The sequence below is a fragment of the Verrucosispora sp. SN26_14.1 genome (assembly GCF_004307965.1).
GTDB lineage: Bacteria > Actinomycetota > Actinomycetes > Mycobacteriales > Micromonosporaceae > Micromonospora.
Map to the genome: position 1 here is coordinate 1 of NZ_SISL01000011.1, position 45418 is coordinate 45418.

The window sequence follows — 45418 nt, forward strand, 5'->3', positions numbered from 1 at the left end:
TCGTCGGCAGCGTCCGATGTGTATACGAGCCAGGCCACGATGGCCCGGGCCAGGGGATGCTCGCTGTCCGCCTCCACCGCCGCCGCGATGGCGAGTACGTCCCGCGCGCCGTCACCGGCCCCGTCCGCTGCGGGGTACCCGCTCGTGGCGGCGACGTCGGTGACCACGTGTTCGCCCCGGGTCAGCGTGCCGGTCTTGTCGAACAGCACGGTGTCCACCGTGCGCATCCGCTCCAGCGCCAACCGGTCCTTGACCAGGATGCCACCCTTCGCGGCGACCGCCGTGGAGAGGGCGACCACCAGCGGGATGGCCAGGCCGAGCGCGTGCGGGCAGGCGATGACCAGCACCGTCACCGTACGCACGACCGCCTGGTCCAGGTTGCCGAGCACCGTCCACACCAGCAGGGTGACCAGGGCGGTGGCGGTGGCGACGAAGAACAGCCAGGCGGCGAAGCGGTCCGCCAGCACCTGCGCCCGTCCGCCGGACTGCTGGGCCTGCGCCACCAGTCGTTGGATGCCGGCCAGTGCGGTGTCGTCGCCGACCGCGTCGACCCGTACCCGCAGGGCCGCGTCGGTGGCAACCGTGCCCGCCACCACCCGGTCGCCGGACGAGCGGGACACCGGCCGGGACTCCCCGGTGATCATGGACTCGTCCATCTCGGCCGCGCCGTCGACGACCTGCCCGTCCGCCGGCACCCGACCGCCCGGCCGGACCAGGACCAGATCACCGACGCGCAGGTCGGCCACGGAGACCGCCTGCGGTCGGCCGTGCGGGTCGAGGCGTTCCGCGTCGTCGGGCAGCAACGCGGCAAGCGCCGACAGGGCGCCACGGGCCTGGCCGATCGCCTTCATCTCCTGCCAGTGCCCGAGCAGCATGATGGTGACCAGCGCGGCCAGTTCCCACCAGAAGTCCAGGTCGAACGCGCCGAACGCGGTGGCCAGCGACGCCACGTACGCGACCGTGATCGCCATGGCGATCAGCAGCATCATTCCGGGGGCGCGGTCACGGACCTCGCGGACCGCGCCCTGGAGGAAGGGCCAGCCGCCGTAGCCGAAGACCACCGTGCCGAGGACCGGTCCCACCAGGTCGACGCCGGGGAAGTCCAGCCGGTAGCCGAACCAGTCCATCACCATGGGGCTGGTGAACACGACGGGCACGGTCAGGGCCAGGCTCAGCCAGAACTTCCGGCGGAACGCCTCCGGATCGTGCCCGGCGTGCGGATCGTGCCCGGCGTGTTTGTCGTGCCCGCCGTCGTGGTGACGGCCGTGCTGAGGCATCCGACGGCTCGCGTCAGCGGGAGGCGTCGGGGTGCCCCGGCATGCTGGAACCGCCGCCACTGCTGCCCGAGGAACCGCCCGTCATCCCCGACCCGTTGTCTTCGGTGACCAGGTCCGGCCGTACGTCGGTGTCGGCCGGCGCGGGCACCTCGGTATCCGCTTCGACCTGGACCAGTGGCACCTGACCGGCTTCGTCCTCGGCGTGGTCCGGATCGACCGGCTGCTCGCCGTCCCGCGCTCTGAAGCTCACGGTCGCCTCCTGTCGTGCGGTGTCTGCACCGCGACGTCGCTTTTCCGGTGGCGGGGAATGTCAGCCCTGTCGGGCCTTCTGGCGCGGGTCCTTCTTGTTGACCACGACGACCTTGCCCCGACGGCGGACCACGATCGAGTTCATCTTCCGCGTCAACGACCGCAACGAACTCCTGACCTTCATCGCCCCTCCCGTCCCCAGCGGGTGACCGCACGCGGTGCCGCGTGCCGTGCGACCCGTCTACCCGTACCTGCGGACACCACACGCGGTATGCGGGCCCGGCGGGGCCGCGACCGGCCGCAGGATTCGATGCGGCCGGGGTCCGTCTCGCGGCGGCCCTGGCCGCTTTCGGCGCGGGCCGCGCGATCGTCGGCCAGGGTGATCGGGTCACAGACCTTCTTTGCCGGTCGCCCAGTACGGCTTCGTGACGATGGCCCTCCGCGTCAGTACCTGGCGCCGAAGCAGGTGTGTGCGGTGCCGTTGCAGGGACTGCGCATGGCCGAGCAGCAGGGCGCCGTCGATGCCGTCGAGAGTGCCGGCGTCGATCGCCCTCTCCAGCCAGTGCTCCATCGCGTCGCCCGGCAGCGGGCCGGCGGGGACGAAGTGGTGGTGGGGCCATCGCTGTGCGAGTGCCGCGACGGCGGCCGGCGGGACCTCGACGGCCACGAGGTGGCCGGTGCGGTCGTGGGTGTGGGCGTCGATCGTGCCGAGGGCGGAGCTGTCACCGAGGTGGAGCCGCCGGGTGCCGGGCAGCCGCAAGGGTATGTGCCGGCCCGCCAGGATCGTGGTCTCGGCGCCTGCGCGGAGATTCTTCGCCCAGGTGGTGCCCGGTCCGTTGGCGCGGGTGGCGACGAGGAGACCGATGCGGTCGGCATGGTCCGGGTCGACGGTGCGGATGTTGTACCGGCGGCTGCGCGTGGGGGTGACGCGGAACTGGAGTTCCTGGGTGGGGTGCCAGCCACCAGGTGGTGGGTCGGCACGCAGGCGCACGTCGAGAAAGCCGGGAAAGGGCTCGGTGACGCCTTCGACGCGGCCGGTACGCCCGAGCAGCGCTTCGGCGATGGCTCCCAGGACGGCTGGTGCTGTGGGCATGGCTCTCTCGTGCTCTCTGTCGAGTGGTGGCGTCGGACCGACGCTCGACAAAAACTAAACGGTTCAGTTCAGTAGGGCAAGACTGAACGGTATAGTTCACTTGGGTGGACACAACGATGACGAGGAGCGAGGTCAGTGGACGCAGGTCAGGCCGAGAAGCCGGTGCGGGAGAGGGCGGCGGCCAAACGGAAGGCGGTCCTCGCGGCGGCGCGCGAGCTGTTCGTCCGGCAGGGCGTCGACCGGGTGAGCATGGACGCCGTCGCGGCCGAGGCAAAGGTCTCCAAGGCCACCGTCTACGACTACTTCGGCGACAAGCGGCGTCTCTTCCTGGCCATCCTCGCGGACGCCTCCGACTCGCTGCTGGCCTCCGCCCATCACGCCTTCGACGAGCACCTCGCCGCCGAGGTGCCGATCACCACGGTCGCCCGACTCGAAGAGGCCCTGACCGCACTGCTCGTCGACTTCGGCACGACGATGGTCGGGTCCGCCGACTACGCCGCCGCCTTCGCCCTCGCCGCCCAGGAGCGCCTGCGTACCCCCACCGCCAGCGACGACGTGTCGACCGACATGGCCGAGGAGTTGATGGCGGAGTACGTCGCCGGCTTCGCCGAGGCCGGCCTGCTGGAGACCGACGACCCGCGTCTGGCCACCGAGCACCTCTTCGCGCTGACCGTCCTGTTGGCCTACAACCAGCAGCCCGACCCGGCCCGCGTCGATCCCGACCGGGTCAGAAAGACCATGATCGACGGCGTACGCGCCTTCATCCGCGCCTACGGCGCGCGTTGATCTCCGTCCGCCCTCCCCGGCTCGCGCGACGCGCGCCCTGCCCGGCTCACGCGGCGCGGCGCTCGTCGACCGGGCGGCGGCGTAGGGCGGGTTCGATCAGGGCCGGCGGCACGTATGCCTGGTCGAGTCGGGTGACGTCGGTGCCGGGCGGGACGATCTCGTCGATCCGGTCGAGGACGTCGTCGGAGAGCGCGACGTCGACGCCGTCGAGCAGGCCGTCGAGCTGGTCCAGGGTGCGGGCACCCAGCAGCGCGCTGGTCACGCCCGGGTGCGCGATGGCGAAGGCCATGGCGAGGTGGGTCAGCGGCACGCCGACCTCCTCGGCGAGCGGGACGAGCCGTTCGACGACGTCGATCCGGCGTACGTCGGTGAGGTGGCGGAAGAGGTGGGCCCGCCGCAGGTCGTTCTGCTCGCCCTTGCGTACCCGGCCGGTGAGCATCCCCTGGCCGAGCGGGCCCCAGACCAACGTGCCCATCCCGTAGCGCTGGGCGGTCGGCAGCACCTCGTTCTCGATGCCACGGTTGAGGATCGAGTACGGCGACTGCTCGGTGCGGAACCGTGCCAGTCCGCGTCGTTCGGCGATCGTCTGCGCCTCGACGATGTCACCGGCCGGGGTGTTGGACGATCCGATCGCCCGCACCTTTCCGGCGCGGATCAGGTCGGTGAGCGCGGAGAGCGTCTCCTCGATGTCGGTGTCCGGGTCCAGCCGGTGCACCTGGTACAGGTCGATGTGGTCGGTGCGCAGGCGGCGCAGGGAGTCCTCGATCGCGGTCATGATCCAGCGTCGGGACGTGCCCTGCTGGTTGGGGTCGGTGCCCGTCGGCCGACTGAACTTGGTGGCCAGGACGACGGTGTCCCGCCGCCCCACGAGCGCCCGGCCGACGACCTCCTCCGAGTCGCCGTACGCGTCGGAGGTGTCGATGAGGTTGACGCCGGCGTCGAGTGCCTTGTGGATCACCCGGACCGAGTCCTGCGGGTCGGGGTTGCCGACCTGGGTGGCGAACATCAGCGCGCCGAGCGCGTACGGACTGACCTTGATGCCGGTCCGGCCCAGGGAGCGGTAGTGCATGATCGTCTCCTCGCGGTATTGTCAGGTAAAGCGGAATGGTTTTCCGGAACTATACGGAACAGCTTTCCGGAACAGCAAGGGGGTTGATGTGTCGGAGGCTGGTCCACAGGCGGTCGGGCGGGTGCCGCGCCGGAAGCGCACCGACGCGCAGCGCAACGTCGACGCGCTGCTCGACGCGGCGAAGACGGTCTTCGGCACCGCCGGCGTGGACGCGCCCGCGAAGGAGATCACCGATCTGGCCGGCGTCGGGGTCGGCACGCTCTACCGGCACTTTCCCCAGCGCTCCGACCTGATCAAAGCGGTGATCGAGCGGGAGATCGACGCCTGCGCCGACGCGGGCCCGGCGCTGGCCGCCGCACACGAGCCGCTGGCCGCCCTCGCCGGGTGGCTCGACCGCCTCGCCGCGCTCGTCGCGACCAAACGAGGCTTCGCCGCGGCGTTGCACTCCGGCAATCCGGCGTACGACGGCCTCTCCGGCTATCTGATGGAGAAGCTGGGCCTGCCCCTCGAATCCCTGCTCGACAGCGCGACGGCGGCCGGCGAGATCCGGGCCGAGGTCAGCCCGCAGGACCTGATCTATGCGGTCGCGAAGCTGTGCGCGCCGATGCCGGACGAGGAGCCCGACTACGCGCGTCGCATGGTCGCGCTCCTGGTCAACGGCCTACGGTCCGGTGACGTGCAGCGCTGAGACCACGGGGAAAGGGCCTTCGTCAGAGCGGGGAGCAGACGTCGTTGCGCCATGCCCAGGCGGCGATCTCGACGCGGTTGCGAACGGCGAGCTTGCGCTGCACGTTGGCCAGGTGCGTCTTGACCGTCGACAGCGTCACGAAGAGCCGTCCGGCGATCTCGTCGTTGGTGTTCCCGTGCGCCACGAGCCGGACCACGGCGAGTTCGCGTTCGGTGAGCGGCTCGGTGGGGGGCGCCTCCGGCGTCTCGGGTTCGTCCCCTCGGCGCGGTGCCAGGTGCGACAGCAGACGTACGGTCACCGCCGGGGAGATCAGCGAGGTCCCGGCGGCGGCGGCGCGTACCGCCTCCACCAGCAGGTTGGGTGACGTGTCCTTGAGCAGGAACCCGCAGGCGCCGTTGCGGAGCGCCCGGTACACGTACTCGTCTAGGTCGAAGGTGGTCACGATGAGGACGTTCAGCGGGTTCCGGACACCCGGACCGGCCAGCAGCCGGGTCGCTTCGAGGCCGTCGAGCTTCGGCATTCGGATGTCGAGCAGGCACACGTCGGGGCGGAGCCGGCGGGCCTGGTCCACGGCGGCCTCGCCGTCCGCCGCCTCGGCCACCACCTCGATGTCCGGCTGGGTGGTGAGGATCATGCGGAACGCCGTACGGATCATGTCCTGGTCGTCGGCGAGCAGAAGTCGGATCGTCATCTGAGCTCCTTCACGGCTGTTCCGGATGCTGCCCGGCGCAGCTCCGATCGCCATCGACCCGTCGCAGGGCGGTCGGTGATCGGCAGGACGGCGGTGACCCGCCAACCTGACTCGACCGACCCGGCCGAGAGGTCACCGCCTGCGGCGCGTACCCGCTCGCCGAGGCCGGTCAGGCCGAAGCCGCCAGCCGGTAGCGGCGACACGGTCGGACGGCCGTCGTTCTCGACCATCACCTCGGCGTGATCGGGTCGATCGGGGTGGACCCGGACCCGGATGTCGATCCGGGTCGTTCCGCTGGTGTGGCGCAACACGTTCGTCAGGGCCTCCAGGACGGTATGGTGCGCCGCGTCGAGGCTGGCCGGGGGCCACGGCCGGTCGGACAGCGCCTCGTCGACCGAGACCGTCGGCGGGGGATGTCCAGGCGTCAGGGTGCCGACGACCTCGGTGAGCATCTCGTCCAGACCGGCATGCGCGGTCGCGGTGGCGGGTGTCTCGTCGCGCAGGATGCCGACGAGCTTGCGCATCGAGGTGAGGGCCTGCCCGCCGGCTTGTTCGACGCCGGCCAGCAACTCGTCCAGATCCTCGGCCGACGGCGCGGCACCGGAACTCGTGACGAATCGGATGGCACGCGTCTGCGCGACGATCGCGGTCACGTGATGGGCGACGTAGTCGTGCAGGTCGCGGGCGTGGTCCATGCGCTCCGCCTGCCGGGCCAGCCGGTCGAGGTCGGCCCGGCGGCGCTCCAGCAGGCGCAGATAGAGGCCGAGCAGCGCCAGGAACAGCACCCAGGCGGTCAGCGCGACGACGAGCACGTCGCCGTACTGCGACATCGTTCCCGCGTTGACCGGATGGAGCAGGACCCGGGTCGGCAGCACGGCGATCGCGAGGATCGCCAGGGCGGCCGGACCCGCCGCGCGCCGGAGCGGATGCTGCATGACCAGGCGGATCACCGCCACCGAGAGCACGGCGAGTTCCACGATGCCGAAGGTGTGCTCCGGGCGGAGCGTCGGCACGAGCCCGAAGGCGGCCGAGACCGCGAGAGAGACCGCCGCCGCCACGGCGAGGGCGATCGGGCGGGCCTCGGCGAGCAGCACCACGGCGACCGCGAGCAGCCCGCTGACGATCAGGCCGAGCGTGGCGGGCAGGGTGGGGCCGTCCAGCCCTTCGAGGACGACGAGGACCGCCGCCACGGCGGCGAGCAGACCCGCCGTCACCCGCTGTGACCTGCGAGGGCCCGGAAAGATAACGAACACGGAAGGCCACGGTACGACACCGGCGTGCAGGCGGCGTAGTTCTTTCGGCCGACTCCCCGCCGGATCGCTCGGCAACACGGCCGAGGTGTGCGCCCGCCCCGGCAACGCACGATCGACACCGCACCGAACAGACGAGCGGAGAAGATCGTGGCAACGACAGTGCAGGCCGAGGGCCTGCGAGTGAGAACCGGCCGGTACGTGGCCGTCGACGGCGTCGACCTGGACCTGGGTCCCGGCGTCCACGGGCTGCTCGGCCCGAACGGCGCCGGCAAGACCACCCTGATCCGGGCGCTGGCCACCGTGCTGCCCCCGTACGCGGGTCGGCTCCGGTTGCGGGGACAGTCGATGGATTCGCGGCCCGACCTGCGGGCGGTGCGGCGTGGCCTGGGCTACCTGCCCCAGGAGTTCGGCTACTACCCGCGCTTCACCGTGTCCGAGTTCGTCGAGTACATGGCGTGGACCAAGGACGTACCCGGCGGCCGACGTCGCCGTGCCGTACGCCACGCGATCGAGCGGGTCGGTCTGACCGACCGGGCCGACTCCCGGATGAAGGCGCTCTCCGGTGGCATGCTGCGACGCGCCGGCATCGCCCAGGCGATCGTGAACGAGCCGGACCTGCTGCTGCTCGACGAGCCGACCGTGGGCCTCGACCCGCAGCAGCGGCTCGACTTCCGGGCCCTGCTGCGTGACCTCGGCGAACGCTCCTGCGTCGTCGTCTCGACCCACCTCGTCGAGGATGTGGCCGCCGCCTGCACCAGCGTCGTACTCGCCGACGCCGGCCGGATCGTGTTCCACGGCACGCCGGACGACATCGCGGCGGCCGGCGGTCCCGGCGACGCCGGGGACAGCCCGATCGAACGCGGCTACTCGGCGCTGATCGGGCGGCACCGCGCCGGACTGGTGGTGGCGCCGTGAACCGCATCCTCCGGATCGAGCTACGCCGTTCCGACGCGCTTCTCGCGGGTGCCGTGACCGCCGCGCTCGGCGTGGCGGGACTCTATGTGCTCGCGTTCACCGGGCAGACCGCCCTCTGGGACCAGCAGTGGAACCTCCTCGCCGTCTTCCAGCGCATCATGCTGGTGATTCTCTGGCCGCTGGCGCTGGCGGCCGGCGCCTGGCAGGCCGGCCGGGACCGACGCCACCGGATCGAGGAACTGCTCGGCACCACACCGGCTCCCCGCTGGCGGCGCACCGGCCCGTTCGCCGTGGTCACGGCGGCCTGCCTCGCTGCCGGTTTCCTGCTCGTGCTGCTCGGCGGGGCACCGAAGGTCGCCGCCACCGCCGGGTACCCGGGCACCGGTTGGCCGGCGGTGACGCTGGTCGGCGTACTGGCCCTGGTCGCCGCCGGGTGGCTCGGCCTCGGCGTGGGCCGGTTGCTGCCGTTCGCGTACACCCCTGCGGTCCTGGGTGTGGGTGGTCTCGCCGGACTTCTCGCGGCGATCGAGCTGACCCGGCCCAGCGAGGCCACGGACCCCGGCGCGGCCCTCCTGCTGCCCTTCTTCACCAGCACGATCTCCGAGTTCGAGATGGTCGCCAGCGCGGTGAGCGCGGGCCAGGCCTGGTGGTTCGGTGGGTTGGCCGCCGGGGGACTGGTGCTGTTCCTCGTGAGGAACCCGCTGGTACGGCTGCTCGCCGTCGTCCCGCCGGCACTCGGCCTGGCGCTCGCCGCGCCGATGCTGACCGTCCCGCTGGAGGAGGCGTTCCCGGTCGACCCGGCCGCAGTCGCCGAGGTCTGCACCACCGACGACGGGCCACGGGTCTGCGTCACCGCCGCCCACAGCCGGGAGCTGCCCGCTCTCGTCGCACCGGCCCGGGAAGCACTGCGCATGATGGCCACGCTGCCGGACGCGCCGACCTCGGTCCACGAGGCGGCACCCGGCCGCGACCGCCCACAGCCAGCTTCCGAGGCGTGGGTGGACACCGACAACCTCGGTGCCACCGACGATCCCGCCGAGCTGACCGCCCGCATCCTGGCCGGTGCCGGTACGCCGCTCTGCGTCCGCGCCGACGACGACGCGTACCTCGACGTGCTGCGCGCCCGCTCCGTGGCGGCGGCCTGGCTGCACGGCACTCACCCGGTGCCCGGTCAGAGCCTCTTCGGGGACGAACAGGCCGTGCGGGAGCAGATGTGGCAGACCTTCACCGCGCTCCCCGCCGACGAGCAGCTACGCCGGATCGCCGCCGTCCGCGCTGCCGGCCTGACCTGCGGTGACCAGGCAGCCGCCCTCGGCATCGGCGCCGACCGATGACGGCGACGCTGCTGTTCCTGCGCTCCCGTGAGGTGCCGGGCGGGCTGCTGTTCGCGGTGCCGGCGATGGCCCTTCTCGCCTGGTTCGGCGCCATCCAGACCCACCCCAGCCACGCCGTGACGACCGCCGCCCTCGCCCTGGCACTGGGCGTGGCCGTCCTCGGGTACGGCCTCGGCGGGCCGGACGGCACCCTGGACGCGACCGCCGCGATCCGCTGGGCCCCGCGCCGAGCGGCACACCTGGCCGCCATCTTCGTGGTCGCGTCCGCCGTGGTGACGGCCGTGACGACGGCGCCGGTCGGCATCGTCCTGCGGGACGCGGCGGGCTTCGTCGGGCTAGCCGCCCTGGCGGTGGTGGTGTTCGGGCGGCGACTGGCCTGGACGCTGCCGGTGGTCACGGGCTGCGTGTCCGCCGCCATCCCGGCCGTCCCGGAACCATTCGCGCTGTACCTGCTCACCTGGGCGGGCCAGCCGTCGGACAGTGTCGCGGCCACGGTGACCGCAGGGGTTCTCGCGGTGATCGGTGTGAGCGCCTACGTGATCCGTGGTCCCCGCCTGATCAGCCCGGTCAGCTGACCCCGTTCCGCCCGTGGTCCGTCGCTCGGCGCCCGTGGTCCGGCGGGTCGCCGGTCGATGGGCTGTTCGCTGGGAGATCCGCGGCGCAGCGCATACTCGACCGGTGTCCTCCCAGCAGCACAAGAAGATGCGGCAGCGGTATGTGAGTATCGGCAGCGGGGAGCTCGTTTCCGTCGTGGTGTTCGCCGTGGTGGCATGGCGGGTCACACCACGATTCGCAGACCCGACGGATGTACGCGCTCTGTGGTCCGCGCTCGTTCCGCTCCTGCTGATCCTGATTCAGGGCGGGGCGTACTGGCTGCTCGCGCGTCGCTGGATCGGGACGGGCCACATGCCGCGCGGGCTCGCGGCGGTGTATCGCGTATTTCGCGTGGTCGATGTGGCCATCCTCGCCGGCGGTCTGGTCGGGGTGCTCGTATGGTTCCCGGACTCCCTCGCCATGAGCGCCCTGGTGGTCGGAATCTGGCTGTTCGGTGTGCTCGAGTATGTGAACTACTTCGTGGTGAGGCTGAGCTACCCGCTGCGCACCTGGTTGTCGCAGGTCGCCCGAGGACGATCACCACGGCTCGTCCAGGACCTGCGCCGCAGCCGGCAGCGGCCTGCGGTGCACTATCAAGGCAGCACTGACTGAGGACGCGTCCCCGCGGTGGTGGTCCCCTCCGGTCCGTCTCGACTTCCCGACGCCAACCGGGTCCGCCCGGGGACGTGCGGTCGGTGTGTGATCCGCTGGTCGCGGTGCCAGCGCTGATCACCCCAGGAGCTTCCTGCGGTACGCTGACAGCCGCCGCCGAGCGGCGTTGATCGTCCGGCCCTCGTAGCTCAGGGGATAGAGCATCGGTTTCCTAAGACGACGCTCTATCTGTACCCGGAGGCTGACTACCTGCGGTTTTCTATTTTGTTTTCGTGGTATTGGGTCGCACATGCGCATGGCTGTGCTCGCTTGCCGAAGATCAGCAGAACGGGCGTAAGCCCTGCTCAGGCCGTGCCTCGGTCGGATTGACCCGTCCTTGCCGAGATCCGGTGAAGGTGCCGTGCCGCGTCAGTTTACGGTGCCGTGAGAGCGTGGGCCAGCAGCGTGGCGAGTTTGGCTGTGCGGGCTGGGTGGATGCGTCGGGTGGTGAGGTCGCCGGGGAGGGCGAGGTCGTCGGCGCGGCCTGTCACCACGGCCTGTCGCGGGTGCTGCTGGGGCACCGGAAGCCGGATCCGACCACGCGGGCGCCGCCGTGGCGGCGCGCACGCGGCGTCACATCCCCCGGAAGAGGGCCGAGGGCGCGGGCAGGTGCTCAGAAACCGATCAGGAACATCAGACCAGCGACGATCAGCCCGGCCTCCACGAGGCCGACGAACAACCGGTCGCTGATCCGCCCCACCGTCCTGCGGCCCGCCCACGCGCCCAGCAGCGCCGCGGGCGTGAGCGCCCGCCTGAACAGCAGTACTCTGCCGTCGAGCAAAGCGCCCGCGCCGTACGCAGCGATCTTCGCGCCGTGCATAGCCAGCGCGCTGGCCGCTTCGGTGCCGATGTAGGTGGCACGGGTCAACCCGTACGCCAGGAAAATGGCGCCGTCAGCGGGCCCACCGAGCCGAGCAGCGCTGCGGCCGGGATGCCTGCCGAGTCGCTCGCTCCCTGAATCGCGGGCGCCAGCCGCGTCGCCGGACGAAGAACGTCGATCGGCGAGGGCCGCGCTCCACAGCAGGTGGAGCAATGCGTGTCGTCAAGTTCCTGCACCCGCACGGCGTGCAGCTCGGCCCAATTATTCGACCCCGTTGAGCAAGACCGGCCGAGGCTAACCACCCGCGCTGATGGCTTTGCCGGTTCAATGCTGGCCGGGATGAACGGACCACCGTGAGAACGGCAGGGCATGCGGCCGAGGCCATTATCACGGGGTTTCGGCTTGCCTGCGCATTTTCTTCATTCCGTTGTATGCGCACGACGTGCTGCAATACTGGCGGCGTTTGTCGCGCGCCCGAAACGCCGTTGCGCAGTTCCGGCAGGCGATCAGCAGCGGCAAGGGTCGGCTCTTCTCAAAGAAGCGCGGGCTGCAGTAGAGTTGCCTTGCGCTCTTTGCGATGAACTCGTTGCCACATGTCTTGCACGGCGGGCGGCTGAAGGCGCGGTTCCGGCGCGCGGGGCGATAGCACTTGGTGCTGCAGTAAATCTTGTTGCGGTCAGGCGACCTGAAGGTGGTCGAACATGTGGGGCAGGTCGATTCGCGGCTGCGCATTCCCTCGGTCCTGCATTTGTGATTACAGAACCGTCTCCCGAGACCGTGTTTGGCCAGCAGTGGTGCGCCGCAGTTGTCACATACCTTCGACCAGAAGACGGGCTCGGCGGTCGCCGGACCCAAAATCTCCTCGTCCTCGGGGTGCACGGCAATGTGTGCAGCCCATGCTCCGGGGTTCGCCCGGTAGAAGTCCAGCAGGTAGTTGATGGCGCTGCCAATTGCGGTGACGGAGTCGCCGAGCGCGCCGATGCCGGCGTTGCATCGGGCGCAGATGAGGCCGCGGAAGCGCCCTGTTTCATGGCAGTGGTCGATCGCCCATCCCTTTTCCAGAGTACTGGGATCCTGACCGCATACCGGGCAGAGCCCTCCGAGTTGCCGCGTCATTCGATCGAAGTCCTCGAGTGTGAGACCGAACTTCGCCAGCGCTTCCGCTCGTTTGCGGATGGTCACGCAGGGACGGCAGTAGCTTGACTTGGCGCTGAAGTCGCTGCGAAGGTCGCCGCATCGGGCGCACGTCCTAGTTTTCACGGGCGCTGCTCTCGAGGTAGGCGCGGGCTCTGAGCAAGGTGGCGAGCGAGTCGCCCAGGAGCCCGATGCCGGTGTTGTGAGCCCCGCAGACCAATCCGCGGAACAATCCGGATTCGTGACAATGGTCGACCACGAGCACACCCCGTACGGGCGGTTGCCGACAAATGGCGCAGACTCCTGCCTGCTTCTCCAGTGCCTCTTCGTACTGCTCGAGGGAGACGCCGTACTTGCGCGCTACCGTTTGCAGGGCGTCGTAGGGCCTTCGGTACTTGCGGGTGCAGTCCTTGCAGCGCCGGTCTCTCCCGTCCGGCTGATGCCGATCGCGATAAAAACAGGACGTGTCCTTGGCCTCTGTGCACGTCATGCAGATCTTGACTGCCGGGCTGGTCTCCACGTCCTGGTTCTAGCAGCACGGTCCGACAAGTTCACCGCCACCGGTCCTCTCCCGTCGTCGAGAGGCCGTGGCGATCGCGGAGCGGTTGGCCGCCATCAAGGTCGGGCGATCGGCTGCCGCGCCGCTACGCGGTTTGCCACCGCATGATGTGGACCAGCCACGGAACAGGCACGTGCCGTCAATGGGGCGATCACGGCCTCTACACCTGGCCGGCGTTCATGGCCTTCAACACGGTCGCCGGATGAGGCGGCACCAAGCCGGTAATGCACGCGATTAGGCTTGGAAAACCGTTGCGCGCCTACGATCACGGTCAGGGCGAGTTCGGACTTCGTCGGATTCGGGAGCGGCGGAGCGAGGAAGCGGTGCCCGGTGTCGCCGTCGCGGGAAGCTGGCTGGGGCGGGACACGATGATCACATCGATGATGTCGTCCCGTTCCAGGAGCGCTGCGGTCGTGATGTCGTGTTCCTGGTTGGAGGCCGAGGCATCGTAGATGAACACGATGAGCTTCGTGTAGGTGCCGCGCTCGCGCAGATAGGCGATGGAGTCCTCGAGGATCTCCTTCTCGACCTTCTTGAAATCGGTGGCGGAGCGTACGTACTTGATCTCGATGAGTATGCCGAGGCGCGGGATGCCGAAGTCCGCGCGGTAGGAGCTGTGACCGAGTCGCGGCAACGGCTCTTCATCGACGAGGTCGCTGAACACGGATCGGAGCATGATCCAGACGATGTCCTGGACCTCGCGTTCGGAGTTGACCTCCCAGCGGATCGGGTGCCGGACGTCGTCCGGATCGTCCCAGCGCCAGCGCTTCATCGCGGCGGGGAACCGGCGCAGCACGATGCCGACGTGGCTGCGGGTGAGGACCGTGCTGTCGATGCTGGCGTCGATGATCCGGCCGGCTGCGGCGCGCACCAGGGCCGCATCGCAGGTGGATAGGTCGGCGATGTCGGTGCGCAGGAGGCCGGTGAGGATCCGGCGCTGGATCAGCTGCAGATCGGCGGCTGGATCGGCAAGTCGCGCTGTGCTGGCGATCGACATCCAGTGCACCATGCAGAGTTCCGGCAGGTTCTTGACACCGGCCAACCCGCCGAGCGGCGCCGGCTCATCGGTCAGGACGGCCAGAGAGTGCCGACGCGCGAGGTCGGTGCGGGGGTCGTCGGCGCGGAACCTGGAGTCGTGCAGGACATCCAGGAGCCAGCTGTGAAACGCCAGCAACGCGTCCCGGGCGACGAGCGCGGCGAGCGTGATGCCCAGCAACTGCCGTCGGTCAGTCACGAAGGTCGTTCGATCGGCTGGGAACGGGTCGCGACGCATCAGGTCGCGCAGACCGTCCACCAGGCGTTCGTTCATACCGAGGTCGCGGTGATCCCTGAAGTCGTGCAGGGCGAACCCGAGGACGGCGAGCCCCGGGGCGTGGCGCAGCCTGTCGGTGTGTTGGTTGAGCCATTGCGCGGTCAGCGGGTTCACCTCCCAGGCGAACGAGACGTCGACGCTGCTCAGGAAGTGGTGGGCGAAGAGCCCGTCGAGGTCCCCAGGCTTGTTGGCGTAGCCAAGGTGCGAGTCGAGAGCCGCCATCTGGTCGGCGAGTTGCGCGACGACGACCGTTTGCGCATCAGGCCCCTGGCCCGTCATAGGAACCACCTGCTGGTCCGGAACGCCGTGCGCAGGATGTCGGCGTTCCAGTTGCGGACGTGCCGGAGCTGGCCGAGCAGGGACGCGATCAAATCGGAGTACATAATCGTGACCGGGGACCTCGACGGGTAGAACCGGCGCCATGACATCGCGGTGAACCGGAACGCCTGACCGGCCAGGTATTCGATGTCGGTGAACGTCGACGCACGGTGCAGCTTGAGCAGCAGTGGTCGGGGCAGCCCGTGGGTGGGCCGCTTGATGTCGTACGGCCCGGAGACGGTGAGTAGCACCTCGCAGGAGCTGATCGTCACGGCGTGCCCACGCTGGGGGACGTAGCGCCCTTTCGGCTGGCGGCGCCCCGAGGGCATTGCGGCGTTGCCGACACCCTGGGCGGCGGTGTCGAACAGGTACCAGTCATGCTCGTCGCTGACGTGCACGAACGCGAACTGCACGGCACGGAACTCGGCGAGCAGCCCGGAGACGAGGTCCTTCACGGCCTCGGCCTCGGTGTCCTTGAGCGGTTTGAAGACGTGGAAGATCAGCCGGATCGCGTCGTCGGGCCGCCAAGCGTTGCGGCTCTTCACCTCGTCGATGCAGACCCGCAAGGCGCGCAGGAGTTCATCGGGGTACCTGTCGTAGTCGGCCTCGCGGGACATGTTGGACAGCAGGTAGTTGCCGTCGGCGCTGAAGACAGTAGTGATACCGACGACCCGCTCGGGTGCGCTGAACCGGCTCGGCTTGATGTGCGCGCTGCCGATGCCGATCACCAGCTCATGCATGATCGTGCCCGGTGCTGCGATCACGAACGGGATCCCGCCCAACTTCGCGTAACACTGCAGCGCCATGCTGTCGAGCGGATACGCGATATCGCCGCGTCCGATCGTCTCGTACTGGATCTCCTGGACGGGGACGCCCTGGCCCATCAGCGTGGACTTCGCCACGAGGTACGGGCTGTCGTCCCCTTGCAGGTCCTGCTGCGCCTCGCTGGTGATCACGATCGCCAGATGCGGCTTCTCGTCGCGGTCGAGTGCGGCGAGACACGCGTCGCGGTACGCGGTCACATCGCGGGGACCGGTGGCGTCAAATGCCTCAATGCGGATATCACAGTCCGTGAGGCGGTACTTGCGGGCGAAGCCCTCCGTGAACACCTTGGCGTTCGGGACGCCGCGCCGGAACTGATTCATGAAGACCTCGACGCTGCCCTGATATGGGCGTGGCGTCATGACGAGGATCCGCGGCCGGCGAGGCGAGAACGACTCCGAGTCGAACGGACCCAGCCGCGTCAGCCCCCGCTGCGCCGACTTGTCGGTCTTGCCGCCACCCGGGTCGAAGACGAAGGTCGGCTCCGCGAATGGCGTCGACCGCACCTGACCGCCACTGCTTCCGGTCGAGCCACTTCCCAGCGGCACCCCGATCTCGACCTCGACATCCGCGGCGATCCGCAGCGGCCCGCCTCGTGCGAGCCGCCTGGCCAGCGAGGTGATCCGTCCGAGGCGCCCCTCGGCCCCGGTCAGAGCGAACGCCTCCTCCTCGAGCCGCTCCAGCAGCGGCCCCTGGCGCCCACCGGTAAGGAAGGCGACGACGTCCTGGAAGGTGTCGAGGCGCCCCTCCAGCCACGCCTCGCCGGCACCGACCTCCGATACTGCGGGGGCGTCACGTAGCTGCAACCGCCCGGCGCGTACCGACTCGACCGCCCCAACCAGCTTGCGGTAGGCGCACTCGTCGAGATGCGGGTTGTACGGCACCTCACCGGTCTGGGCGAGCACGTACCGGCCCTCGACGCCGAACCCGCGGTCGAGCAGATCCTGCACGGTGAGGTCGAACTCGTACCTGGTCTTCAGGCCTACGACGATGCCCATCCTCGCCGACGGGCCGCTGGCCCGGGCATCGAGACGGTACTGCGGGAACACGTGCACACCCGCGAGCGCCTCCCGCTGGTCGCCCGCGCACTGAGCGAGCAGGTCCTGCTGGCGGTACCGGGAGACGAAGCCGGGCTGCTTGAACGAGCGCAGTTTGTATCCCATCCCGATGATCTCGTTGATCAAGGCCTCGCGCACCAGGCGCATGGTGAGATGGCGGAAGTCGCTGATCGGGAACTTCTGTGCGGTGCCGACGGGCAGGCTTTCTGCGGTGAGCGGCACGCATACAATCTGATTGCCCTCGCGGGCCACCACGTGCGTCCTCTGCAACTCGGTACGGAGCCCGTCAAGCCGCTCCCTCGAGTCGAACGGGACAACGCCCGCGTGGAACGCCTGTCCGTGGAACCGGACCGGCAGGAAGTTCGCCACCAGACTCGGCGCCGCCCGTTGGGGCGGGGCGGGCACTCCACGCACTGCCTCGACCACCTTCCTCCTCCACTTGCTGCGGCTACGCTCGCGTTCATCCTCGGCCCGGGCGGAGCGCACCTGGCCGGACAACCACGCTACCCAGGGGGTGCGACAAGCAGGCCCTGTGGAGGCCAGGGCTGGCAGGTCAGCCGATCAGGGGTGGTTGTGAGGCGTGGCGAATGATCACCACGTGGTGGCGTGCCCGGGTGATCGCGACTCGAAGGAGCCGCCGGCGAGACTGAATGTCGTCCTCTTTACTCGTGTGATCGATGAGCTGGTCATTACCGAACCTGGTCTCAGCGATGACGACGCCATCGAACTCCTTACCTTTTGATTTGTACATGTTCATGAAGGTCGTGGTCGCGGCCTCATCGGAGGGAATTGCCTCGATCATCCGGTTCGCCAAAACTCGACGCACCACCGCTGCCGCGTCTAGGTACGTGGTGCCGTTCCACGCGTCAGTGAGCGCCCAAGCGATCGCATCGGTTGCTTTCAGTAACCGGATGAGGCGGGCCTTGCCGAAGATTTCTTTCAACTCGTTGGACCCGCTCAATCGGGCGCGAGCGAGTTGCCAGTCCTGTACTGGACTACCGGTGAACTGGATTCCGTTGGAGCAGGCGGCGGCGACCGCCTTGACGGTTCCTGATCGGACCTTCGCTCCGGCAGCGATGTCCGCTAGCGCGCGCTCAAGAACTGCGGCCTTCGCTTTCGCTCCGGGCGTCTTGGTGGACTTCACACGGTAGAAGTTGCAGATGAGTTCCACCGTCGCGGTGAGTGCCTCGTCTGGGTCGACGCCGGGCCATTCCATAATCGACGCGACCACGTAGGCGGACGCGGATGCCAGGTCCTGGTCGAGGTTGAGTTCGTGGTCCACAGCCGGGTAGGGGGTCCCGTCGATCTCGATGTCTGTCGCCGCTGCCTCCGACAGTCGACCGACGAGCGAATTGGTCGGGGCCAGAACCGCGATGATGGGCTCTCTGCCCAGTTCCTTACGCAGATGCTGGCGCAGCGCGATCAGGTACTGATGAGCCAGTACCTCTACTTTCCGGTAGTTGTATGTGGCGTAAGTAAGGTTGTCCGGCACCGGGATGCTGGGGTCATTCCGCAGCACCGCGTTCGCGTATGCGAGCAGGCCCTGCCCAGGGCTGCGGTGATTGTCCTTGGACAGGTCGAATGACTTCGGCTGCAGGGTGTCGATGGCGTGTTGGATGCGCTCCTCGTTGACGCCAGGCAGGTGGTCGTAGATGCGCTGATCGGGGTCTGCGAGGCAGAGAATCGTCGACGTCGCGCTCAGCGCACGGATCGCTCGCCACTGGTCGTCGTTGGTGTCCTGGAACTCATCCACGATTACGACCGGGTATGCGTCGCCGTAGAGAGCGGCGAGGATAGGGTAGCGCTCGAAGAGGTCGGCTGCTGTGCAGGCCAGCAGGTCGAACACGTACTTGCCGTCGGCGGCCAGCCGGCGGGTTTCGGCAGCCCAGTCGCCCTCGAACGCCGCCTGCATCTGCTGCTCTTGGTCAGGGGTGATGAAGGACGAAGGCTTGCCGGTTCGCAACCAGCCGTGGCTGCGCACGATGTCCATGAAGAAGGCGTGGAACGTGCGAACCTCCAACCGCCGTCGAGTCTGCCGGTTGAGCACCCCTGCCATCCGGTCGGTGATCTGCCGTACCGCCGCTCGCGAGAAACTGAGGAACAGCACAGACTGTTCCGGCTTGAGGGCGGGAACGACCTCGCGTGCTTTTAGTAGGGCGATGGTCGTCTTGCCGCAGCCAGGGCCTCCGACGATAAGCAAGTGACCCGATGCCGCGAGGATGTCGAGTCGGGGATGATCAAGATTCATCGGCGGCTTCGTTTGCACCATCGGTCGCCGTTTCGGTGGCCGTCTTCTCAGCCAGCACCTGGTTAATCTCCATAAGGAAATCGACGACTGTCGCCGGAAGATCCGCCTGGGTGCGGCATTCTCCAACGAGTAAAGGCGCGTAGCCATCGAACGATCCCTTGCGCTTTTTCAGCACGTGACGGGTGTGGTCTCTGACGGCTTCCTCGCCTGCGCTGGCATCCAGGATGCCACACTCCTGCGGATAGTCACTTCTGGTGCTGACGGCAGTACAGAACCGGCGTTGAATTTCGACCGGAATCTCGTTGGTCAACAGCTCTTCGATGCCCGCATAGCCGATCACCCGGTAGATGGTGAAGTCGGCGGTCTTCGAGGTCTGTTCGGCGGTCAACGGGCTGGTCGGCGTGTCATGAATACCGAACACAGGCTTGCCCATCGCTGCGAAGACCGGCGCATACAGCGGCACCGACGTGTCCCCGCCGGCGTCGAACAGCGAGATGCCCGTCAGGTCGAGGTGCTGATAGTCCGACGTCGGGTCCTGCTCAAGGATGTCGGCGGCGACCCGCAGGGTGGCGAGCTCAGTGGCTCCTTCGACGACACAGACCGCGCGTGCCAGGACCGCCTCGGCGAACTGACGCTGGTTGGTCCAATACTTTTTGATCTTGTAATCGGCTGGGAGAGTAACCGGCCAGCTGGTTAGCGTCCCGGCGTCGTCGCGGGCCACGGTCACCACGTGGTCAGGATCGAACATCTCTATGACGTAGGGCGAGTGCGATGTGACGATCACCTGGTCCATCTCGTCGAGCGTGAACCGGACCAGCCTGCGCTGGGCATGTGGCGGGAGCGCAATCTCCGGCTCCTCCATCGCGAAGATAACTGACTGGTCCTCGGTCAGTTGCGCGATGTAGGTGAGTAGTGCGAACACCAGAAGGTTCAGTGATCCGGTGCTCAGCCGGTTGAACGGAACCGGGTACGTGCCCGGCTGGGTCGACACGAACAGCCGCAGGACTTCGCGCAGATGTTCACGGGTGAGATCGGATACGTGCACGTCCACAGCCGCTGGATGGTCGCTGAGGTTGATGAACTGGCTGACGAGTTTGCGGACCTCGAGGCGGATCTTTGCGAAGCCCGAGCCATCCCCGGTGACCACTACCTGGTCCACATCGCGAAGCGCCCGCTCCCACAGCGACGCGTCGGTGCCCTGCGCCTCAAGCCGCACGATCGTATCGATCAGTGATCCCCGTTGGAAGCTGAGCGCTCGACTTCCCGTGCGATTGGCGCGTAGGTAGATGAACCCGCACATTCGCTTGTCCTCGCGCTTGAAGGGCTTGAGACCCTGTCCTAGGTCACCCTCGAAGTCGGCGAAGCTGTCGACAACAACCTCCGGGTAGGCGAAGAAGGTACCTGCGGCGAAGTCGTCCTCCTCGGGATCGAAACGACCGATGAACACCACCGGCAGACACCAAGCACCCGCCTCCGGCCCCGGCCCGGATGGTTGCAACGCAGCGACGAGGTCCTGAGCCCCTCCCGGCGCGGGTGCGGGAGGCACCACGACGTTCAGTAGGTCCTGCGAGGTCGCAGACCAGACACGCAGGTGACTGCGGAAACGGCGGGTCGCCTCTTCGGAAAGATCCGTCAAAATCACCTCGATCCTGATTTCTGGAGTGGTCCCGTCGGGCAGCAGATATTGGCCAGCAAAGAAGTCGTGCTCATCGATGACTGGTCGGCGGGTCATCCGCTCCGGGCCCAACACGAGGTCGAGGGCGTCGCAGATCGTCGACTTGCCGACACTGTTGCCGCCGACGAGCAAGGAGTGGCCCTCAAGTAGCACCGTGCCACTCTTCGCGCCGCGGAAATTTTGGAACGTGATGCGGCTTACCTTCACCTGCGCTCCTTGAGGGCCGACCATGCGGTCCGGCCAGTATGGGTCAAGCCCTGGGCGAGCGCGATGCCCGTCGGTCCTACAACAGGCACCTTTGGCGGTTCGTGGCCGGCACCCCTACCCCTCATCCGGCAAGCTTGCATCGGAGCGCTCTTGACACATCGTCACCGCCGTGAAGCATGCTTCGCGCCGACCGTGCCGGCGGCAGACCCCCATGACGGCGGGTGACCCAGACTTTTGAATCCTCTGGACTGGTGGTAGGCCGCGAGGGCTGGCGCGGGTTGACTCATCGGATCATCCGTCGATCCAACTCGCCGACCTCGTAGCGGGGGCAGGACGCGCAGTGGCGCACTTCCATGAAGGCCTGACCAGCTCCACCGCAGAAGTCGGCGCCGCACTCGCAACCAGCGTTGCACCGCTCATCACACCGCACAGCCTGATCGCGTACGACGAGCCCGCCCACTTCTCCCGGCCAAAAGAGTTGAGGGGCCACCCGCCTACAGGCTCGTAGCTCGCAGACAGCCCGATCCTGTTCGGTGTCAACGCCGTTCAACCTTGGCCCCTCCGGGACTGCACCCGGTTTGGTTGACTCCTGACCTGTGAGGATGCGTTCCTCGCTGGAAGGATGTCTGTCATGCCGAAAGCGTTTCCGCCGGAGTTCCGTCGTGACGTGGTCGCGGTCGCGCGTAAGGGCGAGGCGCCGTTGCGGCAGATCGCGAAGGACTTCGGGATCTCCGAGGGCTGTCTGCACCGCTGGCTCAAGCTCGCCGATGTCGAGGACGGTGTCCGTTCCGGGGCCACCAGCAGCGAGTCAGCGGAACTGCGAGAGCTGCGTCGGCGTAACAAGCTTCTGGAGCAGGAGAACGAGATCCTGCGGCGGGCGGCGGCGTTCTTCGCCCGGGATATCTCCCCAAAATGATGTACCCGCTGGTCGGTGACCTGGCCGCGGACGGGATCCCCGTCGCGGTGACCTGCCGGGTGTTGGGGTTCAGTAAGCAGGCCTACTACGCATGGCGCGCCGAGCCGGTGTCGCGACGTGACGTCGACGACGCCCATCTGATCAACGCCGCCCTGGACATCCACCACGATGATCCGGCGTTCGGGTACCGGTTCATCGCCGACGAACTCCCCGCCCACGGCATCACCGCCGGCCCGAACCGGGTCGCCCGGCTGTGCTCACAGCAGCGCATCTGGTCGGTGTTCGCCAAGCGCAAGGGGCTCACGCGGCGGGCCGGGCCGCCGGTGCACGACGACCTGGTGCACCGCCGGTTCAGCGCCGACGCCCCGAACCGGCTGTGGCTGACCGACATCACCGAACACCCCACCGCCGAGGGCAAGCTCTACCTGTGCGCGATCAAGGACGTGTACTCCGGCCGGATCGTCGGCTACTCCATCGACACCCGGATGAAAGCCTCTCTGGCCGTCGCGGCGCTGTCCAACGCGGTCCGACTACGCGATCCGGCCGGCACCGTGGTCCACTCGGACAGGGGCAGCCAATTCCGGTCTAGGAAATTTGTGAAGGCATTGCACCGCAACGGATTGGTCGGCTCGATGGGCCGCGTCGGCGCCTGCGGCGACAACGCCGCGATGGAATCGTTCTTCGCCCTACTGCAACGCAACGTCCTGGACCGGCAACGCTGGAGCACCCGCCACGACCTGCGCCTGGCGATGGTGACCTGGATCGAACGGACCTACCACCGCCGACGACGGCAACAACGCCTCGGACGCCTCACCCCGATCGAGTTTGAGACAATCAACCAGCCCACACACCCGACCTGAACCACTCAACCCCGCGAGTCAACCAAACCCGGGGCAGTCCCAGGCCACCCTTGCCCGAGCGGCCCAGGAAGCTATCTTCGGCCTGCCCGATACACACCTGCTAGACCCCGGGTAGACGCACCAGAGGAAAGGAGTGGAGGAAGGCACCGTGCCCGAGAAGGTGATCACCAACAAGGTTCTCTGCTACGTCGTGCGGGAAGGGCGTCTGCTCGTCTTCCGCCACACCGACTTCAGCTACGAGGAGGTGGGCATCCAGGTGCCCGGCGGCAGCGTCCGCCCCGGTGAGGACCCGGCGGACGCGGCGCTGCGCGAGGCCCGCGAAGAAACCGGACTGACCGGCTTCACCGTCGTGCGCAAGCTGGGGGAGATCGAGTACGACATCAGCCCGCTCCGCTTCGAGATCCAACGTCGGCACGTCTTCGAGCTGGCGCTGCACGGGCCGACGCCCGAGCGATGGGCGAGCCAGGAAGACCACGACGGCGAGCAGGAGCCCACCCTGTTCGAGTGCTTCTGGATACCGTTACAGGCCGCGCACGTCCTGCAGGCCGGCCAGGGCGCCCTCGTGGGCCGGCTGGTCGAGTGACCAGGAATCCGATCAGAGTCGACCATCCTCCTGATCCTGCACACGCCCGTGCCGAACTCGCTCAAATTAGCAAGAATGTGCGAATGATCCGGACAGTCGCCGATCTTCTGCACGAGCTCATGCAGCGGGAGGCAGTCAAGCTCGACGAAGTTGCAGTCAAGCACGGACCGACGATCGGCGACATGTACGAGGGCTTGACCCAGCATGTGCTTAGCAGGGCGGTTCCCAGCGAGTTCGGCCTCCGGATAGTCTCGGGATTCATCGAGGACGGGCTCGGTTCTCTGTCGGGCGAGATCGATTGTATGCTGGTATCCGGCAAGGGTAAGGAAATCCCGTATACCGGAAAGGGTGTTTGGCACACCAAAGATGTGATTGCCGTCGTTGAGATTAAGAAAAGTCTGTACGGGCAGGACTTGGCCGACGCTTTCAATCATCTTGCGGACGTAAAGAGCGTCGAGCGCAGGTATATCGACTCCGGCCAGGCCGACGAATCTCGGGCACCTGACTTAACGCTCGTTTATCGCGCTTTCGGTCAGATCACTGGGAAAACCATCTCTAGCTTGCAGGATCTCGCCCGGTTGCCGCTGGCCGATCGAGCCGTGTTCAATGCTCTGGTCAGTGAGCGCTTGGGGTCCATCCGAGTAATCTTCGGCTATCGAGGATTCCGCAGCGAGAAGAATTTTCGTGACTCCCTGCACGAGGTCATCCAGCGAAAGTCCGGAAAGGCTGGGCTCGGCATAGCCGGCTTCCCGCATCTCGTCGTTTCGGGGAAATATGCGCTCGTAAAGGCGAATGGGCTGCCCTACGTTTCCCTCGCGGCACCGCCAAAATGGCACTTCTACTGCTCAACGGAAGCATCTAACCCCCTGGCCTTTCTGCTTGAGCTCATATGGACCAGACTGGGTGAGGACTATTCACTCGGGGGTCTCTGGGGTGAGGACCTAGAGGAGGACGTCATGCACACGTTCCTGTCTGCCCACGCCAGGGTGATAGACGGGCGTCCGACGTGGGAGATCACCTATCATGACTGGCCAAAGAATGTCCTGCAGTCGACATCCGGCCTCGTTAAGCGGTGGGAGCCGGTGTACCTGGACAACGAGCAGGCCGCCGTGTTCAGTGCGCTCCTTCGCGGGAACGAAGTTGACGTCCGACAGCCAGAGCTGCTTGCCTTCCTCGCCGAGCGTCAAGTGGATACCGACCAGTTCATCGCCAGCCTGCTTGCCACTCAGCTCGTTGCGTTGAACGGCACGCGGATCGAGTTGATAACAGAATGCTGCAAAATAATTCCGCTTCCGGACGGTCACATCGTTGTTGCGGACGACAACACAGGTCGGCTTACCAGATGGGCCAAAGCGAAGTACGGTGACGGATTCGACACGGAGCCCCGTTCCTAGCCGGGCCCCTCAGCCAGCGGTGGAGCCGGAGCGCATCTCAACCGACCCAAGTGCCAGGCTTGCAGCGCTCGGCAGGTCAGGACGCTGCGCCGTGTAGGCTTCGGGCCGCAGTGCGTGGCATACGGGCGTCTGCAGCGTCCAATCGCGAATTTAGCTACTCGATCGCTGTGGCGTCGGCAACCGCGCGGTGGACCACTGCCGTGTTGGGATCGCGGGAAGATGAGCAGCAGTCGTCGTCTGAGAGACCGCCGTAGATCCCCGAAGCCTCCTCCTCGGTCGAGCACCGCTCAGGTCTGCTTCCATCCATCCGATAGCCAGCTCGAGCCGCAAGCACCCGTTGACCTGTCTGGAAAAGAACCATAGTCTAGCAAGACGTGTGTCACCTCGCGCAGGCACATAGATCACTTCTGAGAGCAGAGCATTAATTCGTGCTGACAGTGCTTGTAACTGCATAGCTTAGTGGAACGACCGTAGGTTCCTCTCGTTCTCGGCGCAATGGCATCTAGCCGTTTCTGTTGTCATTAGATCAATGAGGCCGAGGCAACCAGTAGGTCAAGGGTGGAGGTTGAAGTCGACGATGCGGCCGAGTGAGACGCCGACTGGAACGCGATGGCTGTCGAACTTCACGCCCGAAGACCGACCTACAGCTTCCCTACTAGTCAACAGCCTTCACTTCGTCTCAGCGGACATGTTCCGACTAGAACTGGTCACGTTCCTTGCCGAACGACTGGCGACCGGTGAAATCGAACGTCCCGCAGCCCTCTTCAGTGTGAAGCCAACTAGGCCCCACGACGTGATGTTCGAAAAAGAGCCTGAGTCGCCTGCCGTCAGTGGAGGCAGTTCTGCCTTGGACGTGGTGACGCCAACTGTTTGGAGTGGGGCGGGCGAGGCCGGCAGCGAGTATGTGGTTCAGAATATTCTGCGAGATGTCAGACGGCTGAGTCCCGGCACTGTTTTCGATCGCGCTACCTCCCTTGAATACCTTCGAAGTAAGCGGGTGCGGAGCCTGGTCTTCGTGGGGGATTATTCCGGTTCCGGGGAAGAGGCGTGCAAGTACGCTGCGGCCTGGGCTCGGAACCGTCATATTCGCAGCTGGCGCTCGCTCCACTTGGTCAATATTCATCTAGTGCTGTTTGCGGCCTCCAGCTTCGCGCTCGGGAAAATTCGCCGGTCTGGCTATATCGACCACGTCTGGCCTGCGTTGTACGGAGTGGATTTTGCGGCAGCCCACTGGGCCGATTCTGAACGGCAAGCAATTCGCGATCTTTGCGTAAGGTACGCCCATCATCCCCATGAAGCGTGGGGACGTTCGAGCAGCGGTGGGCTGTTCGTGCTGCCGCACACCGTGCCGAACAATCTTCCAGGGATCCTTCGCCAAACGAAGGGGCCCGCCACCGGCGGCCATCGGCCGTGGGCGCCGTTCTTCCGCGGCCGAATCTTTCCGGTCGAGCTGCAGGCGGAACTGTCTGGCTATCGGCCCCAGTACGACTTGAACAAAGTTCTGGCCGAACTTGGTCAGTTGCGGCTTGCCCGAGCAAGGCCGAAGCACGGGCAGGAGCGGAAGGCGGCCGACGCCATGCTTGCCCTACTTGCCCATATTGCGGCGGGCTACCGGGCGACTGAGAAGCTCGCTCTTGGGATAGGTCTACCGATACACGATACTCGCGATCTGCTTGCTCTGGCTCGGAAGTGGGGGCTTGTGGACAACCTTCCACGTTTGACGGAGCAAGGCTGGCAAGAGCTGCGGGCCGCGAAGAGGAGACCCCGCAAGGTTAGGTTCGAGCTTTCGGGAAGCGACGACTTCTACTACCCTCAGCAGCTTAGGGGGAGTCGGTGACACCTAGAGATGTCGGTGGGGCTTGCTGGGCAGGCTGCATCGACGCAGATGGCCCGCAAGGCGGGCCAGGCGGATGGCGTTGCCGATCCGCTGTGGAGAAACCTCCGAAGCGCATGCGGCGCGAAGCCCAGGCTTCTCCTACGTGGGCCTGGGGCGTGGGCTTCGCGACCCTGGCGGGATGGCACCAAAGGTAGATGTCAACCGACTCCCCCGCCGCCTACCAACGGATCGGCCGCCAACGCGGGGTACCGGACGTTGTCGTCGAAGCTGCTCTGGAGCAGATCCGTCGAGTTCGTGCCGTCAACCTGACACCAGTGCTGAGCCTCAAGCACCTGGCCCACCTGACCGGCGCGTCCTACATCTACTTGCGCGAGACGGTGCAGCGAAAGCGGGATCCTTACGTCGAGTTTTCCCGTCCAAAGAGAGCGGAGGGCCAGCTTCGGACCATTTCCGCCCCTGATCCACCCCTCATGGCAGTGCAACGGTGGATTCTGCAAAGGATCTTCAGCAGGCTGCATCCGCACTCGGCGAGCTACGCCTATCAAGCCGGGCGGTCGGCCAGGCAGTGCGCCGAACAGCACCTTGGTGCCCGATGGCTTCTGAAGTTCGATCTTCACTCGTTCTTTCACAGCATTAACGAGCGGGCAGTCTTCGGCATTCTCGCAGGACAGGGGTACAACCGTCTTGTTTCCTTCGAGATTGCCAGATTGTGTACTCGCTATGCGGGTCACGTACGCGGCCTAAACTTCAGTAAGTTTAGAGCGACCGCAAGTTGGCCCCACCACTTCACGATTCCTTCCTACAGCGTCCCCTGGCTTGGCTTCCTGCCCCAAGGTGCGCCAACCAGCGGCGCCATCGCCAACATGACGGCCCTCCAACTAGACGAGTTGCTTAGTGATGTGGCGGACCGCTACGGCCTGGTCTACACGCGCTATGCCGACGACCTGACATTTTCAACGGTTGGACGGTTGGCCCGGTCAGCAGCGCGCCGATGCGTAGGCGAGGTTCAAGCAGCCACAGCTCAGGCTGGCTTCCAACTTCACCAGCGTAAGACCCGCGTTGTCCCACCTGGATCTCGGAAGATCGTTCTCGGGCTGCTGGTCGATAGCGATTGCGTGCGACTGCCTGCTGACGCCCGCTCGCGATTGGAGACTCACGTAAGAGGCGTGGCACGTTTCGGACTTGTTGCCCACGCGCAACACTGGAAATACAACTCACTGACCGGCTTAATCCACCGGGTCGATGGTCTGTTGGCCCATGCCCGCGATGTGGACCCCCTCTGGGTGGCCCCCCTCTGGCGGTCATGGAACGACGCGCTCGAAGCGCAAGGTTTCAGTGACGTTGAGTTCAGGCAGTGGTCCTAGCTTAAGGGCTCCCGACCGCCGGGCGTGCCGCCCCCGAAACAAACACCGGTGGGATGACACCCGCTCATCGGCTATGAGCGGACGCTTGGTGGAGCCGCCGTAGTCGGTATGACGGCGGGGTCCGAGCGACCCCGGGGTGAGCGCTCCGTGGTCCTCTGGTGGCGATGCCGAAGGTCGGAACCTCCTTGATCTTCGATGATGTGCGCCGTGTGTGCTCTCCAGCGGATGCCAACCCGGGTGAACCGGTGCCAACACGGGTCAACGCGGCCGACCGCCAGTCGCAAACCGGGGTTCGTGTGCTCGAGCTGTGGTCCTGGGCTGGGAGAACGGCGGTCCGGGGAACGTGGGTGAACGTGGGCCACTCCCTGCCACCCCAGGTGAACGCCCAGGTCGCTAGACTAGGCCCTCGCGCCCTCGTAGCTCAGGGGATAGAGCATCGGTTTCCTAAACCGTGTGTCGCAGGTTCGAATCCTGCCGGGGGCACGCAGGCAAAACGCGCCTTTCTGATCTAGGTGTAGTTGGGGCTTGGGGTCACCGGCCCCTCGAACATCGTCACACTGCCCTTCGGGCGCGTCGAGCAGCCGTTGAGCGCCCCGGCTTGCCCGCTACTGCGGCTTCGGTCCCGACGGTAGGTCGCTCGCGATGACGTCGACCGGCACCACCACGTTCTCGTGGTCGGTGCGTACCTTCTTGCCGGAGAACGCCCCGGCCTGGCGCAGGAGCCCCGCCCACACCGGGTCGGAAGTTCTGCCCGCTGTCGGAGGATGAGGGCCGCGATGTCCTCGGGTCGCAGCCGGGAGTCCAACGACGCATGCATCTGGTCGATCACGTCGTGGTCGATGACGCGTGCCCCATCCGGGGATGAGGCGAACGCGCCCCACCTGCGGGGAGTCCGGTCACGATCGCGTCGACCAGCGCTTCCAAGCCGGATCGGAGCTCGTTCTCTGGCCGGTCGCCGAGGTGGATGAGGAGATCGGCGCGTACGGCGGCGAGCAGCGCGTGGGCGAGGTACGGCGCGTCGGCGGTTCCTCGGGCGGCGGCGACCAGCGCGGTCAGCACCCGATGCCACCGCTCGTAGTCGTCGGTGCCGTACGGGCTTCCGCGTCCTGCCTTCTCCAGGCTCAGGGCCAGGGTCCGGTTGCGCAGTTTGAACTGCTGCGCCGCGTACAGCAGGGCGAGAACCCGGTCGCGAAGTGGGCCGGGCCCCTGCTCTGCGGTGGTGAGGGCGGTCACCAGTTCCTCGCCGCGTTGTCGCCACAGCGCGGCCATCAGCCCGGCACGGTCGCCGAAGCCACGGAAGAGGGTGCCCTTGCCGACGCCTGCGGCGGCCGCGATGACGTCCATGGACACCTGGTCCGGGTCGGTGGCCTCGTCGAACAGCCGTCCGGCGACGGCTAGGACCGTCTCGCGGTTCCGCGCCGCGTCGCTACGCATCGAACCCCCACTCGATAAGCGGACTGGCGGTCCGCTATGGTGATAGCGGACTGATGGTCCGCATCTTACCGAGGAGGTGCCCGATGGGGCCGAGACAGACCGTGCAGCGCGCGTTCGACCTGCTGCTCGACAAGGACATGTCCGGGACTGGCGGGATTGCTGGAACCCGGCGATCGCGGCGGAACTGCCCGGCGGTGGGCTGGTGACCGCATGAGCGCGCTCGTCATCGGAGGCACCGGCACCACCGGCAGCCGGATCGTCGCCCGGCTAGCCTCCATGGGTGTGCCGGCCCGGGTGGCCAGCCGCACTGCCGGCACCAGCGCCGCCGATGGCCCAGCCGTCGCCGGTCAGGAGCGGACCTACTTCGACTGGTACGCCCCACAGTCGTGGGACGCGGCACTGCACGGAGCCACCTCGGTCTACCTCGTACCGCCGATCGGTGCGCTCGACCCGGCACCGGTCATGGTGTCCTTCCTCGAACGGGCGCGCGACGCCGGTGTGCGACGGGCCGTGCTGCTCGGTTCGTCGGCGATCTCCCGGGGAGGCGAGGACCTGGGCCGGGTCATGACGGAGATGCCCGGCCTGATCGAGACGTCGGTGGTGCTCCGCCCCTCGTGGTTCATGTCCAACGTCCTGGGTGCCCACATCCATGCGGCGACGATCCGTGAACAGGGCGAGATCGTCACGGCCACGGGGGACGGCCGGATCGCGTTCGTCGACCCGGACGACATCGCGACGGTGGCGGTACGGGCGCTGACCGGGGAGCCGACGGTGACCGGGGAACTCGTGCTGACCGGCCCGACTGCGCTCACCTGGGACGAGGTGGCCGCGCTGCTGAGTGAGCGTCTGGGACGACCGGTCACGCATCGGGCGGTGGGCGTCCCGCAGATGGCCACCCACCTGGCCGAGCGAGGATTGCCGGTCGACTTCGCGCGCCTGCTGGCGGAGTTGGACGCGGGAATCGCCCAGGGTGCCGAGGACCGGGTGACGGACGTGGTGGAACGTCTCACCGGTCGCGAGCCGAGGGACTTCCGAGAGTTCCTGTCCGGTTATCTGCCGTAGGTGCCGCTAGCAGCTCACCAGCCTTTCGATCAGCAGGTCCAGCAGTCTTTCGTGCTCGGGTGCCGGGGTCCCGCTGCGCTCAGGGTGGCCGGGAATGCCGAGGCTGCGCACCTGGCGACGTAGCTCGTCCATCCGCGGAATCCAGAACGATTTGTCGAGCGGATCGAGCACGCATGCGTCCACCGCATCGATCTCCGGCCAGCTTCCGGTCGGCCCGGGAGTGCGTGCCCGCGTCACCGACATCCTGAGTACGTGGTGGACGGCGGCGAAGGCCATCGCGTTGCCCTGTCCGTAGTCGAGACCGACGCGCCGGCCCTGCGTCGGGCTTTCCTCGCGTTCCACGACGCCCCACGCCAGCATCACTGCCAGTTCTCGGAACGCCGATCGTTCGTACATCATCTGGAGGAGTTGGTCGTTCCAGGGCTTCCGGGCCTGCCGGTCGGGTCTCGCCCGCAGGTAGTCGAAGGCGAATGCCGTCGGCACCGGGCCCGGCGGGACGATCCATGGTTGCGCACCGTCGGCAGCCGCCACCGGTGCGGGAGGGTGTGGCGTGCCGGCTGGCCTGGCGACGCCTCCGGCGAGGTCCACCAGGTCGAGGACCGCGCGGTAGGGAGCCGCCACCCGGTTGTCCGGATCGAGTCGAGTGAGAGCGCGCATCGCCTCGATGCTGTCCCGCTGCGACAACTCGGTGATGTGCTGGTGGAGGTAGTGCTGAGCATCCGACCAGTCCGCCTGCCTGAGCCATCCGGTCAGGACCTCCGGCAGGGCGGGCGGGGCGGTGGTCGGCCCCGGCGTCTCGGCCATGCTGAAGATGCCCGATGTGCCGCGAATCGACCACAGCTCGTCTGCGAATCGCTGTGCCGCGCGCCGATCGGTTTCGGTATGACCCGTGACCGCTGGCGGGGAGAGGGTCAACGACAGTTTCGCGTCGACCGGTACGCCTGCGGCGGTGAGTTCCTGGTGGAACCTTTCCGGTCCGTATCGGCGGGTGCCGGCAACCAGTTCTGTCGTGGCGGGGTCCAGGGTCGCGAAGGCCGAGACGTAGCTCTGGTAACGGGGCATGCCGTCGATCACGGTCCGGCGGGCAGTGTCCTCGACATGTGGCAGGTACACCCCGGCCCGGACCGACAACAGCGCAGACTGCCGGGTCTGCGCAGTTCCGGTACGACCCGGTCGACCGTCGTCGTCGGCCACCGGGTGTCCGGCGTCTGCCAGGTCTGGGTCGGGTGCTCGCACCACGACCGGTGCCTCGGCCGGTTCGGGAGGGCTGGCGGTGAGCTCCACGACGTCAGGTGGTGGGGGGATCTCGGCCAGCAACCCGGCGACGCCGGCCTCGCTGAGCCTGTCCCGGGCCCACTTCAGCAACGCATACCGTGCGCGTTGCGCGCCGTTCGGCGTCGTGTCGTCCCGCAGGATGCCCCGCTGCTCTGCCAACTGGTCCAACCGGCCGAGCAGAACCTGGATGTCGCTTTCGGCGGGATCGGCCCCGGCGAGGTCCAACAGGATGTCGACCACATGGCCGAGGGTCAGGGTCTCCTGGGGGGCTTCGGGACCGGCGCCCACCGGCACGACGAATTCGTTACTCGGGTGGCCGCGGCCGAAGGCCTGCTGGTGAAGCCGCCGGTCCTGGTCGTCGACGGGGTTGATGACACTCCGGTTGAGGCGTGGTGGCCGCATCATCGGATCGGTCCGTCCGAGTGTATGGACGAAACCCCGGAGTGTGAGGTCGGCACCTATGGTGACGGCCGATGCGACCTTCTGGCCGAACTGCTCCACCGTCCATGGTGTTGATCGGCCTGGTGCACCGATGACGATCCGGGCGGCACCGGAATAGGCCAGCTCCTCCCGGTAGTCGGTCGGTCGGATCCAGAGGCGATCCTCAACGGTGACGACGTCCCAGCCGGTCAGGAATTGGTACCTGCCGGCGCCGATGTATGGCAGACGTAGATCTGCGATCTCGACTACACGACCGCGTAGGTTGGGATTGACGGCGTAGTACGCCGCAAAAGGAAGGAAGGTCGGGATGAGCGAGTGTGAGTGGGCGTCGAAGTGTTCGGAGAGGTCACCGGGAACGACCAGATTCGAGGGCAGCACCAGTGTTCGGTTGTCGCCGATCAGCCGGGCGAGTTCTATGGCCTGCGGTGCGTTCATCGGGCCGGACATCATCAGCTCTATGAATGCCGTGTCGGGCAGGTAGTCAAGGATCTGCGTCAACACATGAGGTGCTGCGGCCGCGTCGCCGACCTCCACCACGACGAGCCGGTCGATCTCGCTCGACATCCGCGCAGGCGGTGCGGTGTGTGAACCTGCCGGGCGTAGGAACGTCCCTGCCGGCCCCAGGTCGACCGACTCGAAGCCGTCGATCTCCCGCATCTGCGTGTGCGGTGTCATCCGCCAGTCTCGCGTCGAACCCATCTTTCGAAGTTGCTGCTGAAGATTGAACTGCGTCTGGGCTACCGAATCGTGGTACGCGGTTCTGGTCAGCGCGCTGGCGTACTCCCATCGCGCAACCTCCCGGCCCCGCATGAGTCGACGATCCAGCCGGGGCAGCCCTCTGAGTCGTGGAATGATCGAAAAGCGTCTTCTTGTCTCCCAGAGCAGATCTCTCGCGCGCTTGACGTCGTCCCGTTGCAACCGCGCCTGGGTGTAGTGTCGGGGCCACTCCTCATGCCGTTCGTCGCCCGGATCGCGGGTGTTCCACATGTGCTCCACGGCGTTCTCATCCGCCGTGTGCCGCGACATCTGCGATTTGCGGGTCTCTGCCTGGGCCTGCATCGTGACCACCTCTGCCACGAGCAGTTGTGGTAACAGTTCGACGAGGGCCTCGTCGACCGATCTGACGGTGAGGTCCATCCTCCACGGCATCGGGTCGAAGGTGACCTCGGACTGGACGCCGTCGGTGGCGATGAACGTCGCCATCATCGGCACGTCGATCCACTGAGCAAGCAGTTCCACCAGCCGGTACCACGCTATCCGCTGCTCGTTCCAGCCTTGACTACCGTCGAGGAGCGGGTAGCGTTCGCGCACCCAGTCCCGGGCGAAGCGCCACAGTCGCGGGTCCATGGTGTCGGCGGGACGCCCTGTCGACGAGGGGTCCGGCCCTGCGCTGACCGCGGACGTGTACGGCTGGTACCTGTCGAGCAGCCCGGCCGAGCCGCGATCGACGCGGGACAGGTGCAGCACCGGACGGGGGCCCGGGTACGTCTGCACTGTCGGGCTCTGGTCGCTGTGCACGACGATGTTGACGTCCAGCGCCCTGGCGATGGCCTCGGGAAGGTGTCGGCCCAGCGCCGTCGCGTGCAGGTCGACCTGCGCCAGGCCCTCCTGCAGATGACGCGTGCCGGTCGCGGTGGCTTCGATGACCAGTTGCACCAGCCGTACGCGGTACGGATCGATATTGGTCAGCGCCCGCATGAGCTGTGCTTTGAACTGGGGAGTCGGCTGTTCCACCCGTCGGGCGAACTCCGCCCGCCACTGGCTACGCCGGTGTTCTCGTACCCGTGCTCCGGTCGCGGCCCGTACTGCCTCGCGGATCGTGTGGCCGTCCGCGTCGGGCAGCCGACGTCGTAGCGCGGTCGATGCCTCGGCCTGCCACCGATTGAGTTGCTCCGGCGTCGGCTCGGGAGCGCGGAAACCGGCCAGGAGAGCCGCCAACGTGCTGAACGGCAACTCCTCGGCCAGCAGAGCGCCCCGCCCACCGCCCACGATGGCGAACCGTGCCGGCTCGGCCGCCACCAGCGATGTCACGAAGTCCCGCAGGTGGCGGGGGGTGTGGATCTCGGAGGGGAGTGGGACACCCTGCCACGCCGCAGCGTCGAGGACCGCCCCCAGCAACCCCCGGTGGGCCCACTGCCTTTCGTCGGCCGAGGTCGGGGAGGCAAGGGGAGGTGCGGGCGTACCCGCGTGCAGCCGGTCCGCGATCTCGCGACGCAGCAGCTCGGCCGCGCGCTCGCCCGCCTCATCCATCCTGGGTCTTGTCTGCGAGGTCAGCCAGGAGGCCAACGAACCCAGCACGGCCGCGTCCTCGACGGTGGCACCACTGGTGGGAACGGTGTCCAGGGCGCTTCGGGCCTCTGCCGCGAGGCTCGGGATCGGGCCGGGCGGCGACCCGCCCTCTCCGGCCAGATCGCCCAGCCCGACCTGCTCACGCTGGAACCGTTCGTGCCAGGCGCCGATCGTCGCGCCGCTGCGCCCCAGTTCCTCCCAGAGTCCCGCCACGCTGGCCGCTCGCAGCGTCAACGCGGTGGCCGCATCGGTGACCGGTGGGGCCGAGCGCAGGTACGCGTCGGCCCGCCGCTGGACACCCCGCAGATAGTCCAGCGGAAGGCGGAGCGTCTCAAGGCTGGTGACGGCGTCTCGAGCTGCCATCGCCGGGGTCGTCCCGGCGACTGCGGCGACGAACGCGGCGGGATGCTCCGATCTGGTGGATACCGGCCACACGGGATGGTCGCCCGCACCCCGCACCCTCGCGGGCGGAGAGTCCGGCGGCGGATACCACGAGTTGAGGTGGAACAGGGCGGCGACCTGTGCGCGTCCGGCCTGGTCCAACCCCAGGGCGGCCAGCAATGCCGTTATCTGCGGTCCCCCCGACGGGTCGAGGAACCACCCGTCCACCTGCTGCGGCTCGGACCTGGTCGTGGCGAAGTTCGTGCCGACCGGATTCGCATCGGAGTCGGACAGGTCCGAGGCGGCCACGGAGGCGCGTGCCGTGGCGGCCAGGAGCGCCAACACCACGAGTACCCCGCCCTGCAATCCGCCCAGGCCGGTCGCCAGGATGCCGGGATAGGTGACGCCGATCTCGACCGCGTGAGGTCTCGATCCGGCCGCGCCCACCTCCGGCGGGTCGACGGGATTCAGCCACGGCAGTTCCGGTGAACCGAACAGCCGGGTCAGCGCGTCCTCGTGGGCGCGAACGAGACGGTCCAACGCCGCCGTACGGTCGACCGACTGCCCGGTCCCCGCTGCCGGCAGCGGGGCGTGGTCTGCCGTGATCACCATCCGCTCGACGGACACGCCGTACCGTCGCATGGCCTCGACCACGGCGCCGAGTGCCCGCCACACCGGCGGGCTGTCCACGAGATCCGTGGCGTGGATGACGAACTGCTCGACTTCTTCCGGGTCCGGCTCGATCCTCAGCCGTGACCTCGGGCTATCCGGAGAGGTCGCGAACTGCGCCATGGCCAGCACGGACTGTGCGGCGGCCAGCGCGTCGGCGAACGGGTCCCCACGGTCCTCGGAGGCCACCCACGTCCACGGCTCACCTGGTACGTCGTCACTCCAGATGCCGTCGATGGTCAGAGCGAACGTCCGGCCGGACCCGGGATCGCCCAGGCTGCCCCACGCGTTCGCCAGGAAGTACGGCACCGGTGGTCGTCCGGCGCCGATCCGATGCCGGAGCCAGTCCACGGTCTGCGACGGATCGGGCCATCTCCCGCGTCTGTCCGAGGCGTTCGCCTCGAACGTTGCCGGCAGCGTGTCGCGCCACACCCGGGGCCGATCCAGGCGCGCATCGACGGTGGTCGGGTCGAGGATCAGTACGTCCCAACCGTCCCGTTGCAGGAGATCCCGCAGAGCTGCGGTGTCGGGCGCCTGCCACACCGCGCGGTACGCCGCCCGTACCGCCTCGTCCGGCAACCTGAGCTGCCCGCTGATCAACTGTCGGAGCACATCCGAGACGGATTGATCTCCCGGCACCCGGCCGGGGACGAACACCGGACGGCCACCGGCTGCCCGCACCACCGCAGCCCGATAGGACATCCCCAGTTCCGGATCGGTCAACCGGGCCGTGACCGCAGCGGCGGCGGCCAGCCCCGCCGTCGACCGGCCGGCGGGCAGGATCTCGGCCAGCAGGCCGGCGTCGGGCACCTCGTGCGTCTGCGGCAGCGTCTCCGGGATCGTCGGATCGTCCAGGACCGGACCCAAGCCCCGCGCCATCGGGTGATTCGGGGCCTTCCGCTTCGGACGGAAGATCGTCAACATCGCGGCGGCCTGGGCGCGGGTCGACTGGTCGGTGAGCAACCCCACCAGCCGCCACCCGTCGAGGCCGAGTTCGAAGGCGTCGTCCGCGTGGTCGCCGGGTGGCCGGAACGTCCAGTCCCACCATTGCGGATCGGGGAACGGCCGGCGGGCGATCTCCACCATCTCCGCGATGACCCGGAGCCCGGCCTGGGGTATGCCGGGCCACAGGAGTTCCTTCCGAGCGTCCAGGCGAAGTCTGACGACGTCGTCGGAGTTCCAGGCCACGCCGACGGAGAGGCCACCGGCCTCGCGGTGCGCTCGGAGGAACCCGGCGAAGCTCGAATAGCCGTACTGCGGCGGCGGGTCTTTCCTGTTCGCGAGGCCGATCTGGCTCAACGCGTTGAGATGTGCGTAGTAGAGGTGGGCCAGCCGGAGGTAGGCGGCGGCGTCCGCGCCGTACTCCGTCCTGACCTCGACCGTTGCCTCGTTGATCGTGAACGTCAGGTCTCTGAGTGTGTCGAGCACGTCGGCGAGACCGGCCCAACCGCCCCCCTCCGAACCGAACGTGAACTGCAACGAGTACCGGCCGTCCGTGGGGGGCCCGACACGCACACCGGCGATGTCCGAGAGGTTGGCGAACGCTCTCTCCGCCTGCGGTGAAGCGCCGATGAGTGACGACAGGAGGCTGATCGACATGCCGTCCGGCACGGGTGCGTCGCGGAGCAGCGGGCTCAACCATTCGTGCGGTGCGGAGTCGGGTCCCGCAGCCGCGCCCATCGCCCGGATCAGACCGGCGACATTCTGCGGGACGTCCTGCAGACCGGCATGAGCGGTGATCCGGCGGAACACCTCGGCGCGCTGATACGGCTCGGCGTATCGCAGGGCTGCGGCGCTGACCTCGGCGACGTCGCCTCGGGCGAGAGTCGCCGAACCGTCGTGGTTCCACACCGGCCACAGGTCCGACGTGTCGAGTCCGTACGTCGCCTCGTCGGACCTCTGCCGTCTCTGATACGCCTCGATCACCCGGCTCGGCCCGGCTGTGCCGCCACCGGCCCCCTTCGGCGGCCGACTCAGATTGGCGTACACCGCCAGCGACTCCGCCGGGACGTCCGCCCTCGCGGCGCCTTCCAACAGACCGCGGAGACCGAGCCAACTGCCGTCGTCGTTGAGTTGGTGGACGAGTTTAGGTGGGACGCCGGTCTGCGCGAACACGATGGCATACAGGTGGTCGGTGAGCGTGTCGGTCATCTGCCGCGACCGCCAGTCCGGGCGGCTTCGGATCGAGTCGGCGACCGCGCCCACCGCGGCGAACCTCATCACACTGGCTTCGTCGGCGTCGTTGAGCCGGGTGAGGTCGTCCTCTGGGCCGAGGACTGCCGGATCGACACCCAGGACGGAGGCCAGCGCGAACAGTTTGTCCGAGGGGACGCCCAGCCGTGACGCGTGGTGTTCGACGTCGGGCACCTGTCCGATCCGGACGCTGAAACCGGTGACCCACCAGACGCTGACCCGTAGCGCGGCGGACAACTCGTAGCGCCGGTGCAGGTCGAGGCCGAGCTGGTCGGCCATCTCCGACAGGGTCGTCAGGTACTGCTCGCGATGGTGCTCGGTCAGCTCGTCCCACAGGTGCTCGACGAGACTCTCCATCGGATCGAGATGCGACACGCTGGACGTGTCGTCATCCGACTCGTCCGCCATCTCGACATCCGACTCGCTGGCCGTGCCGACGTCCGAGTCGATGTCCATCGCCGAGCCCGGGGCGCTGGTCTGCGTTCCGGACGGCAGACCCAGCACACTGGTCAGCCACCACCCGAGATCGACCTGATCACCCGTCCAGTCGGTCGGCGCCAGCCTCCAGTCGGTGAGGAACGCCAGCGGCACCCGCGCGGCCCAGAACGTGTCCGTCGCACCGAAGCTGACGGTGTGGGGCCACAGTCGTCGCAGCGCGTTCTCGGCGATCGCCGGGATCTCCGTGGGCGGCTCCTGTCGACGCGGCAACGCCGCCGCGATCGGCCCGAGCTGGACCAGCGGCACGTCCCACCGTGCGGCCATGCCGAACAGCCACGTCACAGTCTCGGAATGTGCGTCCGGTGGCAGCGGTGGGACGTCGGAGGCCTTCAGTCCGCCCCACCGACGGGCGTAGGCCAGGGCCGTCGGCACCGGCACCGCCAGATCACGGGCGGCGTCGAGTACGGCGACATGGTCCAGCCACGGACGGTCGATCAGGTCGCTCTCGACCTCGTCGCGCGGAATGCCCACCTGTTCGGCGAGCCACTGGGCCAGCCACAGGTCCGCGTCGCGTGCCGCCGGTAGCTGCGGGCGGACCGGCGGAGGCTCGTCCTCGTCGAACCGGCGCGCCGAGTCGTCCATCGCCTGCTCCAGCAGCCCGATCCAGTCCAGGCCCGCGAGACGCCGGTGATACTCCGCGACGCTGGCGTGGCCCACCCGGAACGTGCTGAAAAAGAGGTCGTGCAACTCGTTCGGGGTCAGCCCGTCGGCCCCGGACCCGGTGGGCAGGCGTGCCCCGACCCAGAAGGTCCACGACGGAAATGGCACCGGCTCACCGTTCGGCCCCTGCGTGAGCAGGCGAACCAGGTGTTCGACGGTCAGACGGTCGTCCGACCGCTCGGGCGCGTGTACCGCCAGCCGGTTCAGGACTGACCGCATCGGCAGGAGATCCAGGATGTTCGTGTGCAACCGCCAGGACAGCTCCAGCGCGACCTCCGGCTCGACCCCGGCCCGATAGGCGAACCAGTCCAGGCGGTCCGGCACCTGGCCGGTCGTCGCGATCACGTCGAGCAGTTGTGCGATCTGCTCCTTCGGCAGGTGCAGTTTGTCGATCATCCGGGCCACGCGCGGCAGGTCGACCAGGGGGAGCTTGACCACGGCCCGGACCTGCTCCTCGGGCACCTCCCACCGGTCGGCCCAGCCGGCGGCCTCCCGCACGCTCCACCTCGTCGACGTCGGCACCGGCTCAGGTTCCAGATCGGCCGATCGCCGAATCGGCCGGGCGGGGGCCACTTCGTCCAGGAACCGCAGGATCTGAGGCGCCGGCACGTTGCCGACCAGTTGGTATACGAGCGAGGGCAGGTGGCCGGACGGCAGGAGGTCGCTCAACTCGGTGACCGGGAATCCGAGCCCGCCGCTCACCTCCGCATACCGCGTGACGTGCTGCAGCGACTTGAACCCGAGTTCTTCAGCGACGAGTCGGACCTGATCCACCACCCGCTCGACCAGCGTCCCGACCTCAGCGGGCCGCACACGGTCCGCCCTCATGCCGATCATCCGCGCCGCGGTCCGGATCATCTCTCGGATGGCCAGCAGGCCGGCGAGATCGATCTTGCCTGCCGTCTGTAGTCGTTCGGACGGCCGCCCGCCCTGCGGATCCCCCGCTCCGGCGACGGGAGGGACGTCCGGCACCGCCGCCGGGCGCTCGCTCTCCGTGCCAGACACGGCGCTCGGCCCGAGGCCGAGCTGCCCGGCCAGCGCTGTGAGCGCCAGCAATCGCAGCGTGCGCCGGACTTTCCGCGCCGACTCGTCCGGCCCGGCCGAGTCGAGGAACAGGCCCAGGTCCGCCGCCACACCGGCGAGGTCGTCGCTCCAGTGGACCTGCTCGGCGGCCCAGGCCACCGACCGTCCGGCCAACCTGTCCGGAAGGGTGTGCACCAGTTCCAGCGGCACCCCCCGCTCGCTCAGCCAGCGGAACGACGGAAGATCATCCGGACCCAGTCCGAGCCGGGCGCTGAGCTCGGCCAGATACACCACCTCGACATCGGTCGACACCCCGAACGGCCCCAACCGCTCGCGTAACCCGGTCAGCAGCTCGTCAGCCCTGGCCCTGGTGCCGGTGGTACGCGTCCGCACCACGGTGACCAGTTCCGCGCCGACGATCCGCAGGGCGCCCGGCGGCAGACCGAGATCCTGGGCGACCGCGTACCACGCCCGTCGGACCGGCTCCACGAGATCCGCCGAGGCGCGCACCTGCGCGTCGGTCGGGAGCGGCCCGTGCACCGCCGAGATCGCCTCGACCGTCAGATCGGTGACCTCGTCCGGGTCCGGCACGCTCTCGATCAGACGTACCCACTGCCGGGTCCTGGCCTCGTCCGGGCCCGTCACACCCAGGTCGGTGACCAGCCGGGTCCACTCGTCGCCGTGGAAGAGGTCGTCGGTCCGCGGCTGTTGACCCACCCTCGGGGTGACCGCCGGCACCGGCGGGGACGCCTCCGACACCGGCTCATCCGGTTCCCACACCCGCTGGTACGCCGGTGGTGGTGTCTCCTGCCTGAACCGATCCGCGGTGGGGGTGTCCAGCGCCAGCTCCAGTGCGCCGTCGAGCCGGAAGACGAGCTGCGGCAGGCCACGCACTTCTGCCGGCTCCACCTGCACCAGCAGCCCGCCCCGGACCCGTTGGTAGACCACGTCGTCGCTGCTGAGCGTGCCCAGGGGCAGCGCGTCGACCAACGCCATCCGGAACCTCAGCGGACCCGCCGTTGCGCCCTGGGGGCGCAGGGCAGCGCCGAGCACTCCGGACAGCCCTGGTCCGGAAATCACCTGGTGCAGCGTGTCGGCCCGCATCAACTGCCGTCCAGCCGATCGCCAGCGACCCACCTCGACCTCCGCGACGACTGCGTCGTGCAGTGTCCGTACCGACACCGGATCGATGGCGGCCACTCGCGCCAGGCCCCGCCGCAGCGTCTCCGGTGGAAGATCCAGCACTACGGGGTTGAGCCGGTCCACCGTCGCGGCCAACTTCTCATCCACACCGACCAGTTCGGCCTCGCGCCGCGCCACCCGCGACCGTGGCCCGGACAACACCTCGTCCGACACCAACGCCCGCAATTGCACCAGCGCCGCGCGGACCACCGGCAGGTCAGCCGTCGGCGGATGCCCGGAGTGCTCCCACCGCACCGTCACCAGCAACGGGGCGGCATACCACTGCGCGGACTCCGCCGCGCCCACATGCTGGTACGCGCCGACCGGCTCCGCGCGCACCACCAGCCGGATCCCCCTGTCCTCCGGCCTGCTAACGCGCGCCGGGCGCAGCACCACACCGCTGTCGAACAGACCGGACTTCCGCCAGGCCGTCAGTTGCTCGGCACCCAACAGGTCACGCAGCACGACGCGCTGGCTGGTGACTGCGGTGTCATACGTGACCGCCCGCCAGTCAGCGTCCTGCAGATGCTTCGCGTGATCCTTCACCAGATTCGCCGCCAGCCCCGCGACCCGCTCCGTCGGCGCCTCGTCGGGTTCGGACAGCGCGTCAACGGCCATGGCGTCCGACGCGGTCTCGTCGGCTTCGGGCGACGTGTCGATGTCCATCGGGTCCGACGGCGCTTCGTCGGCGGCGTCCTCGGCATCGGGTTCGGGTTCGGGTTCGGAGGAGATCACCAGATCTTCGACGACCAGGGGGAACTCGTCCGGTGTCAGCACGGCCGGCGGCCACGAACCGACCGCGACCGGCTCTTCGGCGGGCGAGGGCGGACTGGCGTCGAGTTCCAGATGTTCGTCGGGATGCGCAGCGGTGCTGCCTGGCGGCGTCTGCGGGTCGAACTCGGTGAGGATCCGGTAGTACATGCCCGCGTCGCGCCACAGTCGCCGGAGCAACTCACGCCGGGCCGCCACCGGGCTCGCCGTCGCATGTGGCAGGCGCAACCGCTCGGCGTACCGGTCGAGATGGGCCACCAGCGCTGCCGGGTCCTGCTCGGCCGGATCGGCACCGGCCTCGTCCAGCAGCGCGTCCAGCAGGTAGTGACCGACCCGCGCCGGGACGCTCCCGGACGCGAACAGGGCCTCCTGCCACCGTGGACCGAAGGCCAGGTCGAGTAGCCGCCGGTCGTGAGCGGTCTCCGCGTGCAGCGACGCGGTCGACGGCCACGGTCGCGGCGACACCGGAGGCGCGGGCCGGTGCACCCGGACGAAGTCCGCGTCGGCGACGGCCCCGGTGTGGCTGGCCAGCACCCGGGCCACCCACATGCCGTACTGCCACACCGTCCACGGGACGGGGCGGTCAGGGGTGCCGATCACCACGCGCGGGTCGCCGTCGCCGACCTGTGGTGACACGTCTGCCGGACCGATCCACACCCGGTCGCCGACCGTGACGACATGCCAGCCCGGCAACATCTCGTACCTGCCGTCGTCGCGCGCGCTCAGCGTGAACATGCCACCGACAGGAACATCCCGCTGCGAGCCGGGATGCACGGTGTAGTAGGTGGCGAACGGTGTCATCGTCGGCTGGTGTGCCCCGCTGTGCGCGACGAGACGGCCGGCGTCGGCACCGCTGGGATCCACCAGGTTCCGGCCGACCGCCAGGACGTGCCCGTCGCCCAGCACCTCGGCCAACGCCACCACGTGGGCCGCCGACAGACGCGCGGCGGGCACCAACTCCACGAGCGCGTCGGAGGGAAGGGCGGCCCCGATGTCCGTGAGTCGTCGACGTGCGTCCGACACGTCCCCGACCTCGACGACCACCAGCGGCCGGTCCGGATGAGGCAGCCGCTGCGGCGGTGACGCCGTCGGTGTCGTCGGCAGGAAGACGCCCGCGGGGCCCAGGCTCAGAGCCCCCAGATCCGCGAGTACGGCCACCAACCCGTCGATCTCGACGTGCCAGTCCCGCACCGAACCGTCGGCGGCGAGGGACAACTCCAGGCGAAAAGCCTGGGCCTCGGTCGGGTCGGCCTGGTACACGGCGCGTACGTCGGCCCTGGCCAGCAGAGCCCGATCGTGGCCGGCCGCAAGCCGTCGCAGCACCCGTGGACCGAACCGGTCGAGCCTGCGGGCCGAGTCGAGCCGCATGTGTGTCCGATCCACCAGATCCACCACGGCGGGATGGGCGGCTCCCACCCACCGCCGAGCACGTACCGCCTCGCGCACCCCGGGATCCGCCGAACGGAACAGGCGGAAGTCCTCCACGTCGGTGATGCCGAGCAGCGTCCGGTGCGCCTGCTGCACCGGGCCGAACACCACCACGGCGGTCGCTGGATCCCGCAGCGCCGCCGACACCCAGCCCTCGCCCACCGGCACGATGACCGGCCCCGGACCACCACCCGGGGCGGGTGATGCCCCGAACCACCACACCACATCGTCGTGCGTGACCAGCCAGCCCAGCTCACCCGCGCCCAGACCGGGCCGCAAGCGCACCAGCGCCGACGAGTCGGGGGCCCGCAGGAGGCCGTCGAGCAGCGCGTCGACGTCCGCCGTCGGCGTCGGTTCGCCACCCGCCACCGACAGCACGTCGGCCATCGAGACCGGCATCACCTTCCGCATCAGCTCGGCCGCGTCCGGCCCCGGCGGGAGGCCGTGCCGTACCAGGCGGAACGCCATCGCGACGGCCGCCGTCGGCACCGGAACCCGCAACCGCTGGTGCGACTCCGCCAACCACCCGGCCAACGCCTCGATCCGGGTCCAGGACGGCGAGGTGCGGTCGGACGCGATCTCGATCGCCGTGCGTACCGCCTCTCGGGCGGCGACGTGCGACCACGGCAGGCTCCGCACCGCCACGGCGTCGTCCCACGAGGTCTCCCGACCCTGCGGGTCCACCGGTACCAGCCGCGCCGAGCGCGCCGACCCGACCGGTACCTGCACCTGCACCCGGTACAGATCCGCGAGCTTCTCCACCGCTTCCGCGTCGTCCACCAGGCGGCGTCCGTCGACCCCCCAGCGCTCGACCTCCCACGGCACCAGCACCATCTGGTCGGAGAAGGGTTGCCCGTGGACGAAGGCCGCGCCGACCGCCGAACGGGGCTTCTCCTCCGCGAGGAAGACCAGGGTCGCGTCGACCGGCCGCACCGCGGCGAGCGAGGCCGCCAACGCCGCCGAATGCCCGGTCTGGGTCAGCTCACCGGTGAGGACCAGCCGGCCCGCCACCACGAGAATCTCCCGGCAACCATGCGCGACCGGCACACCATCACCCCCCGGTCGCTTCTCCGGTACCGACAGCTTCGGATGGGTTTCCGCCGTTCGGTGCTCTGAGTCGGCCTCCCTGCCCAAGCCATCCCCGCCGCACGGTGGCACGACTCGCCGGATCCCCGGTAGTCCCTTTATGTCCGCACCGGGCGTCCTCACCGTCCGGTGCGGCGGGTGTCCCTGGAACTGGTGACTGTGCCGGTCCCGTGCCGAGCGGGCAGGCTGGCACGGGACCGCCGTCCGGACGGCCAGGAGGCCGAGCGGCATCGACCGGGAGGGCCTATGAAGCTAGTCGACATCACTCCGCAGATGCTGCTGGACGGGTCACAGTCCTGCACCGACACGGCTGCACAGCTACAGGCGCGGCTCGCGACGCTGCGACGGGACGTGGACGACCTGGCGTCGTACTGGTTGGGGCCGGGTTCCAAGGCCTACAAGCAGACCATGGAGGAGTACGACACCTGCGGCCGGATGCTCAACGACGCCCTGAACGGAATCTCGCGGGGCCTGCAGCGCAACGCCGGCAACTACGCCACGGCCGACGAGGCGACGGTGCGCACCATGCCCGAGATCAATGGTATTCCGGCGGCCCGTCTCGGGCCTGAGCCCGGCGCCTGACCGGAACCGTCAGCCCGCCCGAGTAGAGGAGTTCGCGTGACCGACAGTATGGGTAGTCGCATCCGGGTCCCCCCGGAGCTGGAGTTCGCCGGCGCCAGGCTCAAGAGCACCGCCGACGAGCTGGTCGACATGCTCGCCACCCTGAAGGCCAAGCTCGTTCCGTTGGAGGAGAGCTGGGTCGGTGAGGCACGCGAGGAGTACGTCGGACTCCAGGGGCAGTGGAACGCCGGGGCGAACGGTCTGTTCGGTGTGGACGGCGCACTGGGCGACATCGCCAACGCCGCCAACCTCGCCTGGAACAACTACTCCGAGGCGGAGTTCTCGAACCTGCGTACCTGGCGGGGCTGACGATCACCGCAGGCCGGGGGTCTTGAACATCCGAGACCTCCGGCTCGTAGTATTCGGCATGATCCGTGATCAACGAGGCCGTACCTCCGACGCGCAGCCGTCGCCGGAACCGGTCGGACCGGGTGCCGAGTCGAACCCGGAGTCGCTCGCGGACAGCAGCCGGTTCCGCAAGCTCGGTTCGGCCCTGAACTGGGTCGGTGACCGGGTGGCCGTGGTCGGCGCCGACCCGACGGGAGCGGTCGCCGCCGCAGCGACCGGGCTGGCGGCGGAGCGCGACGTGGTGACCGTCGTCGGGCCGCTCGACACCGCCGAGGACTGGGCGTTCGTCGAGACGGTGCTCCCCATCGCGGTGCCGCCGGGCAGTCGTGCCCGGGTCGCGGTGGCCGGGG

The 45418-nt window shown here is 68.2% G+C and carries 32 protein-coding genes, 1 tRNA gene and 1 pseudogene; 17 read left to right on the forward strand and 17 right to left on the reverse strand.

The genetic code is table 11. The annotated features are described in order from the left end of the window. From EYA84_RS02425 to EYA84_RS02440, 4 genes are all read right to left on the reverse strand, one after another. On the reverse strand, window positions 1-1277 hold a 1277-nt coding region (locus tag EYA84_RS02425; protein WP_131051344.1), incomplete at its 3' end, for an HAD-IC family P-type ATPase. 13 nt (window positions 1278-1290) lie between these two features. Continuing rightward, window positions 1291-1527, reverse strand: coding sequence for a preprotein translocase YidC (locus EYA84_RS02430; RefSeq protein WP_131051345.1), 237 nt, complete (start codon window positions 1525-1527; stop codon window positions 1291-1293). Between the two features lie 60 nt (window positions 1528-1587). Then, a complete protein-coding gene (locus EYA84_RS02435) occupies window positions 1588-1710 on the reverse strand; it encodes a 50S ribosomal protein L36 (RefSeq protein ID WP_131051346.1) in 123 nt (40 codons plus the stop codon). A 204-nt stretch (window positions 1711-1914) separates the two neighbouring features. Next, window positions 1915-2619 (reverse strand): hypothetical protein, encoded by a 705-nt coding sequence (locus tag EYA84_RS02440; protein WP_131051347.1) that lies wholly within the window; start codon window positions 2617-2619, stop codon window positions 1915-1917. A 135-nt stretch (window positions 2620-2754) separates the two neighbouring features. Here EYA84_RS02440 and EYA84_RS02445 point away from each other — a divergent pair, with 135 nt between their 5' ends. After that, window positions 2755-3405 carry a TetR/AcrR family transcriptional regulator gene (locus EYA84_RS02445; protein WP_131051348.1) on the forward strand — a complete coding sequence of 217 codons (651 nt, stop codon included), beginning with the start codon at window positions 2755-2757 and terminating at the stop codon, window positions 3403-3405. 46 nt (window positions 3406-3451) lie between these two features. Here EYA84_RS02445 and EYA84_RS02450 read toward each other — a convergent pair whose 3' ends face one another. Further along, on the reverse strand, window positions 3452-4474 hold the full coding sequence (locus EYA84_RS02450) for an aldo/keto reductase (RefSeq protein WP_131051349.1): 1023 nt from the start codon (window positions 4472-4474) through the stop codon (window positions 3452-3454). A gap of 121 nt (window positions 4475-4595) precedes the next feature. Between EYA84_RS02450 and EYA84_RS02455 the strand changes: the two genes are divergently transcribed. Next, window positions 4596-5162 carry a TetR/AcrR family transcriptional regulator gene (locus tag EYA84_RS02455; protein ID WP_236145564.1) on the forward strand — a complete coding sequence of 189 codons (567 nt, stop codon included), beginning with the start codon at window positions 4596-4598 and terminating at the stop codon, window positions 5160-5162. A gap of 22 nt (window positions 5163-5184) precedes the next feature. Here the strand turns inward: EYA84_RS02455 and EYA84_RS02460 are convergent, their stop codons facing one another. Both EYA84_RS02460 and EYA84_RS02465 read right to left on the reverse strand, forming a co-directional pair. Beyond that, window positions 5185-5853 (reverse strand): response regulator transcription factor, encoded by a 669-nt coding sequence (locus EYA84_RS02460; protein WP_131051351.1) that lies wholly within the window; start codon window positions 5851-5853, stop codon window positions 5185-5187. Then, a complete protein-coding gene (locus EYA84_RS02465; protein WP_131051352.1) occupies window positions 5850-7067 on the reverse strand; it encodes a sensor histidine kinase in 1218 nt (405 codons plus the stop codon). The genes EYA84_RS02460 and EYA84_RS02465 overlap by 4 nt, the downstream gene beginning before the upstream one ends. A 186-nt stretch (window positions 7068-7253) precedes the next feature. Here EYA84_RS02465 and EYA84_RS02470 point away from each other — a divergent pair, with 186 nt between their 5' ends. The 4 genes from EYA84_RS02470 to EYA84_RS02485 all read left to right on the forward strand — a co-directional run bounded on the left by EYA84_RS02470 (window position 7254) and on the right by EYA84_RS02485 (window position 10561). Further along, window positions 7254-8021, forward strand: a complete 768-nt coding sequence (locus tag EYA84_RS02470) for an ABC transporter ATP-binding protein (RefSeq protein ID WP_131051353.1) — start codon at window positions 7254-7256, stop codon at window positions 8019-8021. Further along, window positions 8018-9355, forward strand: coding sequence for a hypothetical protein (locus tag EYA84_RS02475; protein WP_131051354.1), 1338 nt, complete (start codon window positions 8018-8020; stop codon window positions 9353-9355). Before EYA84_RS02470 ends, EYA84_RS02475 begins: the two co-directional genes overlap by 4 nt. Next, on the forward strand, window positions 9352-9930 hold the full coding sequence (locus EYA84_RS02480; protein ID WP_131051355.1) for a hypothetical protein: 579 nt from the start codon (window positions 9352-9354) through the stop codon (window positions 9928-9930). Before EYA84_RS02475 ends, EYA84_RS02480 begins: the two co-directional genes overlap by 4 nt. Window positions 9931-10033: 103 nt before the next feature. Beyond that, the gene (locus tag EYA84_RS02485) at window positions 10034-10561 is read left to right on the forward strand and encodes a hypothetical protein (protein WP_201272274.1); all 528 of its coding nucleotides are present in this window, start codon (window positions 10034-10036) and stop codon (window positions 10559-10561) included. A gap of 652 nt (window positions 10562-11213) precedes the next feature. Here the strand turns inward: EYA84_RS02485 and EYA84_RS02490 are convergent. From EYA84_RS02490 to EYA84_RS02520, 7 genes are all read right to left on the reverse strand, one after another. Beyond that, complete coding sequence (locus tag EYA84_RS02490; RefSeq protein WP_236145565.1) at window positions 11214-11633, reverse strand: hypothetical protein; 420 nt, start codon at window positions 11631-11633, stop codon at window positions 11214-11216. Window positions 11634-11807: 174 nt separating this feature from the next. Further along, the gene (locus EYA84_RS02495; RefSeq protein WP_131051356.1) at window positions 11808-12602 is read right to left on the reverse strand and encodes an endonuclease VII domain-containing protein; all 795 of its coding nucleotides are present in this window, start codon (window positions 12600-12602) and stop codon (window positions 11808-11810) included. A gap of 67 nt (window positions 12603-12669) precedes the next feature. After that, window positions 12670-13074: an endonuclease VII domain-containing protein gene (locus EYA84_RS02500; RefSeq protein ID WP_131051357.1), complete on the reverse strand. Its 405-nt coding sequence runs from the start codon at window positions 13072-13074 to the stop codon at window positions 12670-12672. Window positions 13075-13384: 310 nt separating this feature from the next. After that, a complete protein-coding gene (locus EYA84_RS02505) occupies window positions 13385-14704 on the reverse strand; it encodes a hypothetical protein (protein WP_131051358.1) in 1320 nt (439 codons plus the stop codon). Next, window positions 14701-17049, reverse strand: a complete 2349-nt coding sequence (locus EYA84_RS02510; RefSeq protein ID WP_162520276.1) for a Piwi domain-containing protein — start codon at window positions 17047-17049, stop codon at window positions 14701-14703. Before EYA84_RS02510 ends, EYA84_RS02505 begins: the two co-directional genes overlap by 4 nt. A gap of 127 nt (window positions 17050-17176) precedes the next feature. Continuing rightward, a complete protein-coding gene (locus EYA84_RS02515; RefSeq protein WP_131051372.1) occupies window positions 17177-18871 on the reverse strand; it encodes a UvrD-helicase domain-containing protein in 1695 nt (564 codons plus the stop codon). After that, the gene (locus EYA84_RS02520) at window positions 18861-20753 is read right to left on the reverse strand and encodes an ATP-dependent endonuclease (RefSeq protein ID WP_131051359.1); all 1893 of its coding nucleotides are present in this window, start codon (window positions 20751-20753) and stop codon (window positions 18861-18863) included. Before EYA84_RS02520 ends, EYA84_RS02515 begins: the two co-directional genes overlap by 11 nt. A 631-nt stretch (window positions 20754-21384) precedes the next feature. On the opposite strand from EYA84_RS02520, the gene EYA84_RS02525 reads away from it, so the two are divergent. The 6 genes from EYA84_RS02525 (at window position 21385) to EYA84_RS02550 (ending at window position 28190) form a co-directional block, all read left to right on the forward strand. Then, a protein-coding gene (locus tag EYA84_RS02525) for an IS3 family transposase (protein ID WP_131051360.1) occupies window positions 21385-22529 on the forward strand; the annotation gives its coding sequence in 2 pieces (ribosomal slippage) (window positions 21385-21658 and window positions 21658-22529; 1146 coding nt in all). 148 nt (window positions 22530-22677) lie between these two features. Further along, on the forward strand, window positions 22678-23112 hold the full coding sequence (locus tag EYA84_RS02530) for an NUDIX domain-containing protein (RefSeq protein WP_131051361.1): 435 nt from the start codon (window positions 22678-22680) through the stop codon (window positions 23110-23112). Between the two features lie 83 nt (window positions 23113-23195). After that, a complete protein-coding gene (locus EYA84_RS02535) occupies window positions 23196-24506 on the forward strand; it encodes a DUF6602 domain-containing protein (RefSeq protein ID WP_131051362.1) in 1311 nt (436 codons plus the stop codon). Window positions 24507-25194: 688 nt separating this feature from the next. Next, the gene (locus EYA84_RS02540) at window positions 25195-26343 is read left to right on the forward strand and encodes a hypothetical protein (protein ID WP_131051363.1); all 1149 of its coding nucleotides are present in this window, start codon (window positions 25195-25197) and stop codon (window positions 26341-26343) included. A 194-nt stretch (window positions 26344-26537) separates the two neighbouring features. Continuing rightward, on the forward strand, window positions 26538-27707 hold the full coding sequence (locus EYA84_RS02545) for a reverse transcriptase family protein (RefSeq protein WP_131051364.1): 1170 nt from the start codon (window positions 26538-26540) through the stop codon (window positions 27705-27707). Between the two features lie 410 nt (window positions 27708-28117). Continuing rightward, window positions 28118-28190 (forward strand) — tRNA-Arg (locus tag EYA84_RS02550). Between the two features lie 122 nt (window positions 28191-28312). On the opposite strand, the gene EYA84_RS33820 is transcribed toward EYA84_RS02550, so the two are convergent. Both EYA84_RS33820 and EYA84_RS02555 read right to left on the reverse strand, forming a co-directional pair. Then, on the reverse strand, window positions 28313-28441 hold the full coding sequence (locus EYA84_RS33820) for a hypothetical protein (protein ID WP_255446591.1): 129 nt from the start codon (window positions 28439-28441) through the stop codon (window positions 28313-28315). A gap of 91 nt (window positions 28442-28532) precedes the next feature. Continuing rightward, window positions 28533-29141 carry a TetR/AcrR family transcriptional regulator gene (locus EYA84_RS02555; RefSeq protein ID WP_131051365.1) on the reverse strand — a complete coding sequence of 203 codons (609 nt, stop codon included), beginning with the start codon at window positions 29139-29141 and terminating at the stop codon, window positions 28533-28535. Between the two features lie 83 nt (window positions 29142-29224). Between EYA84_RS02555 and EYA84_RS33825 the strand changes: the two genes are divergently transcribed. Next, entirely contained in the window at window positions 29225-29347 is a 123-nt protein-coding gene (locus EYA84_RS33825) for a hypothetical protein (protein ID WP_255446592.1), read from the forward strand. A gap of 4 nt (window positions 29348-29351) precedes the next feature. Further along, entirely contained in the window at window positions 29352-30203 is an 852-nt protein-coding gene (locus EYA84_RS02560) for an NmrA family NAD(P)-binding protein (protein WP_131051366.1), read from the forward strand. 6 nt (window positions 30204-30209) lie between these two features. Here EYA84_RS02560 and EYA84_RS02565 read toward each other — a convergent pair whose 3' ends face one another. Beyond that, a complete protein-coding gene (locus EYA84_RS02565) occupies window positions 30210-44060 on the reverse strand; it encodes a hypothetical protein (RefSeq protein WP_131051367.1) in 13851 nt (4616 codons plus the stop codon). A 285-nt stretch (window positions 44061-44345) separates the two neighbouring features. On the opposite strand from EYA84_RS02565, the gene EYA84_RS02570 reads away from it, so the two are divergent. From EYA84_RS02570 to EYA84_RS02580, 3 genes and pseudogenes are all read left to right on the forward strand, one after another. Beyond that, window positions 44346-44681: a WXG100 family type VII secretion target gene (locus tag EYA84_RS02570; protein ID WP_131051368.1), complete on the forward strand. Its 336-nt coding sequence runs from the start codon at window positions 44346-44348 to the stop codon at window positions 44679-44681. Window positions 44682-44717: 36 nt separating this feature from the next. After that, entirely contained in the window at window positions 44718-45029 is a 312-nt protein-coding gene (locus tag EYA84_RS02575; protein ID WP_131051369.1) for a WXG100 family type VII secretion target, read from the forward strand. A 58-nt stretch (window positions 45030-45087) separates the two neighbouring features. Beyond that, window positions 45088-45418: pseudogene (locus EYA84_RS02580) on the forward strand (hypothetical protein); the annotation flags it as partial.

Bases quoted from the DNA above. Each gene is read 5' to 3' on its own strand.
- EYA84_RS02435 (WP_131051346.1), bottom strand. From the start codon at position 1,710: ATGAAGGTCAGGAGTTCGTTGCGGTCGTTGACGCGGAAGATGAACTCG.
- EYA84_RS02440 (WP_131051347.1), bottom strand. From the start codon at position 2,619: ATGCCCACAGCACCAGCCGTCCTGGGAGCCATCGCCGAAGCGCTGCTC.
- EYA84_RS02450 (WP_131051349.1), bottom strand. From the start codon at position 4,474: ATGCACTACCGCTCCCTGGGCCGGACCGGCATCAAGGTCAGTCCGTAC.
- EYA84_RS02460 (WP_131051351.1), bottom strand. From the start codon at position 5,853: ATGACGATCCGACTTCTGCTCGCCGACGACCAGGACATGATCCGTACG.
- EYA84_RS02480 (WP_131051355.1), top strand. From the start codon at position 9,352: ATGACGGCGACGCTGCTGTTCCTGCGCTCCCGTGAGGTGCCGGGCGGG.
- EYA84_RS02505 (WP_131051358.1), bottom strand. From the start codon at position 14,704: ATGACGGGCCAGGGGCCTGATGCGCAAACGGTCGTCGTCGCGCAACTC.
- EYA84_RS02515 (WP_131051372.1), bottom strand. From the start codon at position 18,871: ATGAATCTTGATCATCCCCGACTCGACATCCTCGCGGCATCGGGTCAC.
- EYA84_RS02535 (WP_131051362.1), top strand. From the start codon at position 23,196: ATGATCCGGACAGTCGCCGATCTTCTGCACGAGCTCATGCAGCGGGAG.
- EYA84_RS02540 (WP_131051363.1), top strand. From the start codon at position 25,195: ATGTTCCGACTAGAACTGGTCACGTTCCTTGCCGAACGACTGGCGACC.
- EYA84_RS02545 (WP_131051364.1), top strand. From the start codon at position 26,538: ATGTCAACCGACTCCCCCGCCGCCTACCAACGGATCGGCCGCCAACGC.
- EYA84_RS02555 (WP_131051365.1), bottom strand. From the start codon at position 29,141: ATGCGTAGCGACGCGGCGCGGAACCGCGAGACGGTCCTAGCCGTCGCC.
- EYA84_RS33825 (WP_255446592.1), top strand. From the start codon at position 29,225: ATGGGGCCGAGACAGACCGTGCAGCGCGCGTTCGACCTGCTGCTCGAC.
- EYA84_RS02560 (WP_131051366.1), top strand. From the start codon at position 29,352: ATGAGCGCGCTCGTCATCGGAGGCACCGGCACCACCGGCAGCCGGATC.
- EYA84_RS02570 (WP_131051368.1), top strand. From the start codon at position 44,346: ATGAAGCTAGTCGACATCACTCCGCAGATGCTGCTGGACGGGTCACAG.